The sequence below is a fragment of the Tepidimonas charontis genome, from assembly GCF_007556685.1.
GTDB classification, from domain to species: domain Bacteria; phylum Pseudomonadota; class Gammaproteobacteria; order Burkholderiales; family Burkholderiaceae_C; genus Tepidimonas; species Tepidimonas charontis.
Map to the genome: position 1 here is coordinate 1 of NZ_VJON01000022.1, position 44,889 is coordinate 44,889.

The 44,889-nt window shown below is 66.7% G+C and carries 38 protein-coding genes and 1 pseudogene; 26 read left to right on the forward strand and 13 right to left on the reverse strand.

Annotated elements, in window-relative coordinates; all coding sequences use genetic code 11:
* On the reverse strand, positions 1 to 216 hold a 216-nt coding region (locus Tchar_RS07635), incomplete at its 3' end, for a leucine zipper domain-containing protein (protein WP_144328471.1).
* Positions 217 to 312: 96 nt separating this feature from the next.
* Here Tchar_RS07635 and Tchar_RS07640 point away from each other — a divergent pair.
* Positions 313 to 1,800 (forward strand): annotated as a pseudogene (locus Tchar_RS07640) (efflux RND transporter permease subunit); the annotation flags it as partial.
* Between the two features lie 45 nt (positions 1,801 to 1,845).
* Here Tchar_RS07640 and Tchar_RS07645 read toward each other — a convergent pair.
* The 3 genes from Tchar_RS07645 to Tchar_RS07655 all read right to left on the reverse strand — a co-directional run bounded on the left by Tchar_RS07645 (position 1,846) and on the right by Tchar_RS07655 (position 4,776).
* Complete coding sequence (locus Tchar_RS07645) at positions 1,846 to 3,651, reverse strand: PhoH family protein (RefSeq protein ID WP_144328473.1); 1,806 nt, start codon at positions 3,649 to 3,651, stop codon at positions 1,846 to 1,848.
* A gap of 97 nt (positions 3,652 to 3,748) precedes the next feature.
* Positions 3,749 to 4,225, reverse strand: coding sequence for a peroxiredoxin (locus Tchar_RS07650; RefSeq protein WP_144328474.1), 477 nt, complete (start codon positions 4,223 to 4,225; stop codon positions 3,749 to 3,751).
* A gap of 173 nt (positions 4,226 to 4,398) precedes the next feature.
* Positions 4,399 to 4,776 carry an Mth938-like domain-containing protein gene (locus Tchar_RS07655; RefSeq protein ID WP_144328475.1) on the reverse strand — a complete coding sequence of 126 codons (378 nt, stop codon included), beginning with the start codon at positions 4,774 to 4,776 and terminating at the stop codon, positions 4,399 to 4,401.
* Between the two features lie 144 nt (positions 4,777 to 4,920).
* Between Tchar_RS07655 and Tchar_RS07660 the strand changes: the two genes are divergently transcribed.
* The 7 genes from Tchar_RS07660 (at position 4,921) to clpB (ending at position 14,073) form a co-directional block, all read left to right on the forward strand.
* Entirely contained in the window at positions 4,921 to 6,156 is a 1,236-nt protein-coding gene (locus Tchar_RS07660; protein WP_144328476.1) for a pyridoxal phosphate-dependent aminotransferase, read from the forward strand.
* Between the two features lie 63 nt (positions 6,157 to 6,219).
* Entirely contained in the window at positions 6,220 to 7,551 is a 1,332-nt protein-coding gene (locus Tchar_RS07665; RefSeq protein WP_144328477.1) for a homoserine dehydrogenase, read from the forward strand.
* Positions 7,551 to 8,984 (forward strand): threonine synthase, encoded by a 1,434-nt coding sequence (gene thrC, locus Tchar_RS07670; protein ID WP_144328478.1) that lies wholly within the window; start codon positions 7,551 to 7,553, stop codon positions 8,982 to 8,984. Before Tchar_RS07665 ends, thrC begins: the two co-directional genes overlap by 1 nt.
* A gap of 76 nt (positions 8,985 to 9,060) precedes the next feature.
* Positions 9,061 to 10,380 (forward strand): molybdopterin molybdotransferase MoeA, encoded by a 1,320-nt coding sequence (locus Tchar_RS07675; RefSeq protein WP_144328479.1) that lies wholly within the window; start codon positions 9,061 to 9,063, stop codon positions 10,378 to 10,380.
* 86 nt (positions 10,381 to 10,466) lie between these two features.
* On the forward strand, positions 10,467 to 10,718 hold the full coding sequence (gene moaD, locus Tchar_RS07680; RefSeq protein WP_144328480.1) for a molybdopterin converting factor subunit 1: 252 nt from the start codon (positions 10,467 to 10,469) through the stop codon (positions 10,716 to 10,718).
* Positions 10,719 to 10,777: 59 nt separating this feature from the next.
* Positions 10,778 to 11,263, forward strand: coding sequence for a molybdopterin synthase catalytic subunit MoaE (gene moaE / locus Tchar_RS07685; protein ID WP_201739329.1), 486 nt, complete (start codon positions 10,778 to 10,780; stop codon positions 11,261 to 11,263).
* Between the two features lie 218 nt (positions 11,264 to 11,481).
* Positions 11,482 to 14,073: an ATP-dependent chaperone ClpB gene (gene clpB, locus Tchar_RS07690; RefSeq protein WP_144328481.1), complete on the forward strand. Its 2,592-nt coding sequence runs from the start codon at positions 11,482 to 11,484 to the stop codon at positions 14,071 to 14,073.
* A gap of 1 nt (position 14,074) precedes the next feature.
* Here clpB and Tchar_RS07695 read toward each other — a convergent pair whose 3' ends face one another.
* On the reverse strand, positions 14,075 to 15,673 hold the full coding sequence (locus tag Tchar_RS07695) for a glycosyltransferase family 39 protein (protein WP_161595480.1): 1,599 nt from the start codon (positions 15,671 to 15,673) through the stop codon (positions 14,075 to 14,077).
* Positions 15,674 to 15,855: 182 nt separating this feature from the next.
* Between Tchar_RS07695 and amrB the strand changes: the two genes are divergently transcribed.
* The 5 genes from amrB (at position 15,856) to Tchar_RS07720 (ending at position 20,632) form a co-directional block, all read left to right on the forward strand.
* On the forward strand, positions 15,856 to 16,680 hold the full coding sequence (gene amrB, locus Tchar_RS07700) for an AmmeMemoRadiSam system protein B (RefSeq protein WP_144328505.1): 825 nt from the start codon (positions 15,856 to 15,858) through the stop codon (positions 16,678 to 16,680).
* Entirely contained in the window at positions 16,661 to 17,311 is a 651-nt protein-coding gene (gene amrA / locus Tchar_RS07705) for an AmmeMemoRadiSam system protein A (protein WP_144328483.1), read from the forward strand. The genes amrB and amrA overlap by 20 nt, the downstream gene beginning before the upstream one ends.
* On the forward strand, positions 17,286 to 18,392 hold the full coding sequence (gene amrS, locus Tchar_RS07710; protein ID WP_236640384.1) for an AmmeMemoRadiSam system radical SAM enzyme: 1,107 nt from the start codon (positions 17,286 to 17,288) through the stop codon (positions 18,390 to 18,392). Before amrA ends, amrS begins: the two co-directional genes overlap by 26 nt.
* 282 nt (positions 18,393 to 18,674) lie before the next feature.
* Complete coding sequence (locus tag Tchar_RS07715; protein WP_144328484.1) at positions 18,675 to 19,673, forward strand: glycosyltransferase family 2 protein; 999 nt, start codon at positions 18,675 to 18,677, stop codon at positions 19,671 to 19,673.
* A complete protein-coding gene (locus Tchar_RS07720; RefSeq protein ID WP_144328485.1) occupies positions 19,670 to 20,632 on the forward strand; it encodes a lysylphosphatidylglycerol synthase transmembrane domain-containing protein in 963 nt (320 codons plus the stop codon). The genes Tchar_RS07715 and Tchar_RS07720 overlap by 4 nt, the downstream gene beginning before the upstream one ends.
* A gap of 43 nt (positions 20,633 to 20,675) precedes the next feature.
* Here Tchar_RS07720 and Tchar_RS07725 read toward each other — a convergent pair whose 3' ends face one another.
* The 6 genes from Tchar_RS07725 to Tchar_RS07750 all read right to left on the reverse strand — a co-directional run bounded on the left by Tchar_RS07725 (position 20,676) and on the right by Tchar_RS07750 (position 25,712).
* A complete protein-coding gene (locus Tchar_RS07725) occupies positions 20,676 to 21,461 on the reverse strand; it encodes a peptidylprolyl isomerase (protein WP_144328486.1) in 786 nt (261 codons plus the stop codon).
* An 83-nt stretch (positions 21,462 to 21,544) separates the two neighbouring features.
* Positions 21,545 to 21,844: a BolA family protein gene (locus Tchar_RS07730; protein ID WP_144328487.1), complete on the reverse strand. Its 300-nt coding sequence runs from the start codon at positions 21,842 to 21,844 to the stop codon at positions 21,545 to 21,547.
* Positions 21,841 to 22,374, reverse strand: coding sequence for a septation protein A (locus Tchar_RS07735; RefSeq protein WP_144328488.1), 534 nt, complete (start codon positions 22,372 to 22,374; stop codon positions 21,841 to 21,843). Before Tchar_RS07735 ends, Tchar_RS07730 begins: the two co-directional genes overlap by 4 nt.
* A 217-nt stretch (positions 22,375 to 22,591) precedes the next feature.
* Complete coding sequence (msrB, locus tag Tchar_RS07740; protein WP_144328489.1) at positions 22,592 to 23,059, reverse strand: peptide-methionine (R)-S-oxide reductase MsrB; 468 nt, start codon at positions 23,057 to 23,059, stop codon at positions 22,592 to 22,594.
* A gap of 46 nt (positions 23,060 to 23,105) precedes the next feature.
* Positions 23,106 to 24,818 carry a protein adenylyltransferase SelO gene (locus Tchar_RS07745; protein WP_144328490.1) on the reverse strand — a complete coding sequence of 571 codons (1,713 nt, stop codon included), beginning with the start codon at positions 24,816 to 24,818 and terminating at the stop codon, positions 23,106 to 23,108.
* 105 nt (positions 24,819 to 24,923) lie between these two features.
* Positions 24,924 to 25,712: a Crp/Fnr family transcriptional regulator gene (locus Tchar_RS07750; RefSeq protein ID WP_144328491.1), complete on the reverse strand. Its 789-nt coding sequence runs from the start codon at positions 25,710 to 25,712 to the stop codon at positions 24,924 to 24,926.
* A 187-nt stretch (positions 25,713 to 25,899) separates the two neighbouring features.
* On the opposite strand from Tchar_RS07750, the gene Tchar_RS07755 reads away from it, so the two are divergent.
* The 13 genes from Tchar_RS07755 to Tchar_RS07815 all read left to right on the forward strand — a co-directional run bounded on the left by Tchar_RS07755 (position 25,900) and on the right by Tchar_RS07815 (position 42,124).
* On the forward strand, positions 25,900 to 27,537 hold the full coding sequence (locus tag Tchar_RS07755; protein ID WP_144328492.1) for a 3-(methylthio)propionyl-CoA ligase: 1,638 nt from the start codon (positions 25,900 to 25,902) through the stop codon (positions 27,535 to 27,537).
* A 129-nt stretch (positions 27,538 to 27,666) separates the two neighbouring features.
* Complete coding sequence (locus Tchar_RS07760) at positions 27,667 to 28,968, forward strand: branched-chain amino acid ABC transporter substrate-binding protein (protein ID WP_201739330.1); 1,302 nt, start codon at positions 27,667 to 27,669, stop codon at positions 28,966 to 28,968.
* Positions 28,969 to 29,169: 201 nt separating this feature from the next.
* A complete protein-coding gene (locus Tchar_RS07765) occupies positions 29,170 to 30,186 on the forward strand; it encodes a branched-chain amino acid ABC transporter permease (protein ID WP_144328493.1) in 1,017 nt (338 codons plus the stop codon).
* Positions 30,187 to 30,204: 18 nt separating this feature from the next.
* Positions 30,205 to 31,500 carry a branched-chain amino acid ABC transporter permease gene (locus tag Tchar_RS07770; protein ID WP_144328494.1) on the forward strand — a complete coding sequence of 432 codons (1,296 nt, stop codon included), beginning with the start codon at positions 30,205 to 30,207 and terminating at the stop codon, positions 31,498 to 31,500.
* A gap of 45 nt (positions 31,501 to 31,545) precedes the next feature.
* Positions 31,546 to 32,343, forward strand: a complete 798-nt coding sequence (locus tag Tchar_RS07775; RefSeq protein ID WP_144328495.1) for an ABC transporter ATP-binding protein — start codon at positions 31,546 to 31,548, stop codon at positions 32,341 to 32,343.
* 196 nt (positions 32,344 to 32,539) lie between these two features.
* Positions 32,540 to 33,238, forward strand: a complete 699-nt coding sequence (locus tag Tchar_RS07780; RefSeq protein WP_144328496.1) for an ABC transporter ATP-binding protein — start codon at positions 32,540 to 32,542, stop codon at positions 33,236 to 33,238.
* Positions 33,239 to 33,515: 277 nt separating this feature from the next.
* Positions 33,516 to 35,633, forward strand: a complete 2,118-nt coding sequence (locus tag Tchar_RS07785) for a 3-hydroxyacyl-CoA dehydrogenase NAD-binding domain-containing protein (RefSeq protein WP_144328497.1) — start codon at positions 33,516 to 33,518, stop codon at positions 35,631 to 35,633.
* A gap of 54 nt (positions 35,634 to 35,687) precedes the next feature.
* Positions 35,688 to 36,863 carry an acetyl-CoA C-acyltransferase gene (locus Tchar_RS07790; RefSeq protein ID WP_144328498.1) on the forward strand — a complete coding sequence of 392 codons (1,176 nt, stop codon included), beginning with the start codon at positions 35,688 to 35,690 and terminating at the stop codon, positions 36,861 to 36,863.
* Position 36,864: 1 nt separating this feature from the next.
* A complete protein-coding gene (locus tag Tchar_RS07795) occupies positions 36,865 to 38,721 on the forward strand; it encodes an acyl-CoA dehydrogenase (RefSeq protein WP_144328499.1) in 1,857 nt (618 codons plus the stop codon).
* 81 nt (positions 38,722 to 38,802) lie between these two features.
* Positions 38,803 to 39,594 carry an SDR family oxidoreductase gene (locus Tchar_RS07800; protein WP_144328500.1) on the forward strand — a complete coding sequence of 264 codons (792 nt, stop codon included), beginning with the start codon at positions 38,803 to 38,805 and terminating at the stop codon, positions 39,592 to 39,594.
* On the forward strand, positions 39,575 to 40,072 hold the full coding sequence (locus Tchar_RS07805; protein WP_236640385.1) for a PaaI family thioesterase: 498 nt from the start codon (positions 39,575 to 39,577) through the stop codon (positions 40,070 to 40,072). The genes Tchar_RS07800 and Tchar_RS07805 overlap by 20 nt, the downstream gene beginning before the upstream one ends.
* Positions 40,073 to 40,178: 106 nt before the next feature.
* Positions 40,179 to 41,198 (forward strand): NADP-dependent oxidoreductase, encoded by a 1,020-nt coding sequence (locus Tchar_RS07810; protein WP_144328502.1) that lies wholly within the window; start codon positions 40,179 to 40,181, stop codon positions 41,196 to 41,198.
* 17 nt (positions 41,199 to 41,215) lie between these two features.
* Positions 41,216 to 42,124, forward strand: coding sequence for an SDR family oxidoreductase (locus Tchar_RS07815; protein ID WP_144328503.1), 909 nt, complete (start codon positions 41,216 to 41,218; stop codon positions 42,122 to 42,124).
* 2 nt (positions 42,125 to 42,126) lie between these two features.
* Here Tchar_RS07815 and Tchar_RS14260 read toward each other — a convergent pair whose 3' ends face one another.
* Both Tchar_RS14260 and Tchar_RS14015 read right to left on the reverse strand, forming a co-directional pair.
* Complete coding sequence (locus tag Tchar_RS14260; protein WP_328592038.1) at positions 42,127 to 43,743, reverse strand: chemotaxis protein CheW; 1,617 nt, start codon at positions 43,741 to 43,743, stop codon at positions 42,127 to 42,129.
* A complete protein-coding gene (locus Tchar_RS14015) occupies positions 43,743 to 44,672 on the reverse strand; it encodes a hypothetical protein (protein ID WP_236640386.1) in 930 nt (309 codons plus the stop codon). Before Tchar_RS14015 ends, Tchar_RS14260 begins: the two co-directional genes overlap by 1 nt.
* Positions 44,673 to 44,889 lie beyond the last annotated feature (217 nt).

Below are 44,889 nucleotides of genomic sequence, written 5' to 3' on the forward strand. Positions count from 1 at the left end.
CTCAATCGCCCGCGGCGAGCGCTTCGGCCGGGAAGATGCGTCGGTCAAGCCGCTGGCTCCTTCAGCCAGGTAGCGGCCCAGCCATTTGCGCGCAGTGCGCGGCGTCACGCCATGGCGTGAGGCCGCTACACAGGCCTTGAGCCCGTGCTGTGTCATCTCTTGAACCATCTGCAAGCGACGGGCGAAGGTAAGTCGGGCATTCTTATGGGTGTTCATCCGGCTGTTCCTGAAAGTGCTGGATTGTTTGGCGACTCCCAGTCTCCCAGACGCAGTCCGGGTGAACCGCAGATACAACCTATTGAAGCTTCACAGCTAGTGGTGGGGGTGATGCTGGTCAGTGCTGGCGCCGGCCTGTGGCTGTTGCGCACCACCAAGCAGGAGCTGGCGCCGCTGGAGGATCGCGGCGTCATCCTCAACATCGTCAACGCCCCTGACGGCGCCACATTGGACTACACCGCGCGCTACGCGCAAGCGATCGAGCGCATCGGCGCCGAATACCCGGAGTTCGACCGCGTCTTCGGCCTGATCGGCAACCCCACCGTTTCACAGGCCACCGTATTCTTCCGTGCCAAGCCGTGGGAAGAGCGCCAGCGCAGCACGCTGCAGCTGGCGCGCGAAATGGCGCCGCGTATCGCCAGTTTGCCCGGCGTCACGGCCTTCCCCATCACCCCGCCGTCGCTGGGGCAGGGTTTTCGTGAGCGGCCGTTGAATTACGTCATCACCACCACCGACAGCTACGCCAATCTGGGGCGCGTGGTGGCCGAGTTTCAGCGCCGCATGGCGCAGGTGAATGGCTTTTTGCAGGTCGACACCGATTTGCGCATGAACAAGCCCGAACTGCGGCTGCAGGTCGACCGCGCGCGTGCCGCCGATCTCGGCGTCAGCGTCGAGGCCGTGGCGTGCACCGTCGAGACCATGCTGGGCGGGCGCGTGGTTGGGCGCTACAAGCGCGAAGGCGAGCAATACGACGTCATCGTGCAGACGGCCCCCAGCGCGCGCAGCACCCCGCAGGATATCGAGCGCTTGTACGTGCGCGGCCGCGGCGAGGCGATGATACCGCTCTCGGCCCTGGTGCAGGTGGAGGAGGTCGTCAGCCCGCGTGAGCTCAACCACTTCGCCCAGCGGCGCAGCGCCTCCATCACCGCCAACCTGGCACCCGACTTCGCGCTCGGTGACGCGCTGCAGGCCATGGACGCGATCGCGCGCGAAGTGCTGCCCGAGGGCTACACCACCGACCTCGACGGTCAGAGCCGGGAATTTCGCGCCGCATCGGGCGCGCTGGCGGTGGTGTTCGTGCTGGCGCTGGTCTTCATCTACCTGGTGTTGGCCGCGCAGTTCGAAAGTTTCATCGATCCGTTCATCATCTTGCTGTCAGTGCCGCTGTCGATGTTGGGGGCGCTGGCGGCACTCAAATTGACGGGCGGCACGCTCAACGTTTTCAGCCAAATCGGCCTGGTGACCCTGGTCGGCTTGATCACCAAGCACGGTATCCTGATCGTCGAATTCGCCAACCAGCTGCGTCAGCAGGGGCACGACATCCAACGCGCGGTGCGCGAGGCGGCGGCGCTGCGCCTGCGGCCGATTTTGATGACCACCGCCGCAATGGTGCTGGGCGCGATACCGCTGGCGCTGGCCAGCGGCGCCGGGGCCGAGAGCCGTCAGCAGATCGGCTGGGTGATCGTGGGCGGCATGAGCATCGGTACGCTGCTGACCATTTTCGTGGTGCCGACCATGTACCTGCTGCTGGCGCGCCAGCGCGTACCGGGGGCCATTCGCACACCGGCGCCCGACGCCGCGTGATGCGGCCCCATCATGGGCGCGCACCAGCGCGTCCGCCCTCGGCGTTCAGAGCGCGTCGCTGGCGAAATCGGCCAAGCGCGAGCGCTCCCCGCGCGCCAGCGTCACATGGCCGCCATGCGGCCAGCCCTTGAAGCGGTCCACCACATAGGTCAGGCCCGAGGAGCCTTCGGTCAGGTAGGGTGTGTCGATTTGCGCCAGGTTGCCCATGCACACCAGTTTGGTGCCCGGGCCGGCGCGCGTGATCAGCGTCTTCATCTGCTTGGGCGTGAGGTTTTGCGCCTCGTCGATGATGACGAATTTGTTCAGGAAGGTGCGTCCACGCATGAAATTGAGGCTCTTGACCTTGATGCGGCTGCGCACCAGATCCTGCGTGGCGGCGCGCCCCCACTCGCCGGCACCGCCACCGCCCTTGGTCAAGAACTCCAGATTGTCGTCCAGCGCGCCCATCCAGGGGCCCATCTTTTCCTCCTCCGTCCCGGGCAGGAAGCCGATGTCTTCGCCGACACTGACGGTGGCACGCGTCATGATGATTTCGGTGTAGCGCCGCTCATCGAGCACCTGCGTCAAGCCCGCGGCCAGGGCCATCAGCGTCTTGCCAGTGCCCGCCGTGCCGGCTAGCGTGACGAAATCGATCTCGGGGTCCATCAACAGGTTGAGCGCGAAATTTTGCTCGCGGTTGCGCGCCGTCACACCCCAGACGGCGTGCTTGAGGTGGGAGTAGTCCCTGATGGTGCGCAACACCGCCTGGCGGCCGCGCAGTTCCACCACCCGCGCGTACAGCGCGGGCTCGCCCGGCGCCTCGTAATAGACGAACTGATTGAGCAGCAATTGCTCGGCCACCGGCCCCGCGATGCGGTAGAAAGTGTGGCCCCCCTGCTGCCAACTCTCCACCGTTTTGCTCTGTCGCGTCCAGAAGTCTGCCGGCAACGCCAGCGTGCCGCTGTAGAGCATCTCGGCGTCGTCGAGTGTCTTGTCGTTTTCGTAATCCTCGGCAGCCAGCCCCAACGCGCGCGCCTTCACGCGCATATTGATGTCCTTCGACACCAACACCACGTCGCGGTCTGGGTGGCGCGCCGTCAGCGCCTGCACCACCGACAGGATTTGATTGTCCGCTTTGCCCTGGGGCAAATCGTCGGGTAGGGCGTGCGGCAGCAGCTCGGTTTGGAAAAACAACGTGCCGGTGGCATCGGTGTTGCCCAGCGCGGCCAGCGGGAGACCATCGCGGATATCGGCACCGGCGGCCGCAGCCAGCGCATCCAGCGTGCGGCTGGCTTGCCGCGCGTTGCGCGCCACCTCGCTCATGCCCTTTTTGTTGTTGTCCAGCTCCTCCAGCACGATCATCGGCAGAAAGATGTCGTGCTCCTGGAAACGAAACAGCGAGCTCGGATCGTGCATCAGCACGTTGGTGTCCAGCACGAACAGGCGCCGGCCCGCCTTACCGGGGACACTGCGGCGCCGGCTGGAGCGTGCGCTCGTTGGCGGCTGCCGCGCAGGGGCCACGGCGGCGAGCGGCTCGCCGATAACCTCCAGGCGCTGGCGTGCGTCGGCTGCATCGGCGACACCGGCTGCCCCCGTATCGGGTGCGGCGGCGTCGCGCGTGGCTGCAGCATCCAGAATGGCGCCGGTAGCCGCTGGCGCGTGGGGGGAGGCGGCTTGCGTGCCGGTGCGCCGACGGTGCGCCTGTCGCTTCGACGATTTGGGTACTGGGGTGGCTGGCGCGGCTGCGATGTCGGACGGTGTGTCGGGTGCCAGCGCTGCGGCACTGGCACCAGGCTCAGTGGCGGCAGCCGTGGAGGAGTGGGCGGTTTGAACGCGGTCGGCCTTACGTCGAGGCGGAGGTGGCAGTGGCATGGGTCGATGATGCCAGAAAAAACCGCGGCCACCCGTGGGCGGCCGCAGAAGTCATGCGCGCGTCCGGTGGCCGAGCCGGGGCAGAGCCCCTGACCCATCAGGCCACTTTTTTGATCATGTGCACGGCTTTGAGTACTTCGTCGACATGGCCGGGTACTTTGACACCGCGCCACTCTTGCAGCAAGATCCCTTCGGGGCTGATGAGGAAGGTGCTGCGCTCGATGCCTTTGACCTTCTTGCCGTACATGATCTTGTTTTTGACCACGCCGAACATGTGGCACATTTTTTCTTCGGTATCGGCAATCAGCTCGAAGGGCAGACCAAGCTTTTCCTTGAAATCTTGGTGCGACTTCAGATTGTCGCGCGAGACGCCGAACACCTGAGCGCCCGCCTTGACGAACTCCTGATACTGGTCACGAAACTGTTGCGCTTCGGTCGTGCAGCCGGGGGTGTGATCTTTGGGGTAGAAGTACAGTACCAAAATCTGGCCGAGATGGGACTGATGGGTAACCTTGACGCCGCCTGTCGCTTGCGCTTCGAATTCGGGGATGGGTTTGTTGACGACTACGGCCATGAAGCGGGACCCCTGCGTGGTTGGTTCGTCGAAGGTGTTCGGTCAAATGTCGCGCAAGGCCAAACCCGCACCTGACAGCGCACAGCGGCGCGTTGCGCGCCGACTCGGCGCCCGACGGCGGCAGTCGATCCTCCGCGCCGAACAGACCTATTTTAGCATATTGAGCTGCCGCATCACTTGCCAGCGGTCTCGATGAGCAACGCCGCCACCACACGCCGTCCTTCGGCAGCCAGAATGTTGTAGGTGCGCGCCGCCGCCATCGTGTCCATGGTCTCGACGCCGATGCCGCGCTGCAGCAGCGCGCGCAGCAGCGCCGGCGCCACGAAGCGCAGGCGCTGGCCGCTGCCAAACAGCACCACTTCCGGCGCGTCGTCGAGCAGGCGCTCGAAATGGGCGGGGGTGAGATCGGCCAGCGCGGTGCAATCCCAGGGTTGCACGCCGGCGGGGCTGACGATGACGCTGTGCTCGTGGCGCTGGCCGGCCACGACCAACCAACCGGGTCCATGGGCTTGAATGGCCACGGTGTCGATGCGGTCGGGCTGAAATTTCATGCGGGCGCCGCAGTGGCGGAGGACGACGGTCGAATGGCAAAACTGTGGTGAAATTATAGGCTCGCACGGCCTGCGGGCCGCACACAGCGTTTTTTTCCCCTCGTGTCGGCGCGGCCGAGCCCCGCCGCTGAAGCCTCCTGCACCATGCCTGCCCCTGTCATCCACAAATCGGCCAAACTCGCCAACGTCTGCTACGACATCCGCGGCCCCGTACTGGAGAAGGCGCGCCAGATGGAGGAAGACGGGCACAAGATCATCAAGCTCAACATCGGCAATCTGGCCGTGTTCGGGTTGGAGCCGCCCGACGAGATCGTTCAGGACATGATCCGCAACCTGCCGCAGGCGGCCGGCTACACCGACAGCAAGGGGCTGTTTGCGCCGCGCAAGGCCATCGTCCACTACACGCAAGAAAAGCGCATCGCCGGCGTCACGGTCGATGACGTGTATCTGGGCAACGGGGCCAGCGAGCTCATCACGATGTCGATGAACGCCTTGCTCAACGCAGGCGACGAGATCCTGGTGCCGGCGCCAGACTACCCGCTGTGGACGGCCTCGGTATCGCTGTCCGGCGGCACGCCCGTGCACTATTTGTGCGACGAAGCCAATGGTTGGATTCCGGATCTGCAGGACATGGCGCGCAAGATCACGCCCGCCACCAAGGGCATCGTCGTCATCAACCCCAACAACCCCACGGGCGCGCTGTACCCGGTGGAGGTGTTGCAGGCCATCGTCGAGCTGGCGCGCAAGCACGGGCTCATCATCTTTGCCGATGAAATCTACGACAAGGTGCTCTACGACGGGAACGTGCACACCTCGATCGCGTCGCTGGCCGATGACGTGCTGTTCGTCACCTTCAATGGCCTGTCGAAAAACTACCGCTCCTGCGGCTACCGGGCGGGCTGGATGATCGTCTCGGGCGACAAGCGCCGCGCCAAAGACTACATCGAGGGGCTGAACATGCTGGCCTCGATGCGGCTGTGCGCCAATACGCCGGGGCAGCTGGCGATCCAGACGGCCCTGGGCGGTTATCAGAGCATCAACGACCTGGTGGCGCCCGGCGGGCGGTTGTGCCGCCAGCGCGATCTGGCACACCGGCTGCTCACCGAGATCCCGGGCGTGAGCTGCGTCAAGCCGAAGGCGGCGCTGTACATGTTCCCGCGCCTGGATCCGAAGATTTATCCGATCGAGGACGACCAGCAGTTCGCCTACGACCTGCTGGCCGAGGAGAAGGTGCTGATCGTGCAGGGCACCGGCTTCAACTACCCGACGCCGGACCACTTCCGGCTGGTGTTCCTGCCGCACGAGGACGACCTGGCCGAGGCGATCGGGCGCATCGCGCGCTTTCTGGGCCACCTGCGGCGGCGCTACGGCACCGACTGACCGTGTACGCGGCGGCCCTGCGTATCACCCCGAACCGATTGATGTGACATCCGAACCACGAACATGAGCGAACTCCAACCGATCCACGTCGGCCTGCTGGGCATCGGCACCGTTGGCAGCGGCGTTTTCCACGTCTTGCGCCGTAACCAGGAAGAAATCCGGCGTCGCGCCGGGCGCGGCATCCAGATTGCGATGGTGGCCGACCTCGACACCGAGCGCGCGCGGGCCATCGTCGGCGACGCGGCCACGGTGGTGGGGGACGCGCTGGCCGTGATCGCCAACCCGGCGATCGATATCGTGGTCGAGCTCATCGGCGGCACCGGCATCGCACGCCAGCTCGTCATGGAGGCGATTGCCGCTGGCAAGCACGTCGTCACCGCCAACAAGGCGCTGCTGGCGGTGCACGGCAGCGAGATCTTCGCCGCCGCCCAGGCCAAGGGGGTGATGGTCGCCTTCGAGGCAGCGGTGGCCGGCGGCATTCCGATCATCAAGGCGCTGCGCGAGGGCCTGACCGCCAACCGCATCCAGTGGGTGGCCGGCATCATCAACGGTACCACCAACTTCATCCTGTCGGAGATGCGCGACAAGGGGCTCGACTTCGACGTCGTGCTGAAGGAGGCGCAGCGCCTGGGCTACGCCGAGGCCGACCCGACCTTCGACATCGAGGGCATCGACGCGGCGCACAAAGTCACGCTGATCAGCGCTCTGGCATTTGGCATTCCGGTGCAGTTCGACAAGGCCTACGTCGAGGGCATCACAAAGCTGCAGGCGGCCGACATCCGCTACGCCGAGCAGCTCGGCTACCGCATCAAGCTGCTGGGCATCACCAAGCGGGTGGACGGCGGCGTGGAGCTGCGCGTGCACCCGACGCTGGTGCCCGCCCGGCGGCTGATCGCCAACGTCGAGGGCGCAATGAACGCCGTCGTCGTGCAGGGCGATGCGGTCGGCACCACGCTGTACTACGGCAAGGGCGCCGGCAGCGAGCCGACCGCCAGCGCCGTGATCGCCGACCTGGTGGACGTGACGCGCCTGCACACGGCCGATCCGCTACACCGCGTGCCGCACCTGGCCTTTCAACCCGACGCGATGAGCCCGCTGCCGGTGGTGGCGATGGAGCAGGTCGTCACCAGCTACTACCTGCGGCTGCGCGTGGCCGACCAGCCCGGGGTGCTGGCCGACGTCACCGGGATCCTGGCGCGCGCCGGCATCAGCATCGACGCCGTCTTGCAGCGCGAAGCCGACGAGGTCGGCGGGCAGGGCAGCACGCAAACCGACCTCATCATCCTGACCCACGACACCGCCGAAGGCACGATGAACGCGGCGCTGCGCGCCATCGAAGCCTTGCCCACCGTACTCGCACCGGTCGTGCGCATCCGCAAAGAGGAGTTGGCCTGATGCGCTACCGCTCGACCCGGGGGGATGCGGCGCGGCCGCGCTTTTGCGACATTTTGCTCGAAGGGCTCGCGCCCGACGGGGGTCTCTATGTACCCGAGGACTACCCGCAGGTGGACACAGCGACGCTCGCGCGCTGGCGCCGCATCTACCACGAGCAAGGCTACGCCGAGTTGGCCTTCGAAATCCTGTCGCTGTACATCGACGACATTCCGGCTGACGACCTGCGCGCGCTGCTGCGCCGCACCTACACCGCCGAGGTGTTCGGTACCGGCGAAATCGTGCCGCTGCGCCACCTGGAAGACGGCCTGTGGCTGGAGGCGCTGTCCAATGGGCCGACCCTGGCCTTCAAGGACATGGCGATGCAACTGCTCGGTCAGCTGTTTGAGTATGAGCTGGCGCGCCGCGGCGAAACACTCAACATCCTGGGCGCCACCAGTGGCGACACCGGCAGCGCTGCCGAGTACGCCATGCGCGGTAAGCGCGGCATTCGCGTCTTCATGCTGAGCCCCCACGGGCGCATGAGCCCGTTTCAGCAGGCCCAGATGTACAGCCTGCAAGACTCCAACATCCACAACATCGCCATCGAGGGCGTGTTCGACGACTGCCAAGACATCGTCAAAGCGGTCAGCGCCGATCTCGACTTCAAGCGCCGCTGGCGCATCGGCACCGTCAACTCCATCAATTGGGCGCGCTTGCTGGCGCAGGTGGTGTACTACTTCGCAGGCTGGATCCAGGCCACCGAGCGCGACGACGAGCGCGTCAGCTTTGCCGTGCCCAGCGGCAATTTTGGCAATGTCTGCGCCGGCCACGTGGCGCGCATGATGGGGTTGCCGATTGCGCAGCTGGTGGTAGCCACCAACGAAAACGACGTGCTCGACGAATTTTTCCGCACGGGCGTCTACCGGGTGCGCAGCAGTGCCGACACCTTCGAGACCTCCAGTCCATCGATGGACATCAGCAAAGCGAGCAATTTCGAGCGCTTCGTTTTCGATCTGCTCGGGCGCGATGCCGCGCAGACGCGCGCCTTGTTCGGCGAAGCGTTGGCGCGCGACGGGCGCTTCGACCTCAGCGCCCACCCCGCCTTTGCGCATGCGCGCGAGCGCTTTGGCTTCGTCAGCGGCAAAAGCACCCACGCCAACCGGCTGGCCACCATCGCCGATGCCTGGCAGCGGTTCGGTGTGATGATCGACCCGCACACCGCCGACGGCGTCAAAGTGGCGCGCGAGCACCAGCAGCCCGGTGTGCCGATGATCGTGCTGGAGACGGCGCTGCCAATCAAGTTTGCCGCCACCATCCAGGAGGCCTTGGGCCGCGAGCCCGAGCGGCCAGCGAAATTCGCCGGCATCGAAGCCTTGCCCAAGCGGGTGCGGGTGATGCCGCCCGAGGTCGAGCGCGTCAAGGCGTATATCGAGACGGTCTGCCGTGCTGGATGAGGCGCGGCCCGTGCGTGCGACGGGCCGCCGCGCAGGGCGGTGCGCCGCTCTGGCCACATTTGGAGGGTGAAAGTCGATGGCAGAGCAGACGAGGAACGGTGCGACATCGCGCGGTTTGATGGCGCTGGAGGAGGCGCTGCAGCGCCTGCTGGCGCAGGCGGAGCCAGTGGCCGAGGTGGAGGAGGTGCCCACCGCCAGTGCCGCCGGCCGGGTGTTGGCGCGCGACTTGGTGGCCGCACTGGACGTACCCGGTTTCGACAACAGCCAAGTGGACGGGTACGCCGTGCGCTGCGACGACGTGGCGCGTGCGCTGGCGGCAGGGCAGGCGCTGCCGGTGGCACAGCGCATCCCGGCTGGCCACTTCGGCGCCCATTTGGCGCCCGGCACCGTGGCGCGAATCTTCACCGGGGCGCCGTTGCCCGATGGAGCTGACGCCGTCGTCATGCAAGAGGAGGTCGCGTTGGCGCCAGCGCCCGAGACCGGCGCTGACCAAGGCGCGGCGTTGGGCTGGGTGCGCTTTGGTGCTGTGCCCCGGCCAGGGCAATGCGTGCGGCGACGAGGTGAGGATGTGCGCGCGGCCAGCGTCGTGCTGCCGGCGGGCACGCGCCTGTCGGCGGCGCACCTGGGGCTGGCGGCCTCGATCGGCTGCGCCACGCTGCCCGTTTTTCGCCGGCTGCGCGTGGCATTGGCTGCCACCGGTGACGAATTGGTGCAGCCGGGCGAATGCCCCCCGCAGCAGCTGCCCCCGGGCGCCATCTACAACTCCAACCGCTATTTTCTCGAGCCGCTGCTGCAGCGCTTGGGTTGCGCCGTCACGGTGCTGGGGCGCATTCCTGATGATCGCCAAGCCACCCAGGCCGCCCTGGCCGAGGCCGCGCGTACCCACGACGTGATCGTGACCACCGGCGGGGTGTCGGTGGGGGAGGAAGACCACATCAAACCCGTGGTCCAGGCCATGGGGGCGCTGGATCTGTGGCAGATCGCCATGAAGCCTGGCAAGCCTTTTGCCCATGGCTGGATCGACCGCGAGCGCCTGGGTGCGCGCGGCCGCTGCCACCTGATTGGACTGCCCGGCAATCCGGTGTCGAGCTTCGTGACTTTCGTGTTGCTCGCGCGTGCGCTGCTGCTGCGCCTGGCGGGTGCGGCGGTGGCGCCGACCTTGCCAGCGGCGCTGCCGCTGACGGCTCATTTCGAGGTCACGCGCCCCGACAAACGGCGCGAATTTTTGCGCGTGCGCCGCAACGCGGCGGGCGGGCTGGATCTGTTTCCCAACCAAAATTCCTCCGTCCTCACCTCGATGGCCTGGGCCGACGGCCTGGTCGACAAGCCCGCGGGTGGCACCATCGCGCACGGTGACACCGTGCGCTACCTGCCGCTGTGGGCCCTGCTCGATTGAGCCAGCCGCCAGTGTTGGCACGGGCCGCAGCACCAGGGCGCCGATCGTTGTACGCAGGTGCCGCGGTGCGCGCCATAATGGTGGCCATGAAGGTCAATGTGCGCTTTTTTGCGGCCCTGCGCGAGGCGGTCGGCACCGCCGACTTGGCGGTCCACACATCGGCGGGCACTGTGGGTGCGTTGCGCGATGAGTTGATCGCACGCGGCGGCCCCTGGGCCGATGCACTGGGACGGGGGCGCGCCGTGCGGGTGGCACTGGACCAGGTGATGGCCGACGAAGCCACGCCGCTGCACGATGGTGCCGAAGTGGCGTTCTTCCCTCCGGTGACGGGGGGGTGAAGATGCGCGCCGAGGCAGCGGGCCGTGTCGCGCAGCCTGTGCAGACCGAGGAGGCGGCCATGTCCGTGCCAGTTCACCGTATCACCATTCAAACCGACGATTTCGATCTGGGGGCCGAGGTGGCAGCGTTGCGCGCGGGCGACACCGGCGTGGGGGCGGTCTGTGCGTTCGTTGGCACCGTGCGTGACCACAGCGAGGGCGCGGCCGTGGCGGCACTCGAGCTGGAGCACTATCCGGGTATGACCGAGCGCGCCATCGAGGCGATGATCGAGGAGGCGCGCCGGCGCTTCGACATCCGCGGCGTGCGCGTCATCCACCGGGTGGGGCCGTTGCAGCCACAGGATCAGATCGTATTGGTGGCGGTGACGTCGGCCCACCGTGGCCAAGCGTTTCAAGCCTGTGAGTTTTTGATGGATTACCTCAAAACCCAGGCGCCGTTCTGGAAAAAAGAGCAGACGCCGTCGGGTGCGCGGTGGGTGGACGCCCGCGTCAGCGACGATGCCGCCCTGGCGCGTTGGGGCATTGAGGCACGCAACGCCGGCTAGGCGCGCTTGGGGCGGCCCCGTAGCGGGACTTGTGTCGCCGTGGTTTTTTTGTGCGCCTGTCCCGCCGGTGCAGTAGCGTACGTTTGCCGTGCATGGCGCGGCAGCGCTGGCGCCATGCGCGCGACTTTTTTGCGTCGGTCAATCCAGGCTCTCGCGCCTGCTTGAAAATGAGTGCGCCGCGCTCCATATGAAAGGCAGTTCCCCGTTTGGAGTGTTTCATGCGCATCGACAAATTCACCACCCAATTCCAGGAAGCGCTCAGTGACGCACAGTCGCTGGCCCTCGGGCACGATCATGCCTACATCGAGCCAGCGCACGTGCTGGCAGCCCTGCTCAAGCAAGACGGCCCGCGCGCGCTGTTGATGCGTGCCGGCGCCAACACCGCTCAATTACAAAAAGCGGCGGACGAGGCGCTGCAGCGTCTGCCCCAGGTGCAAGGCCAAGAACAGGTGCAGATTGGGCGCGACACGGTCAGTCTGCTGCAAGCCGCCGAAAAAGAGGCCATCAAACGCGGCGACCAGTTCGTTGCCAGCGAGCTCTTTTTGCTGGCCTTGGCCGACAGCAAAATCGCGCTGGCCGACGATGCCCGCAAGGCGGGCTTGAGTCGCAAGGCGCTGGAAGCGGCCATCGACGCCGTGCGCGGCGGCCAAAAGGTGGACAACCCCGAGGCCGAAGGCCAGCGCGAAGCGCTGAAGAAATATACGCTGGACTTGACCGAGCGCGCGCGCCAGGGTAAGCTCGATCCGGTCATCGGACGCGACGACGAGATTCGCCGCACCATCCAGATCTTGCAGCGGCGCAGCAAGAACAACCCGGTGTTGATTGGCGAGCCGGGGGTGGGCAAGACCGCCATCGTCGAAGGGCTGGCGCAGCGCATCGTCGCCGGCGAAGTGCCCGACACGCTCAAGGACAAGCGCGTGCTGGCGCTGGACATGGCGGGGTTGCTTGCGGGCGCCAAATATCGCGGCGAATTCGAGGAGCGCTTGAAAGCGGTGCTCAAGGAGATCGCCGCCGAAGAGGGACGCATCATCCTCTTCATCGACGAAATCCACACCATGGTGGGCGCCGGCAAGGCCGAGGGCGCGATGGACGCCGGCAATATGCTCAAGCCCGCGCTGGCGCGCGGCGAGTTGCACTGCATCGGTGCCACCACGCTGGACGAGTACCGCAAGTACATCGAGAAGGATGCCGCGCTGGAGCGGCGTTTCCAAAAAGTGCTGGTCGAGGAGCCGAGCGTGGAGGCGACGATCGCCATCTTGCGCGGCTTGCAAGAGAAGTACGAGCTGCACCACGGCGTCGAAATCACCGACCCGGCCATCGTTGCCGCGGCCGAGCTGTCGCACCGCTACATCACCGATCGCTTCTTGCCCGACAAGGCCATCGACCTGATCGACGAGGCGGCGGCGCGCATCAAAATCGAGATCGACTCCAAGCCCGAGGCCCTGGACCGCTTGGAGCGTCGCCTGATCCAGCTCAAGATCGAGCGCGAGGCGGTGCGCAAGGAAACCGACGAGGCCTCGCGCAAGCGGCTGGAGCTGATCGAAGAGGAGATCGGCAAGCTCGAGCGCGAGTACGCCGACTTGGAGGAGATTTGGAAGGCCGAGAAGGCCCAGGTGCAGGGCTCGGCGCAGATCAAGGAAGAGATCGACCGCGTGCGCTTCCAGATCGAGGAACTCAAGCGCAAGGGCGACTACAACAAAGTGGCCGAATTGCAGTACGGGCGCCTGCCCGAACTGGAAAAGCGCCTGCAAGAAGCACAGGCGCGCGAAAGTGCGGGCGGGCAGGGCTTGAAGCTCTTGCGCACGCGGGTCGGAGCCGAGGAAATCGCCGAAGTGGTGTCACGCGCCACTGGCATTCCGGTATCCAAGCTGATGCAGGGCGAGCGCGAGAAGCTGCTACACATGGAGGAGAAGCTGCACGAGCGCGTTGTCGGGCAGGATGAAGCCATCGTGGCCGTGGCCAATGCCATCCGCCGCGCCCGTGCCGGCCTGTCCGATCCGAACCGGCCGCTGGGCAGCTTCCTGTTCCTGGGGCCGACTGGGGTCGGCAAGACCGAGCTGTGCAAAGCGCTGGCCGCTTTCCTGTTCGACACCGAGGAGCACATGATCCGCATCGACATGAGCGAGTTCATGGAGAAGCACTCGGTCAGTCGGCTCATCGGCGCGCCGCCGGGCTACGTCGGCTACGACGAGGGTGGCTATCTGACCGAGGCGGTACGGCGCAAACCCTACAGCGTGGTGTTGCTCGACGAGGTGGAAAAGGCCCACCCCGATGTGTTCAACGTGCTGCTGCAAGTACTGGACGACGGGCGGCTGACCGATGGGCAGGGTCGTACGGTGGATTTCAAGAACACGGTCATCGTCATGACCTCCAACATCGGCTCGCACCGCATCCAGGCCATGGCCGGGCAGGACATGGAGGACATCAAAGACGCCGTGTGGGAGGAGCTCAAGGCTCACTTCCGGCCCGAGTTTCTCAACCGCATCGACGAAACGGTGGTCTTCCATCCGCTGTCGGCCGAGCACATCCGCAACATCGCGCGCATCCAACTGCGCACGGTGCAGGAGCGGCTGGCACGCCTGGATTTGACGCTGGAGTTCAGCGACGCGGCGCTGGACGAGCTGGCCAAAGTCGGTTTCGATCCGGTGTTCGGTGCGCGGCCGCTCAAGCGTGCGATCCAGCAGCGCATCGAAAACCCGCTGTCCAAGCTCATCTTGGAGGGGCGCTTTCCGCCCAAGAGCGTCATTCAGGTGGATGTGGATCCGGTACGTGCGCCGGGGCAGTTCACCTTCGGGCCGACCGTGCACTGAGTCAGGGCCGGCCCGGTGCGGCAACCCCGGCGGCGTTCGGCGCGGGCGGCGCCGAGGTGGCGACCAGACGGCGCTGCAGCCGCTGGACCGCCACCAGCGCGTCGCGCCCAGGCCAGCGCCGCGGCAGCACCACCGTCTCGGGCGGGCCGAGCGGCACCCAACCCTGGGCGGCCGCAAACGCCAGGGTGGCTTGGCGTGCCGCCGCGTCGTGTGCCAGCCACAACGCCACCGGGCGGTGTGCTGCGGCCAGCCCCACCTGCCGCGGCATGGCCGGGTTGGCCAGCCGCCAGCTCGGGTCCACCAAGCGCAGATTGGCGAAATGGGCGTAGTCGGTGAACACGGCGCAGTCCGCGTCGGTCTGGGCGCGCAGCACCGCCGACAGGGCGGCGTAGTCGTAGGCCGTGCGCGCGCCCGGTTTGACGGCGGCCCACCAGTTGCCGACGATGACGATGACGCCTATGGTCAGTCCCGCCCAGCGCAGCAGCCGCCACGCCCGTCCTTGGCCAGCCACCCAGCCGGCCGCCAAAGCCAGTAACGGCACAGCCGTGGGTAAAAGCCAGCGGGGTTGCACGCGTGTCATGCCACTGAGCAGTACCACCAGTAAGCTCAGGGCCAGCGCCGCAGCGCTGGCATAAAGCCACAGGCAGCGGTGCGTGCAGTTTGCGGCGGCACACCCGATCCCGAGCCGACGCAGGGCCGCGGACCAAGGAGGGGGGTGCCCCCCCGTTTCGCGGTCGTCGTTGCCACGCGCGGTTGTGCGCGAGTGGAGTAGCCCCACCGTGATGACGAGTGTTGGCAGTGCAAACAGGCCCAGGCAGGCAACGAGCCACTCGAATGCGCCGGCTGCGGCATTGCGCCAGGGCGCGCCAAGGGCATTGACGCCCATACGATCGGCAATCACCAGAGATGGCCCTGGATGTTGCACCACCCAGGCTATGTGCGGCAGCAGCAGCGCCAGCGCCAGCAGCGCTGCTGCCCACGCCGCTGGACGCGCCGGCAGCGCCCGGCGGCCATTGGCGAGCACGTCACCCAGCGCCACTCCGGCCCAAAAGAGGGCTGCGTTGTACTTGGCCAGCACGCTCAGCGCGGCCACCAGTGCCAGGGCCAGCAAACGGGCCGGCGTTGGCTGATTGCAGGCACGCAGATACAGCCAGCCGCCCCATGGCAACAGCGCGAACAGCAGCACCGAATGGGCGTAGTTGCGCTGCATCTCCCATACGATGTCCGGCACCAGCAGGCACAGCAAAAGCGCCGCGCCGCCCGCATATCGCACCCGGGGGTACAGCGCCTGCGCCAGCCAGGCCATCCCGCACAGCCCTACCCCGAGCAGGGTGAACTTGAGCAGATTTTCGGCCCACGGGCCCACGCCCAAGACCTGGTGCATGCCCCACAGCAGCCACGTATACAAAGGCGGCTGCGAGCGTCCGTAGCCCCAGTCCAGATACTGGGTGTACAGCAGTTGTTCGGCGCCGTCGTAGCTGGTGCCTCCTCGCAGGACGCTGAGCACCAGCGCTTGGGCGAGCAGCAACGTCGCCAGCGCGCCCAGCGCCGCGGGGGGCAGGGGGCGAAGTGGGCTGGGTGTGGCAGAGGATGCGGGCATGCGGCGGGACTGCGGGCGGACCCGTGGGGACTGCACTGGCGATTGGCGGGTATAAAGCCCCATCATAGCGGGCCGCCATTCGTCGGCTGACGTGCGTGGCGCTTGATTTTTGACCGTGCCAGGGGCATCGTGAAGGATAGGAAAGTCTGATGTCGTCGAGCCTTGCCTTTGGAGTGCGCATGATGTCCAACATCGTTCGTCCGGCCGCCGTGGCCGGGACGTTTTATCCGGCCGATCCGCCGGCGCTGCGCCGGTTGCTCGCGACACTGCTGGCTGACGCGCGTTGCGCCCCGCCGCCGCAGCAACGCTCCCTCAAGGCCTTGATCGTGCCCCACGCCGGTTATCGGTATTCCGGACCGGTGGCCGCCCGTGCCTACGCCGACCTGCAGGGCTGGCGTGACCGGATTCGCCGCGTCGTGCTGCTGGGGCCCGTGCACCGCGTGCCGGTGCGGGGGGTGGCCGTTCCCAGCGCGCGGGTGTTCGCAACGCCCTTGGGGGACGTGCCGGTGGACGAGCAGGCTATTTCGCGCCAGGCTGACTTGCCGCAGGTCGTCGTCTCGGCGGCCGCGCACGCCTGGGAACACGCGCTGGAGGTGCAGCTGCCGTTTCTGCAGGCCGTGCTGCCGCGTTTTACCTGCGTTCCGTTGGCGGTGGGGCAGGCCAGCGCGGCCGAGGTGGCGGAGGTGATCGAGCGGCTATGGAGCGGGCCGGAGACGCTCATCGTGGTCAGCTCGGACTTGTCGCACTACCACACCGACGAGCAGGCAAGGCGCCTCGATGCCGAGTCGCTGCAGCATATCTTGGCCCTCGATCCCGTGCTCGATCACGCACAGGCGTGCGGCGCAACGCCGATCAACGGTCTGCTGCTGGCGGCGCGGCGCCACGGGCTGCTGCCTGAATTACTCGACTACCGCAACTCTGGCGATACCGCAGGTGACCGGTCACGGGTCGTGGGTTACGCCGCCTTGCGGTTTACGGAGGCTGACGATGGCGTCACCGTCCACTGAGCTCGGATCGGCGCTGCTGCGGCTGGCACGGCACGCCATCGGCACGGCCTTGGGCGCGTTGCCCGCCGCCGCGGGGTCTGACACCAACGGGATGCGTTTTTCCCCCGCGGTCGAGGCTGCGCTGTCTGCGCCGGGGGCGACCTTCGTGACCTTGACCCAGGACGGCGCCTTGCGTGGCTGTATCGGCACCTTGCAGCCGTGGCGCCCTTTGCGCGACGACGTCCAGGCCAATGCCGTGGCGGCGGCGCTGCGCGATACGCGCTTTGTACCGCTGCGCCGCGAAGAGCTGGCGCGAACGCGTATCGAGGTGTCGTTGTTGTCGGCCACCGAGCCCGTGCCGGCGCACCGCCGCGAGGACGCCTTGCAGCGATTGCGGCCCGGGATCGATGGGGTGATTTTTCAATGGCATGATCGGCGCAGCACCTTTTTGCCCCAGGTGTGGGCGCAGCTGCCGCAGCCGCGGGCGTTTTTACGCCAACTGGTGGCCAAGGCCGGTCTGCCGCCGGATTTTTGGGACGACGCGGTGCAACTGCAGCGCTACACAGTGACGAAGTGGTGCGAACCCGAACCAGCGTCCGCGCAGGGCGCGACGCAGGAGCGATCCGATGGACCCATCGATGCCCATGGATGAATCGGCATGGCTGGCGCGCTGGTGGCATCGGCTGCCGGATGGCCGTATCCAGTGCGATCTGTGCCCGCGCGAGTGCAAGCTGCACGAGGGTCAGCGCGGCGCGTGTTTCGTGCGCGCGCGGCGCGCGGATGCCTTGGTGCTGACCACTTACGGGCGTTCGTCGGGCTTTTGCGTCGATCCGATCGAGAAAAAGCCGCTGTATCACTTTCTGCCTGGCAGCGCGGTCTTGTCGTTCGGCACCGCTGGCTGCAATCTGGCCTGTCAGTTCTGCCAGAATTGGGATATCAGCAAGGCGCGCGACACGGACCGCTTGATGGATCGGGCCATGCCGCAGACGATTGCCGAGGCCGCACAGCAGACGGGTTGCGCCAGCGTAGCCTTCACATACAACGATCCGGTGATTTTCGCCGAGTACGCGATCGACGCCGCCATCGCCTGCCGCGAGCGCGGCATTCGCACCGTGGCGGTGACGGCGGGCTACATCCATGCCCAGCCGCGGCGGAACTTCTTTGCCGCCATGGACGCGGCCAACATCGATCTCAAAGCCTTTAGCGACGATTTTTATTTTCGGCTCACGGGCGCACGTTTGCGCCCCGTGCTCGACACACTGGCCTACGTACGCCATGAAACGGCGGTGTGGTTGGAGATCACGACGCTGCTGATACCGGGGCACAACGACAGCGATGCCGAACTCACAGCGCTGGCGCGCTGGATCATGGACGAGCTGGGGCCCGACGTGCCCTTGCACTTGACCGCGTTTCATCCCGACTACCGCATGTGTGACGTTGCGCCGACGCCCGTGGCGACCTTGCAGCGTGCGCGCCGCATCGCGCGCGAGCAGGGTCTGCTGCATGTGTACACCGGCAATGTGCCTGATGGCGAAGGCGCCACCACCTGGTGCGCGCGTTGCGGCAGTGCGCTGATCGAGCGTGACGGCTACCGAATCCGCCGTTATCGGCTGCAGGCCGGCGGCCACTGCCCGCAGTGCGGCGAGTCGCTGGTCGGGCATTTCGAGCGAGACGCGGCGTCATTTCGGCAAGCCTGGGGTGGCCGTCGCCAGCCGCTGTGGCTGGCCACCTGAGGCCGCTGCGGTGGCCAGCCGCCGGCAGGACCGCCGGTGTGCGGGGCCTGCTCGCTACCGTGGCCCGGCTGCCGCCGCGGGCGCTCGTTACAATCGACCCGGTTGGGTGTCCACTCGCCGCCAAGCCGGTGCGCTGGCGTATCCGCCACGGCGGCCGGGGCGTTTGGCTCCCTTAAGCGGCGGCGTCGGCCGGCGCGCGGCGCCAGCCGGCGTGGGGTGGCCGCGTGTGGCCCTGCCGTGCGGCGCGATCGTCGCGCCTTCGTTCAGTTTCATCCTCATTCCATGGATACGCCTGTGCGCGCCGCCATTGACGCCGGCCAATCCGACCGTCCCGACGTGTCGGTGGTCATCCCAGTGTTCAACGAGTTCGACAACCTGCGTGACTTGGTGCAGCGCGTCGGCGCGGCGCTGGAGCCGACCGGCTGGACCTTCGAGCTGCTGTGTATCGACGACGGCTCCACCGACGGCAGCGCGGCCTTGTTGGCCCAGCTGGCGGGCCAGTACCCGTGGCTGCATCCGGTGGCCCTGGCGCGAAACTACGGTCAGTCCACCGCTTTGCAGGCCGGGTTCGAGCGTGCCCGCGGACGCTATATCGTCACGCTGGACGGCGATCTGCAAAATGACCCCCTCGACATTCCGGCGCTGATCGAGCGCCTGGAGACGGACCCGGAGGTCGATGTGATTTCGGGCTGGCGGCGCCAACGCCAGGACAAGGCCCTGTCGCGGCGGCTGCCTTCGGTGGTGGCCAATCGCCTGATCTCGTGGGCCACGCGCGTGCCGCTGAACGACTATGGCTGTGCGCTCAAGGCCTACCGGCGCGAAATCATCGAGCGCATTCGCCTCTACGGTGAGCTGCATCGCTTCATCCCATCGCTGGCGCGCGAAGTCGGTGCGCGTATCGTCGAGGTGCCGGTGCGGCATCATGCGCGCACGCGCGGTCAGTCGAAGTACGGCATCGATCGCACGTTTCGGGTCATTCTGGACCTGGTTTTGATCGTCTTTTTTCTGCGCTATCGGCAGCGGCCGCTGCATGCCTTCGGTGGCCTGGGTCTGTGGCTGCTCACACCGGGGCTGCTCATCCTGCTGTATCTGGGCGTGCAAAAACTGATGGGTGAAGACATTGGCATGCGACCGCTGTTGCTGGCCGGTGTCATGATGGTGCTGATGGGAGTGCAGCTGATCGTCGCCGGTCTGACCGGTGAATTGCTGATTCGCATCTACCACGAAGGGACCGCGCGTCCGCAGTACCACACGCGCCCCGTGAGCGCGCCGCGACCATGAGGTTGCCTGTGCGGCGCGTCTTCAAGCTGGGCGCTGCGCTGGTGCTGCTGGCCGCGGTGGCCTGGTGGGTCGATCCGCAACCGCTCGGGCAAACCCTGGCACGAGCCGATGCGTCTTGGGTGCTGATCGGTTTGCTGACCAGCACCGCTGCCAATGCAGCGTCGGCTTGGCGCTGGCGCGCCCTGGTGGACTGGATGGGCTGGCGCATGCCTCTGGCGTGGGCCCTGCCGGTGTATTTTCGCGGGGTGGCGGCCAATGCATGGCTGCCAGGCGCCGTGGTGGGCGGCGATGTGCTGCGCGCTTGGGCACTGCACCAGCGGGGGGTGCCGGTGGCGCAGGCCAGCGCATCGGTGCTACTCGATCGCCTCAGTGGTTTGTGGGTGTTGGGGGTCTTGGGCGTGGCGGGGCTGGCCCTCGGTCATGGTCTCGATCGGGCCTGGGCGCTGCTTGGGGGCGCAGCGCTCGACGAGAGCCAGATACTCGCGTTGCGGGGCGTCCTGTGGACGGTGGCCTTGCTGCTGCTGGTGCTGCCGTATGCGGTGTTGCGCTTGCCGGCCACCGCCTGGGGCGCGCGTTTGCCGCACTGGGGCTGGTGGCACCGGCTGGCGCATCACGCGCCGGGCCCCCAGGTGCTGCGCCAACTGCTGGGCTCTTTGGTCGTACAGGGGTTGTCGATTGCGACCTTGGGCGCGTGTTTACACGCGGTGGGCGCCCCCCTGCCATGGACCGTGGTGGCCGCCGCCGCCGTGCCGATTTTCGTCTTCGCCACGCTGCCCATCAGCTTCGGCGGCTGGGGCACGCGCGAGGCGGCCGCCGTGGCGGTTCTGTTGCCGCTGGGCGTCAGCGGCGCGCAGGCCATGGCGGCGTCGGTGCTGTATGGCTTGTTTCCGGTCGTGCAGTCGGCGCTGGCGCTGTGGCCGCTGCCGGCCGCCAACGCGACGCGGCCGCCGCAGCGCTGATCACGGATGACCCGTGCCCGTGCCCTGGCGGCCGCGGGGTTTTTCATTGCACTTTGGCCTTGGCGCGCAGCTCTTCCTGGAACTGCACCAGGCGCTGTTGCTGCATTTGTTGCTGCAGCTGCGGCTTGACGTCGTCGAACGGTGGCACCTGGGCCGCACGGGTGTCGTCCAGGCGAATGACGTGCCAGCCAAAGGGCGATTGCACCGGCGTGCGCGTGACTTCGCCTTTGTTGAGGGCCTTCATGGCGTTGCCGAATTCGGGCACGAACATGTCGGGGGTGGCCCAATCCAGATCGCCCCCCTTGGCGGCGGAGCCCGGATCTTTGGAGCGCTGCTTGGCCAGGTCCTCGAAGCGCGTCCCCTTGTCCAGCTCGGCGAGGACGGCTTTGGCTTCCTCTTCGCTGCCCAACAGAATGTGGCGTGCCCGGTATTCTTGCCCCATTTGCTTGACCAGACGGTCGTACTCGGCACGCAGTTCGGCGTCGGTGACCGGTTGGCGGCGTTGCTGGTCGGCGAACAGCTCGCGAATCAGTACGGTCTGGGTGGCCAGCTCGAGCTGGGCCTTGACCTCGGGCCGCGCGCGCAGACCGCGCCGCTCGGCTTCCTGCACGAAAATCTCGCGCAGGATGGCCTCTTCGCGCAACTGTTGGCGCGCCGCATCGTCCACGGGGCGGCCAGCGCGCGCCATTTGTTGCTCCAGTGCCTGCAGCCGCGCGCTGGGCACCGGCTTGCCATTGACGATGGCCAGATTCTGGGCGTGCGCTGCGGTGGATACAGCGGCGGCAGCAAGACACGCGGCCAGCGCCGCGTGCGACAGAGCGTATTTCATGGATGCGAGACTCACAAAAAAGAGACAGAGAAAAGCGCTGGCGTAGACACCCGGCGACTGGGTGCAGCCAGCCAATGAAACGGTCATTCTGGCGGCAGCACCTCGATGGCCAAGGCATGCAATCCGGCCTGAAACGCCGGGCGCAGCGCATCATACACAAGGCGGTGAGCGGCGACCCGAGAGCGGCCGCGCAGGGCGGCTGCGGCGATGCGGATGCGAAAATGCGTACCTTGCCCCAGGGCATTGGCGCCGGCGTGTCCGGCATGCGCAGCGCTCTCGTCGATGACGTGCAGCTGCGTGGGCTGCAGTGCCTGGCGCAGCAAGGTCTCGATCCAAGCTGCGGTAGGCCCTGCCTCGCTGGTGGTGGGGGCGTGGTCGTTCATGTCATGTCGTCCTTCAGGTGCCGCGCCACGTAGACGCCTTGGCCGATCAGGAACAGCACCGGGAAGATATATCCCCACAGTTTGAAATCCACCCAGGCGTCGGTGGAGAAAAACGCCGCGACGTAGGCGTTGAGGGCCGCCATGAACAGGCAGTAGCCAACCCATGCCAGCGTCAGGCGCGTCCACACCGAGTGCGGCAGGCGCAACTGCGTGCCAAGCAAGAGCTGCAGGACGTTTTTTTTCCACAAACCCTGCGCGGCCGCCAACGCCAATGCCATGGCGCCATACAGGACGGTGGGCTTCCACTTGATGAAGCGATCGTCGTGCAGGATCAGGGTGAGCGCACCAAACGCCAGCACCAGCAGCAGGGTGACTTTGTGCAGGGTTTGCAGCCGCCGGTCGATGGCGTAGATGAGCGCGGTTTGAGCCAGGGTCGCGCCCATCAGCACGGCGGTGGCCACATAAATGCCCTGCCACTGGTAGGCCAGAAAAAACAGGACGATGGGAAAAAAATCGATCAACAGGCGCATGGTGGGATTATCCCGCGTTCAGCGCGGGCGTGTGGGGCGACCAACTCGGTCTCTTGGCAACAGGCGCCAACACTGACAGCGCACACCGCCGAGCGCGTGGGCCATGGATGCCGTCACGATCGGCTTGTTGGCAGCCGTGGGGGCGCCGCAGCAGCCGTCAGAGGGCGCCAGCGGCGGGACAGGCGGGCGCTGGCCGAGGCACAAGCGCAGGCCGCGATCAGCAGGCGTCATCAGCGGGCAGAGGCTGCCACTGCAGGGCGGCAGAGTTCATGCAATAACGCAGTCCCGTTGGTGGTGGACCGTCGTCGAACACGTGGCCCAGATGGGCACCGCACTGGGCGCACAGGGTCTCGGTGCGGATCATGCCGTGGCTGCGATCGAGTCGCTCGACGATGGCGCCGGGCACGGCCCGCCAGAAACTGGGCCAACCGCAGCCAGCGTCGAACTTGGCATCGCTGTCGAACAGATGAGCCCCACAGGCCACGCAGTGGTAGCGCCCGAGCTGCCACCAGTCGGCGTAGCGCCCGGTGAACGCCCGCTCGGTGGCAGCGCGGCGCGTCACTTCATAGGCCAGCGGCTCTGCTTCGCCGCGCGCGATTTTGGCGTCGAGCCAGGCGCGCCACTCGGCCTCGTCCTTCTGTATCGGAAATGGCGTGGTGGGGTGGCGTGCGGCGGAGATCGGCATCGTCGGATCGTATTGGGATGAGGGATGAAGGGGCGGGTGGGGCGCTTTACGATGAACAACTGATACGCAGTCGTGCGGCCCACGCCGGCGGAAAAGCGGTCAAGTCAGGATCATCGGGTTCGTCGTACGGCTGCAGGAGCGCGGCCAGCAGTCGGTCCACGGCGCTGGCGTCGCCCGCTAGCGCCTCCGCGATGGCTTGCTGCGCCAGGTGGTTGCGCAAGACCACCCGTGGGTTGGCGGCGCGCATGCGCGCCCACGCCGCTGCAACGTCATCGGCACGGGCACGTTGACGCCAATCGGCGGCCCAGGCATCGAAGGCATCGCGCTGCAGAAAAAGGTCGCGCACCGGCTGCAAGGCGGTGTGGGCGCTGGCTGCATCGCTGCTGAGCGCGCCCTCGCCAACCGCGTCGGTCAGACGCCGCCAAAAGATGGGGTAGTCCACCTGGTCGGCCTGCATCAGCTGCAACAGATGTTCGATGAGACGTGCGTCGGCCTCGGCGCGTTCGGCCAAGGGTTGCATTCCGAGCTTGGCCAACATGCGCGTCTGCAGGGACCGCCAGAAAAGATCGCGGTAGGGCCGCAGCGCGGCGTGTGCTTGCGCCACGTCGTCCAGTAGCGGCAGCAGGGCCTGGGCCAGACAGTGCAGATTCCAGTACGCCACCTGCGGTTGGCGCGCGTAGGCATAGCGGCCGCCGTGGTCGGACGCATTGCAAATGTGCCGTGCATCGAAGGCATCCATGAACTGGTAGGGGCCGTAGTCCAGCGTCAGCCCAAGGATGCTCATATTGTCGGTATTCATGACGCCGTGGCAAAAGCCCACCGCCTGCCAGGCCGCCAGCAGCCGCGCGGTGCGCCGCGTTACCGCCTCCAGCAGGCGCGCGTACGGGTTGGGGCAACCATCGGTGGCCCAGGGCGGCTCCGCGCCCGTTAGGGGGGCGTCCGGTTCGTTGTGCGCGGGGCTGGCGGGCTGCCCGTCGCTCGTCGCGGCCGAGGGGTACGACCGCGCGCCGTGCGCGTCGGCCACGTCGGCCGGTCCGTCGGGCGTGCGGCAACGCGGGTAGAAGTGGTCGATGACGAAATCGGCCAGCTGGCGCAGCTCGGCCAGCGCGCTCACGCTGGCGAAGTGCTCGAAGTGTCCGAACCGGATGAAGCTGGGCGCCAGGCGCGTGACGACGGCGGCCATTTCGATCGTTTCGCGCCACACCGGGGCGCTGGAGCCGATGACACACAAGGCACGCGTGGTGGGGATGCCCAGGGCGTGCATCGCTTCACTGGCCAGAAATTCGCGGATCGAGCTGCGCCAGACGGCACGCCCGTCCCCCATACGTGAGTAGGGGGTGCGGCCGCTGCCTTTGAGCTGCACCTCGCACAGCCCAGATCGGCTGGGGCTGTCGCCCAGCAGCAGCGCGCGTCCGTCGCCGAGCTGCCCCGCCCATGCGCCGAACTGATGTCCGCTGTAGACCGTGGCCACCGAGTGTGCGCCCGGCAGCGGCGCGCAGCCGCTCAGGGCCGCGCACAGTGCCTCGTCGGCCCAGTGTGGCGGCAGCCCCAGATCAGCCGCCGCCGCTGGACTGTGTCCCAGCCAGCGCGGCTGGGGCAGCGGCTGCGGCGCCACGGGTGTAAAAAAGGACGGCCCGAGCGCCAAGAAGCGCGCCGGCTGCAATGTCCAGGGGGCCGAGGCGGGCGCGCGGGCACTGCCGGGCGGCTCCAGGCGCTTTGCTGCCGTATCAGCGGCTGGTTGCGGGACCAGGACGTTCATGCGGGCATTGTCGGGCGTTCGCGGCAACCTTGTGCCCGCTGGGGATGTGTCAGACGGTGTGCACCGCAGCCGGTAGCGCGACCGCGTGCCGCGCAGCGCGGTGCATCATCGCCGCGGATGCTGGGCTGGCGGTGCGTCCTTGGCACTTTCGAAGGCGGCGCCCACGGGACGCGGGTCGCTGCAGGACGTCAAGTGGCTTGGCGCCAAGGCGGCCGGGTCGGTGCCGAGCATATGCGACAGCGCCTCAGGCTGCAGCACGTCGATGCGGCTGAACTCCAGCGAGATCCAGCCGCGCGCCTCGAACGCTTTGAGCACGCGGTTGGTCGTCTGGCGCGACAGCCCGGCCAGATGTCCCAGGTCCTCCTGTGAGACGGTGATGCGCCTGACACCAGCCTGGCAAAACATCATCAGGTACTGTGCGACCCGCACTTCGGGCGAGCGCAGGCGCCCGGCCTCGATAGCCGTCATCGCCTGCCCCAGACGCAAATTGAGCCGTTCGATGAGAAAGTGGTTGAACGGTAGGCTGGTTTCGTACAGTTGGCGAAACAGCGGCACCGGCATGCCGATGAGGGTGGTGTCGCGCAGCGCCAGCACGTCGTAGCGCCAGGCGCCGCCGTTGAGCACCGTGCCTTCGCCGAACCACTCACCGGCTGGCACGCTCAGAAAGGCCGAGATGCGCCCATCGGGTGCGGCCGTTTGCAGCTTGGCCATGCCCGACAGCACCCCCCACCAAGCCTGTACCGGCGTGCCGCGGCGCAGCAGCAGCTCGCCCCGGGCGGCGCGCAGCCACAGCATCGACTCGATCAGGGTTTGTCGCATACCGGCATCGAGCGAGCCGAACCAAGGTTGCTGAGCCAAATAAATACGGGCTGGGTGGCGGGTGTCGATGGTCATGATGGGTATCTGGGGCAAGCGCCGTCGCATCAGGTGTCTGGCATGCGACAAAGACGACGATGCCTGCGGGTTAGTCTGGATGACAGCGGGTGTTGAGGGCGGTCATGATGCCGTAAGCTTATCCCAGCGGTCGGCGGCGGATGCCGCTGCCTCGCCCGCCCACCCATCACGCCGAGGAGGACCTGTCATGCTGGGTCTGATGCAAGACCGACCATTGCTGATCGCCGATCTGATCGAACACGCCGCGCGCCACCATGGCGATGTCGAAATCGTTTCGCGCCGGGTGGAGGGCGACATCCACCGCACCACCTACCGCCAAGCTGCCGGGCGAGCGCGCCAAGTGGCGCATGCCCTGGACGCCTTGGCCCTGCCACAGGGCGAGCGCGTGGCCACGCTGGCCTGGAATGGTTACCGACACTTCGAACTGTATTTCGGCGTCAGCGGCTCCGGGCGTGTGCTGCACACCATCAACCCGCGCCTGCTGCCCGAGCAGATCGCGTGGATCGTCAATCATGCCGCAGATCGGGTGCTCGCCTTCGACATGACGTTTTGGCCGATCGTCAAGGGCATCGCTGCCAAATGCCCCACGGTCAAGCTGTGGGTGGCGCTGTGCGACGACGCGCACCTGCAGCGCCTGACGGCCGAGGGCACGATCGCCAACCTGGTGAGTTACGAGACCTGGATTGGCTCGCACCCGACGCGCTACGACTGGCCGGTGTTTCCCGATGATACCGCCAGCAGCATGTGCTACACCAGTGGCACCACCGGGCACCCCAAGGCGGCTCTCTACAGCCACAAGTCCACGATCCTGCACGCCTATGCCGCCGCCCTGCCGGACGTGATGTGCCTGAGCGCGCGTGATTGCGTGCTGCCGGTGGTGCCCATGTTTCACGTCAACGCCTGGGGTATCCCATACTCGGCTGCGGCCGTGGGCTGCAAGCTGGTCTTTCCCGGGGCGCAGCTCGACGGCAAATCGGTGTACAAGCTGTTGGACACCGAGCGGGTGACGATGGCCGCCGGCGTGCCCACCGTCTGGCAGATGTTGCTGGCGCACATGGACGCCAACGGCCTGAAGTTGCCGGCGCTGCAGCGCACCGTCATCGGCGGCTCCGCGTGCCCCCCGGCGATGATTCAAGCCTTCCGCGAGCGCTATGGTGTGGAGGTGTTGCACGCCTGGGGCATGACCGAGCTCAGCCCACTGGGCACCCTGTGCACGTTGAAGAACAAGCACTTGCTGCTGCCCGAAGAAGAACAAATGAAGATTCGCCTCAAGCAGGGGCGGGCCATCTTCGGCATCGACATGAAGGTGGTGGGGCCGGACGGGCAAGAACTGCCCTGGGACGGGCAGAGCCAGGGCGAGCTGATGGTGCGCGGCCCGTGGGTGATTCGCGACTACTACCGCAGCGACAAGCCTTCGCCACTGGTCGATGGCTGGTTTCCCACCGGCGATGTCGCCACCATCGACCCCGACGGCTACATGCAGATCACCGACCGCAGCAAGGATGTCATCAAATCGGGCGGTGAGTGGATCAGCTCGATCGATGTGGAAAACATCGCGATGGCCCACCCGGCGGTGCAGATGGCAGCCTGTATCGGTGTCAAGCACCCCAAGTGGGACGAGCGGCCGATCGTGGTCGTCGTCAAAAAGCCGGGCATGGACGTGACGCGCGAGGAGCTACTCGCCTTCTACGAGGGCAAGTTGGCCAAATGGCAGATTCCGGATGACGTCGTCTTCGTCGATGCCATTCCGCTGGGCGCCACCGGCAAGATGCAAAAAAACAAGCTGCGCGAGATGTTGGCAGGCTACCGTTTGCCGGGGCTGTGAGGCCACGGTGAAGCGACTGTTGTTGGGAAGACAGTCGCGCACGTGATAGGGGTGCGGGGTTTCCCCTGATCGTGCAGCGCCCCAGACCCGTTACGCTCGAGACGTTCACCACCCAGAAGGAGACATACCATGACGTTCGTATTCAAGCCCCTCGCGGTTGCCGCCATGATTGGCTTGGCATTGACCGGCGTGGCGCAAGCCCAGAGTGCCCGCCAGGCGGCGCGCCAGCAGGCTGCTGCCGCCGCGAACGCCCCGCTGGCCGGCCAGACCGTCAAGATCGCCTGGATCGACCCGTTGTCGGGCCTGATGGCCCCGGTGGGCTCGAACCAGGTGCGCAGCTTTCAGTTTTTTGCCGAAAAGTTCAGCGGCCCCAACCCGTACAACCCGGCGGGCGTGAAGTGGGAGGTGGTGCCGTTCGACAACAAGCTCAGCCCGGCCGAGAGCTTGACCGCCCTGCAGTCCGCCATCGACCAGGGCATCCGCTACATCACCCAGGGCAATGGCTCGTCGGTGGCGGGGGCGCTGATCGAGGCGGTGGCGCGCCACAATGCACGCAACCCCGGCAAGGAGGTCATCTTCCTCAACCACTCGGCGGTGGATCCGGACTTCACCAACAGCAAGTGCAACTACTGGCACTTCCGCTTCGATGCCGACACGTCGATGAAGATGGAGGCGCTGACCACGTTCATGAAAGATCAGCCCGACATCAAGAAGGTCTATCTGCTCAACCAGAATTACTCGCACGGTCATCAGGTGGCCAAGTACGCCAAGGAGCTGCTGGCACGCAAGCGCCCGGATGTCGAGATCGTCGGCGAGGATCTGCATCCGCTTGCGCAAGTGCGCGATTTCGCCCCATACATCGCCAAGATCAAGGCATCCGGGGCCGATGCGGTCATCACCGGCAACTGGGGCTCGGATTTGGCGCTGCTCGTCAAGGCGGCGATGGAGGGCGGCTACACCGGTAAGTTCTATACCTACTACGCCGGGGTCACGGGGACGCCCACTGCGCTGGGCACCCAAGCCGAAGGCCGCGTCTACCAAGTGTCGTACAACCACTACAACATGGGCGGCGACATGCAGAAGTGGCAGGACGAGTTCAAGAAGCGCTTCAATGCCGACTTCTACACCGGCTCGGTGATTCACATCTTCCGCTCGCTGTCGGAAGCGATGGCGAAGGCCAAGAGCACCGATCCGGTACAGGTGGCCAAGGTTCTGGAGGGACTGAAGTTCACCAGCTACAACGGCGAGGTCGAAATGCGCCGCACCGACCATCAGCTGCAGCAGCCGTTGTACCTGACGCGCTGGCAAAAGGCCGATGCCAAATTCCCGTATCGGGTGGAAAACACCGAAATGACGTTTGCCTTGGTACGTGAATTCCCAGCCTACATCGCCAGCACGCCCACCAGCTGCAATATGCAGCGCCCAGGCTGATGCGCCGAGCCCGGCGCTCGGTTTCGTGCGGTCCAGCGGGCGCCGGCGTTTGGCCACTCCGCCCGCCCTCGCACGACCCAGGCGCCGCTTGACCATGCCGGGCCCGCTTGGCTTCGCCTGGGGTGTTGCGCCAAATCCGGTGCCACATGGTGAGCGCCGCTCGACCGCTGGCGGCGTACCTCTTTGCCTGAAGGCTTCTCGATGGAATTCGTCATCGTCTCACTGCTCAACGGCGTCAGTTACGGGTTGCTGTTGTTCATGCTCAGCTCCGGTTTGACGCTGATTTTTTCGATGATGGGCGTCTTGAACTTCGCCCACGCCAGTTTTTACATGCTGGGGGCCTACGTTGCCTATGCGCTGTCGGGCATCGTCGGCTTTTGGGTGGCGCTGCTGCTGGCGCCGCTGCTGGTGGGGCTGGCGGGTGCGCTGTTCGAAAAGACCAGCCTGCGCAAGGTGCACCCATTTGGCCATGTGCCGGAGCTCCTGATCACGTTTGGCCTGTCGTACGTGGTCCTGGAGTTGGTGCAGCTGGTGTGGGGGCGCTCGGCGGTGAGCTTTACGCCGCCGGCCGCGCTGCAGGGGCCGGCGTTCACCCTCATTCATACGGCGCAGGACACGATGGCGTTTGCGTGGGGACAGGCGCCGGCCGAGGTGTGCGCACAGGCCGCCTGTACACCGTTTCCGGCCACCCGGGCGTTCATGATGCTGGTGGCCGTCGGCATGTTGGTGACGCTGTGGTTGTTGATCACGCGCACGCGTGTGGGCCTGATCATTCAGGCGGCGTTGACCCATCCGCAGATGGTCGAGGCGCTCGGTCACAACGTGCCGCGCGTGTTCATGCTGGTGTTTGGCATCGGCACCGGGTTGGCGGGTTTGGCTGGTGTCATCGGCGGCGTCACCTTCGTGACGGAGCCCGCGATGGCCGCAGCCTTGGGGGCCATCGTCTTCGCGGTGGTGGTCATCGGCGGCTTGGGGTCGTTGCCGGGTGCGTTTCTGGCGTCGCTGCTCATCGGCGTGATCCAAACCTTCGCCGTCTCGATCGACCACTCGATCGGCTCCTTGTTGACCCGCATCGGTGTGCCGTTGGGCGAGGCGCTGGCGAGCAAGGACTTTTTGCGTCTGACCTTGTCGCAGGTTGCGCCCGTGTTGCCCTACCTGTTTCTGGTGCTGATCTTGATTTTCCGGCCCAAGGGGCTGCTGGGTACCCGTGACCACTGACCCCGACGCCTTGCCACCATGACGCGCGCCTACTACACCTTCACCCCCTACAACGTCGGCCGCTGGATCATCTGGACTGCCTTTGCGCTGGTGCTGCTGCTGGCGCCGCAGGTATTCACCAGCAATCTGGCGGTGAGCATGCTGTCGCAGATGGGCATCGCCATCATCGCCTGCTTGGCCTACAACATATTGCTCGGCCAGGGCGGTATGTTGAGTTTCGGCCATGCCGTCTACAGCGGCTTGGGTTCGTACTTTGCCATTCACACACTGCTGAAGGTGGCCCAGGGTGAGCTGGCGGTGCCGGTGTCGCTGATTCCCCTGGTGGGCGGACTGGCCGGCTTGTTTTTCGCCTTTTTGTTCGGTTATGTGACGACACGCAAGGCCGGTACGGCATTCGCGATGATCACGCTTGGTGTCGGCGAGCTGGTGTTTGCGCTGTCGTTGATGTTTTCGGACTTTTTCGGTGGCGAGGCCGGCATCACCGCCGATCGCGTCGTCGGTGAACCGTTTTTCGGTATCACCTTTGGCCCCACCGTGCAGGTGTACTACCTGATCGCGGTGTACACCTTCGTCTGTGTGGCGGCGATGTACGCGTTTACCCGCACCCCGCTGGGGCGCATTCTGAATGCGGTGCGCGACAATCCGGAGCGCGTCGAGTTCATCGGCTACAACACGCAGATCGTGCGCTATCTGGCCTTCATGGTGTCGGGCTTTTTCGCCGGTATCGCGGGCGGGCTGGGTGCCATTCTGTTCGAAATCGTCACCGCCGAAGTGGTGGGGCCGCTGCGCTCGGGTGCCTATTTGCTGTTTACGTTTCTGGGTGGGGCCACCTTTTTCTTCGGGCCCATCATCGGCGGCATCCTGATGGTGCTGGCGCTGGTGTTTTTGTCCGAGCTGACCAAGGCCTGGCTGCTCTATCTGGGCCTGGTGTTCATGTTCATGGTGATGTACGCGCCCGGTGGCATCGCCAGCTTGATCATGATGAACCTGCGCGTGGCGGCCTTTGGCCGGCTGCGCGAGCTGTGGGTGAGCTACCTGGCGCTGGGCATCACCGGGGTGGTCGCCTTGCTGGGGGCCGGGGCGCTGATCGAGATGGTGTATCACCTGCAACTCAACGCCGCCATCGGTCCGCACGTCGAGTATCTGGGTGCACGCCTGGACAGCAGCCGTGCCGAGAGTTGGGTCGGCGCCGTATTCGTGATGTTGACGGGCGTCGGTTTGTTCGAGCTGGCGCGGCGGCATTTCCGCGCCCATTGGAACGAGATCCAGGCCGATATCGAGAAGGAAATCAAGCGGCGCGAAATGATGGCGTGATACTGGTCGTCGGCGTTTCGTGCAGCAAGGATTGGAGTCAAGGCGATGAATGCCACCCCGTCAACAGAGGCGCCCGTACTGGAGCTGCGCAACGTTTGGAAACGTTTTGGCAAAACGGAAATTATCCGTGGCGCCAATTTGGCCGTTCGCGGCGGCGAGCGGGTGGCGGTGATCGGTCCCAACGGCGCTGGCAAGTCCACGCTGTTCAACCTCATCAGCGGGCGCTTTGCGCCCAGCAGCGGGGAAATCTGGCTCAACGGACAGCGCATCGATGGCAAGAAGCCCTACCAGATCAACCGCATGGGCTTGAGCCGTAGTTTCCAGATCACCAATATTTTCCCCAAGCTCAGCGTATTCGAGAACCTGCGCTGCAGCGTGCTGTGGAGTTTGGGTTATCGCTACACGTTTATCAGGTTTCTCGCCGACCTCGACGATGCCAATGAACGCGCCGAAGCGTTGTTGGACCGTATCGGCCTGCACAAAAAGCGCGATACGCTGGCGATGAATCTGACCTACGCCGAGCAGCGTGCGCTGGAGATTGGCATCACCATCGCCGGTGGTGCCAGCGTCATCCTGCTCGATGAGCCGACCGCCGGAATGAGCAAGAGCGAGACGCGGCGCTTCATCGAATTGATCCGCGAGGTCACCGAGGGCAAGACGCTGCTGACGGTGGAGCACGATATGGGGGTGGTTTTTGGCTTGGCCGACCGCATCGCCGTGGTGGTGTACGGCGAGGTGATCGCCTTCGACACGCCCGAGGCCGTGCGCGCCAACCCGCGTGTGCAGGAGGCGTATCTGGGTTCGGTGCTGGCGCAGCAGCAGGCGGCGGAGGTCGCCCACTGAATGCGGTGGCGGCGTTGCAGCCGTGTTTCGCGCTGCTGTGCGGGGCCGCCGCCGGTGGGTACGCTGGTGCATCACCGCCGGGTGCGGGCAGCCGCGATTTGGCCCGCCGTGATCGCGCGCCGACCGCCTTGTTTGATGCACCGGGGTGATGGGGCGGGCTGGCCGCCATTTTTCTGACGTTTGACTCGTCCACAAGATGCTGCAAATCGACAACCTCCACGCCTTTTATGGCAAGAGTCATGTGCTCCACGGAGTGCACTTCCACGTCGGCGCCGGCGAAATCGTGGCCTTGCTCGGGCGCAACGGCTCGGGGCGTTCGACCACCGCCAAGGCGATCATGGGACTGGTGGACGCCGAGGGTGACATTCGCTTCAAGGGCGAGCGCATCACCGGCCTCAAGCCGTTCGAGGTGGCGCACCGCGGCATCGGTTATGTGCCGGAGAGCCGTGACATATTCCCCAAGTTGACGGTGCATCAGAATCTTCAGCTCGGCGTCAAGGGCAGCGGCAAGGGGGCGCGCTGGAGCTTCGACGACATGTACGCGATGTTTCCCCGCCTGCGCGAGCGGCGGCACACCGAGGCTGGCGTCCTCTCGGGTGGGGAGCAGCAAATGCTGACGCTGTGCCGCACGCTGATGGGCGACCCGGATCTGATCATCATCGACGAACCCACCGAGGGGCTGGCGCCCAAGATCGTGGAGCAGGTGGCCGACTATCTGCGCGCGCTCAAAGCCAAGGGCATTTCGGTGCTGTTGATCGAGCAAAAGCTCACCATCGCGCTCGAAATCTCCGACCGCGCCTTGGTGATGGGGCATGGCAGCATCGTCTTCGATGGCACACCGGCCGAACTCAAGGCCAACCCCTATGTGCGCCGCGAGTGGTTGGAGGTGGGGTGAGGTCCAGTGCGCGCGCGTATCGCCTGCGCGGCGCTTCAGGCCCACGACGAGGGTCGGTGGTGCAACCCGCACACGGGTCGGCCGACCCAACGTTGGGGCGTTGCGAGGCCGTTGGATGCAGCGGGATAGCGGCGGCGTTGTGCTGCGACGCGCAGGTGACAGGCCGCTGGTGCCACGAAGCGCCAGACCGACCTAGAATGCAGCAAAATCGAACGATCGTTCGCTCGACTCCAAGACTCGTGTCCATTTGCGTTTGTTTCGTCATCGAGGAGGCACCATGACCGCTCACTACCAGGTCCACGGCGACGTTGCCGTCATCACCTTGGACAATCCCCCCGTCAACGGGCTCGGGCTGTCCACGCGGCAGGCCATCGCCCAAGGACTGGACCGCGCCAACGACGACCCTGCCGTGCGCGCCATCGTCTTGATCGGGGCAGGGAAGGCCTTCTCGGGCGGGGCCGACATCAAGGAATTCGGTTCGCCAAAGGCGTACCAGGATCCCAACCTGCTCAGCCTGATCCTGGCGTTGGAGCACAGCGCCAAGCCGGTGGTGGCGGCCGTGCACGCGGTGTGCATGGGTGGCGGGCTCGAATTGGCGCTGGGGGCCCACTATCGCATCGCGGCGCCCGGCACCAAGGTCGCACTGCCCGAGGTCAAGCTGGGACTCATCCCCGGGGCGGGGGGCACACAGCGGTTGCCGCGCGTCATCGGAGTGGAGGCGGCGCTGAACATGATCGTCAGCGGCGAGCCGGTGCCGGCGGAAGTGCTGGCCGGGCTGCCGGGACAAAAGCTGTTCGACCGCCTGGCTGGCAGCGCCGAGACGCTGCTGGATGAGGCGCTGGCGCTGGCGCGCGAAGTGGCCGAGCGCCACGCCCGCGGCGAGCCGCTGCCGCGCGTGCGCGATCTGCGCTGCCGGCACCCGCATGGGGACGCGTACTTTCAGTTTGCCCGCAACATGGTGGGCGCGCAGTCCAAGCACTACCCAGCGCCGCTGAAGTGCATCGACGCCGTACAAGCCGCCACCACGCGTCGCTTCGACGAGGGGCTCGCATTCGAGCGCGAAACCTTCCTCAACCTGATGACGACCCCGGTGTCGATTGCGCTGCGCCATTTGTTCGTGGCCGAGCGCGCGGCCAGCAAGATTGCCGACGTGCCGGAGGATACGCCGCTGCGCCCGGTGCGCTCGGTGGCCATTATCGGCGCCGGCACCATGGGCAGCGGCATTGCCATCAACTTCCTGAATGTCGGCCTGCCAGTGACGCTGCTGGAGGCCAAGGACGAGGCGCTGCAGCGCGGCGTGGCGCACATCCGCTCCGTGTATGAGGGGCAGGTGAAAAAAGGCAAGCTCACGCCGGAGCAGGCCGAGCAGCGCCTGGGCGCCTTGCGCACCACCTTGTCCTACGAGGACATCCGTGATGCGGACCTGGTCATCGAGGCGGTGTTCGAGGACATGGAGGTCAAGCGCCGCGTGTTCGAGCAGCTCGATGCGGTGATGAAACCAGGCGCGATCCTGGCCACCAACACCTCGACGCTGGATGTCAATCGGATCGCCGCCTTCACCAAACGGCCGCAGGACGTGATCGGCACGCATTTCTTCAGCCCCGCCAACGTGATGAAGCTGCTGGAGGTGGTGCGCGGCGACGCCACGGCCAAGGATGTGCTGGCCACCATCATGGCCCTGGGCAAAAAAATCAAGAAGACCTGCGTGGTTTCGGGCGTGTGTGACGGCTTCATCGGCAACCGCATGATCGAGCAGTACAGCCGTCAGGCCGGCTTTTTGCTGGAGGAGGGCTGCACGCCGGCGCAGGTGGACCGCGCGATCGAAGCATTCGGTTTTGCCATGGGGCCATTTCGCATGAGCGACCTGGCGGGCAACGACGTGGGCTGGTACATCCGCAAGCGCCGCTACGTCGAAAAACCTCATCTGCGCTACAGCAAGGTGGCCGACCGCTTGTGCGAAATGGGGCGCTTCGGACAGAAGACGGGCGCGGGCTGGTATGACTATCAACCCGGCAAGCGCGACGCCATCCCGAGCCCGGTTGTCGAGCAGATGATCGCCGACTATCGCCAAGAGCTCGGCATCACGCCGCGTGCGATCAGCGATGAGGAAATCGTGCAGCGGCTGGTGTTTGCCCTGGTCAACGAAGGCGCGCACATCCTGGAGGAGAAGATCGCCGCGCGCGCCAGCGACATCGACCTGGTGTATTTGACCGGTTACGGCTTTCCGGCCTGGCGCGGCGGACCGATGCACTACGCCGAGCAGTTCGGCTTGTTCAACGTGATGCAGGCCATGAAGCGCTTTGCCAAAAATCCGCACGATGACGCGGCTTTCTGGCAGCCGGCACCTCTGATTCAGCGACTGGTGGCCGAGGGCAAGGGCTTTGCGGCAGCTTGAGCGCCGCCGCTGCCGCCTCCAGAGCACGAAAGAACCGAACGACGAGGAATATCCATGAGTAACGCAGTCATCGTTTCCACCGCGCGTACCCCACTGGCCAAGAGCTGGAAGGGTTCGTTCAACATGACCCATGGCGCCACCTTGGGCGGGCACGTCGTGCGCGCCGCCATCGAGCGCGCGCGCCTGGACCCGGCCGAGGTCGAGGACGTCATCATGGGTTGTGCCAACCCCGAAGGCGCCACGGGCTGGAATATCGCGCGCCAGATTGCGCTGGCGGCGGGCTGCCCGGTCAGCGTCTCGGGCTTGACCGTCAACCGTTTCTGCTCCTCGGGTCTGCAAACCATTGCGCTGGCCGCCCAGCGCATCATGTCCGGCGAAGGCGAGATCTACGTCGCTGGCGGGGTGGAGAGCATCTCGTGCGTGCAAAACGAGATGAACAAGCACATGATGACCGACCCCGCTTTGCTGGCGCGCAAACCCGAGATTTACTGGACGATGCTGCAGACCGCCGAGCAGGTGGCCAAGCGCTACGGTATTTCGCGTGACGCGATGGACGAGTATGGTGCCGCCAGCCAGCAAAAAGCGTGTGCGGCTGCCGCGGCGGGCAAATTCGACGATGAAATCGTACCGATCACGGTGACCGCTGGCGTGTACGACAAGGTGCGAGGCCTGATCACCAAGGAAGTGACGGTAACGCGCGACGAGGGTCTGCGCGAAGGCACGACCAAGGAAGCGATCGCCAACATCAAGCCGGCCTTGCCCGGCGGGGTGGTGGCGGCGGGCAACGCCAGTCAATTCTCCGACGGCGCGGGCGCCTGTGTGGTGATGGACGAGCGCGTGGCCGAGCGCAAGGGGTTGCAGCCGCTGGGCCGTTTTTTGGGATTTGCGGTGGCGGGCTGCGAGCCGGACGAAATGGGCATCGGCCCGGTGTTTGCGGTGCCCAAGGTGCTGCAGCGCCTGGGGTTGACGGTGGATGACATCGATCTGTGGGAGCTGAACGAAGCGTTTGCGGTGCAGGTCATCTACTGCCGTGACCGCTTGGGTATCCCCAACGATCGCCTCAACGTCAACGGCGGCGCCATCGCCATCGGCCACCCCTACGGCATGAGCGGCCAGCGCCTGACTGGACACGCCCTCATCGAAGGCAAGCGGCGCGGGGCCAAACGCGTGTGCGTGACGATGTGCATCGGCGGAGGTATGGGCGCCGCCGGGGTGTTCGAGGTGTTGTGAGATGGCCCAGGGTTTGCGCGCGGCCATCGACTTTCTGCTGTACGAGTGGCTGCGGGTGCAGACCCTGGCCACGCGGGCGCGGTATGCCGAGCACAGCCGAGAGACCTTCGACGCGGTGCTGGACACCTGCGAACGCATCGCGCGCGACAAATACGCGCCGTTCAACCGCTTGGTGGACACCGAGGAGCCACGCTTCGACGGCGAGCGGGTGATCCTGCCGGCCGCCACGCATGAGGCGTGGCGTGCCTACGCCGACAGCGGGATGCTTTGCGCCGCCCAGGATTACGCGATTGGCGGCATGCAACTGCCCTACGTCGTCGAGGCGGCGGGCAATGCGTTTTTCGCGGCTGCGTCGGTGAGTATCGGCGCGGGTATGCTGACGGTGGGCAACGCCAATTTGCTGATGGCGCACGGTACCGCGGCGCAACAGCGCGCATTCGCGCTGCCGCAGTTCGCCGGCCGTTTTGCCGGCACCATGTGCCTGAGCGAGCCGCAAGCCGGCTCCAGCCTCAGCGACATCGCCACCCGCGCCGTGCCCGACGGGCCAGGCCATGAAGACGATCCGCTCGGTCCGCGCTATCGCCTGCGCGGCCACAAAATGTGGATCTCGGCGGGGGAGCACGAACTCACGGAGAACATCGTCCATCTCGTGCTGGCCAAAATCCCGGGGGCGGATGGGCGGCTGCCGGCAGGGGTCAAGGGCATTTCCCTGTTCATCGTGCCCAAGTGGTTGGTCGATCGGGACGGTCGGCCAACCGGGCAACGCAACGACGTCGCCTTGGTGGGGCTCAACCACAAATGCGGTTGGCGCGGCACGCCCAATACGCTGCTCAATTTTGGCGAAGGCCGTTTTCCCGTTGCCGGTGCTGGCGTTGGGTCCGGACTGGACGGGCAGGGCGCCGGCGCGATCGGCTACCGAGTCGGCGCTGCCGGGGATGGTCTGCGCCAAATGTTTCACATGATGAACGAGGCGCGCATCGGTGTCGGCATGGCCGCGACGATGCTGGGTATGGCTGGCTACTTGGCGAGTCTGGACTATGCGCGTACGCGCCAACAGGGGCGACGGCTTGGCCCGGCGGGCAAGGATCCGGCCCAGCCGCCGGTGCGCATCATCGAGCACGCCGATGTCAAGCGGATGCTGCTGGCGCAAAAAGCCTATTGCGAGGGCGCCTTGGCGCTGGAGTTGTACTGCGCCCGGTTGGTGGACGAGCTGCGCACCGGCGACGCCGAGGCAGCGCAGCAGGCGCACCTGCTGCTGGAGCTGCTCACGCCGATTGCCAAGAGCTGGCCCAGCGAGTGGTGTCTGGAGGCCAACAGCCTGGCCATCCAGGTGCACGGCGGCTACGGCTACACACGCGATTTTCCGGTCGAGCAGTACTGGCGTGACAACCGTCTGAACATGATTCATGAGGGCACACATGGCATCCAGGCCCAGGATCTGCTCGGACGCAAGGTGCTGATGCAAGGCGGGTCGGCGCTACGGGCCTTGCGCGCGCGCATCGATGCAACGGCAGGTCGGGCTGGTGCGCTGCCCGAGTGGGCCCAGGCCAGTGCGGTGTTGCAACAGGCGTGGCAACGCATCGAAGGGGCGGCGCACGCCGCATGGGCCAGCGGCGATCCGACCGAGGCACTGGCCAATGCCGTGCCTTACATGCAAGCCTTCGGGCATGGCGTCATCGCGTGGTTGTGGCTGGATGTGGCGTGCGCAACCGTCGGCCGCGAGGATCCGGCCAGCGTTGGTCGGCGGCAGGCCTGCCACTATTTTTTCCGCTACGAGTTGCCCAAGATCGACGCCTGGCTTGCCGTGGTGCAGGCGCGCGACCGCACCTGTGCCGACATGCCCGAAGAGGCGTTCTGAATGACCGCGGCAGCGCGGCTCGGCCCTGCCGCTGCGGTTTGCCCGACTTTCCCCATTCATTGAGCAGGAGATACCGACACCATGAGCCGATCGATCCAAACCCTTTTCGATTTGAGCGGCCGCACCGCGCTGGTCACCGGCGGCTCGCGCGGTTTGGGGCTGCAGATGGCCCAGGCGCTGGGCGAGGCCGGGGCCAAAGTGATGCTGACCGCGCGCAAGGCCGACGAGCTGGAAGAGGCCACAGCGACGCTGCAGGCGCAGGGGATCGATGCGCGCTGGGTGGCAGCCGACTGCGCGCGCGAAGACGACATCCACCGTTTGGTTCGAGAGACGCTGCAGCGCCTGGGCGACGTCGATATCCTGGTCAATAACGCCGGCGCCGCTTGGGGCGCTCCGGCCGAGGAGCATCCGCTCGACGCCTGGGACAAGGTGATGAACCTGAATGTGCGCGGCTACTTCATCCTCAGCCAGCTCATCGGGCGCGAGAGCATGATTGCCCGCCGCCGCGGCAGCATCATCAACGTGGCCTCGATCGCCGGGCTGGGTGGCAATCCGCCTGATATGCGGACCGTGGCCTACAACACCTCCAAAGGGGCGGTGATCAACTTCACGCGCGCCTTGGCGGCCGAGTGGGGGCGCTACGGTATCCGCGTCAACGCTATCTGCCCCGGCTTCTTCCCCAGCAAGATGACGCGCGGCACGCTGCAGGCGATGGGCGAGCAGCGCCTGGCCGCTGCCGCCCCACTGAATCGCTTGGGTGACGACGAAGATCTCAAGGGCACGGTGGTGCTGTTCGCCTCGGATGCGGGCAAGCACATCACCGGGCAATGGTTGGCGGTGGACGGAGGCGTCAGTGCGGTCATCGGTGGATGAGGCAGCGCCCGATCTGCCCTTCAGTGTGCACGTCCCCTTCGTCGAGCTGCTGGGCTTTCGCCTGCGGCGTTGGGACGAAGGGGTGGCCGAGCTGGTCTACGAGCCCGCCGAGGCGCACCTGAACTCATTCGGTGTGGTGCACGGCGGCGCCAGCATGACCTTGCTGGACGTGGCCCTGGCGCATGCGGCGCGCAGCGTGCAGCGCGACATGGGGGTGGTCACCATCGAGATGAAGACCAGCTTTTTTCAGGCTGCGCGTGGGCCGCTGCGTGCCACCGCGCGCTTGCTGCATCGCACCGCGACGCTGGCGTTTGCCGAAGGTGAGATCCGCGATGCGCACGAGCGCCTGTGCGCCCACGCCAGTGGAACGTTTCGCTACGTGCGCCGCTTGCCGGTGGGCGGGCGTGAGGTGCAAGCCCTGCGGCGCATCGAAGCGGCGCAGGACGCAAACCCGCTGCCACCGTCTCCGCCGGCCTGATGGCGTGTCCCCGCCACCGGCTCCCATGGCCGGTCGCGTGCCCTTGCCGTCGGCGGCATCAACCGTTTCCAACCCACACTCAAACCGGCTTCAGAAGGAGTACCGTATGCCGCGCAATCGTCAGATTTGGCTCGTCAGCCGCCCGCAGGGCGAGGCGAACGTGGACAACTTCCGTTTGGTGGAAAGCGAAACCCCACCCCTGGCCGAGGGCCAGGTGCTGGTGCGTCACCACTATCTGAGCTTAGATCCGTACATGCGTGGTCGCATGAACGAGGGCAAAAGCTACGCCGAACCGCAGCCGCTCAACCAGGTGATGATCGGCGGCACGGTCGGGCAGGTGGTGGAAAGCCGCCATCCGCGCTATGTGCCTGGTGACTGGGTGGTGGGCATGGGCGGCTGGCAGGAGTACAGCGTGGTCGATGGCAATGCTGCCGGCCTGCTGCGCAAGGTGGACGTCTCGCGCATCCCGCCCAGCCACTATCTGGGCGCGGTCGGCATGCCCGGCGTGACGGCTTGGTACGGCTTGGTCAAGATCATCGAGCCCCGCGCCGGCCAGACCATCACCGTCAGCGCCGCCGCCGGCGCCGTGGGCAGCGCGGTGGGCGTGCTGGCCAAGCAGCGCGGCTGCCGGGTGGTGGGCATCGCGGGCGGCCCGGACAAATGCGCCTATGTGCGCGACGAACTGGGGTTTGATGACTGCATCGACTACCGCCAATATCCCGATCTGCGTGCGCTCGCGAGCGCGCTCAAAGCGGCGTGCCCGAACGGCATCGATGGTCACTTCGAAAACGTCGGCGGTACGGTGCTCGATGCGGTGATGCTGCGCGCGAATGCGTTCTCGCGCGTGGCGCTGTGCGGCATGATCGCCGGCTACGACGGCCAGCCGCTGCCGATGCTCAACCCGGCGCTGATCCTCATCAGCCGCATGCGCATCGAGGGCTTCATCGTCAGCGAACACATGGAGGTGTGGCCGCAGGCCCTGGCCGAGTTGAGCGAGCTGGTCGGCAGCGGGCGTTTCCGCCCGCGCGAGACCGTGGCGCACGGCATCGAGTCGGCACCCGAGGCGTTTTTGGGGCTGCTCAAGGGCCGCAATTTCGGCAAGCAGCTCGTCAAGCTGGTGGATTGAACCGCGAGGGCCCGCCCATGATCACCGACTTCGTCGGCCGCACGGCCGTCATCACCGGGGCCGGCTCCGGCTTCGGGTTGGAGGTGGCGCGCATCGCGATGCAGCGCCGCATGAACCTGGTGCTGGTGGACGTACAGCCCGATGCGCTGGAGCGCGCCCGCGCTGAGGCGGAGGCGACCGGCGTGCCGGTGCTGGCGCGGCGCGTCGACGTGGCCGACGCGGCCCAGATGGACGATCTGGGCCAGGCCGTGCAGGCCCGCTTCGGCGCGCCGCACTTCGTCTTCAACAACGCCGGCGTGGCCGCCGGCGGGCTGGTGTGGGAAAACACCGTCGCCGACTGGCAGTGGGTGCTGGGCGTCAACCTGTGGGGCGTGATCCACGGTGTGCGTGTCTTTACGCCGATGATGCTGGCCGCGGCGCAGGCCGATCCCGCCTGGCGCGGCCACATCGTCAACACCGCCAGCATGGCCGGGCTGCTGACGACGCCCAACATGGGGGTCTACAACGTCAGCAAGCACGCGGTGGTGGCGCTGACCGAGACGCTATACCAGGATCTGCGCCTGGTCACCGATCAGATCGGCGCCAGTATGCTGTGTCCGTATTTCGTGCCCACGGGCATCAGCCACAGCGAGCGCAATCGGCCCGCCGCGCTGCCGGCGGCGCCGCCCACGCGTAGCCAGTTGATCGGTCGGGCGATGAGCGAAAAAGCCGTGGCCAGCGGCAAAGTCAGCGCTGCCGAGGTGGCGGCGCGCACCTTCGAGGCCATTGAGCAGGGCCGGTTCTACATCTACAGCCACCCGCATGCCCTGGCACCGGTGGCGCAGCGCCTGCAGGCGATCGTCGAGGGCCGCAACCCTCCCGACCCGTTCGCCGACCGGCCGGAGGTCGGCGCGCAGTTGCGCGCGGCGCTGCGTTCAGGCGGCTGACGTCAGGCGGCTGAAGCCAGCCGCCCCTCGCCCTGCCGCAGGGCGGCGAACAGCCGCACGGTGTCCACCACCGGGATCAGCACCTCGCCGCCGCGGGCGCGGATCAGGCGGTCGATCAGCCGCCGCGCGGCACCGCCGAACGGCGCCTCGATGATCTCGTTCGGCGCGAACCCCGGCACGGCGTGCAGCTCGTCGACCAGCAGGCCGGCGGTCTGGCCGCTGTGCTCCACCAGGATGATCTGGCGGCCCTGCACGGCGGTGTCCGCCGGGGCGGCGACGCCGAGCAGGCGGCCGAGGTCGTACACCCACAGGAAGTGGCGCACGGCGGTGTTGTCGGTCGGCGGCAGCAGACCGACGCGCGCCGGGTGGCCGCCGGCCGGGGCGCTGGTCATGCGCTCGGCCGGCACCGCCTCGCGCACGCACGCCGCATCCAGCGCCAGCAGGTCGTTGCCGAGGTAGAAGGTGGCGTACTCCTGCCCGCCGCGCGCCGCGCCGTGCGTCCAGCCGTCGTCGTGGGCGCCGCCGACCCGGGCGCTGGCGCGCCGTACCGGGCCCAGCGTCTCGATCACGAAGGCCAGCACGTCGTCGCGGTAGCCGTCGCTGGTCTTGAACTCGCGGTAGCCGGCCGAGGCCGAGGCGCCCAGCAGCACGTAGTGCCCCTCGTGCTCGATGACGCGGCTGGCGGTGGCGCCGTTGGGCAGCTCCAGCCACGGCCCGGCGGCCGCCAGCACCGTCCCCACCGGCGTGGCCGGGTCGGTGCTGGCGATGACGCGGCCCTGCCGGTCGGTCAGGTAGGCGCGCGCGTCCGGCCGCTGGCCGACGGCGCGGCGCAGCATCGCCAGCAGCTCGCGCTCGGCGTGGAAGACGATGCCGATGCCGCCGACGACGTGGCCGTCCTCCGGGTGGCGGATCGCGGCGTGGTAGGTGTAGGTCGGGCGTCCGTCGGTCCACGGCTCCACCTGGAACGGCGAGACGTGGTAGCGCTGCTCGTCTTGCAGCGCCAGCACCGCCTGCAGCGTGGCCTCGTCGACGCGGCGGCCGACCAGCCCGTCGTCGCCGCCGTCGTGCGACTGGGCGACGATGCGCCCGCCGCGGTCGTAGACGAACAGCCGCGTGTAGACGGTGTAGAGCGAGTGGATGTAGCGCAGCAGCGGCGTGATCGTCTCGCGCGCACCGTCCTGGGGCTCCGGCTGCGCCAGGATGGTGCGCAGCTCCGGCGTCATCGCCCACCAGCGGCAGTCGTCGGCGCGCTCGTACAGGTTGCGGTCCAGCAGGTCCACCGCCAGGTGGGCGACGAAGCCGACGCGCTGCAGGCCGGAGGCCAGCACGGTGTCGTAGAGGTCGCGCACCGACTGCGCGAACAGCGTGTTGCTGCGCGCGCCGGTCTCGCTGATCTGGTCGAGGATGGTCTTGAGGCGCTGGCGGTCGATGTCGCGCCCGGCGGTGACGACCTGGCCGTTCCACACCACGCGGCGGATCGACTCGGTGGTGCGGATCACCTCGTACAGCGGCGGGCTGAAGCTGCGCGCGTGCGACAGCAGGCCGGCGGCGGTGCCGGGGGCCAGCGCCTCCAGCGCGCTGCCCTCGTCGCGCGTGAAGGCCAGGTCCACCGGCACCATCACCTGCCCCTGCCAGCCCTCCGGGCCCAGGTAGCCCTGGTAGCCATCGGCACGGCGCGTGCAAACCAGGTACTCGCGCCCGGCGTGCAGCAGCAGGCGCGGCGCGCCGTCGGGATTGACCGGCACGCGCGCGCCGCGCCCGATCCAGTGCTCGTCGGAGCTGGCGATGACGCGCGCCTGAGCGTCCAGCAGCAGCAGGATGGAGCGGAGCGGCCGGCCGGGTCGCCGTGCGAGCGGAAGATGCCGGCCATCTCGGCCTCGAAGCCGAACACCAGGCACAGCACGCCGGCCGGCTGGCGCGTCGTCGGGTGCAGCATGCGTTGGGCGTAGATGAGGCTGGCGCCCAGCCCGGGGCGCAGGTCGGTCGGGCGAAAGATCTGCACGTAGCCGTCCGAGGCCAGTGCCTGCTCGAGCAACGGGTCCTGCGTGCCCTCCACCGCGTGCGCGGGGTCGGTCTGCACCAGCGCGTTGCCTTGCGGGTCCAGCAGCAGGATCTCGTCGTACATCGTGTACTTGCGCCGGTACGACAGCAGCCGCGCGCGCACGGCGTCGACGTCGCGCGTCAGCCCGGCGACGAACTCGCACAGCACGCGGTCGGTGGCCAGGAAGCCGACGTCGGCGGTGCGCTCGTACAGATTGCGCACGACGATGTCGATCACGTAGCCGGCGCGCGTGCCCAGCGCCGCCATGGCGTGGTCGATCTTCTCGGCCACCAGGCTGCGCACCAGCTCGCGCTCCAGCCGGTCGAAGCCGGCGCGCGTGGCGGCAATCGTCGGCAGGATGGCCTGCGCCTCCTGCGGGCAGACCATGCGCGCGGTCGACTCGATCAGGCGCCACATCAGGTTCAGCTCGCGCAGCGACGTCTCGCAGCGCGTGACGTCGGGCATGTAGGGCAGGTAGTTGTCGATGGGGACGGCGGGCAGACTCATGGGCGGGCGGAATGCGGGTGGAGATGAATTGTACCGCCCCCAATTGATTGGACACAGATTTGCAGCTCATGCGGCCTTCCGGGTGGCATGAGACTGCCGGGCTTCGAGGGGTGACATGAAGCCCAGTTTTTCGAGACGCCAATGACGATTGTAACGATCCCTGAACTCGGTCACGGCCTGCCGCACTTCTTCGAGGTTGTGGAAGGTGCGGCCATGG

What these genes read in the sequence shown, in the direction of transcription:
- moaD (WP_144328480.1), top strand. Translation starts at nt 10,467, where the DNA reads ATGAAGGTCAATGTGCGCTTTTTTGCGGCCCTGCGCGAGGCGGTCGGC.
- Tchar_RS14015 (WP_236640386.1), bottom strand. Translation starts at nt 44,672, where the DNA reads ATGAGTCTGCCCGCCGTCCCCATCGACAACTACCTGCCCTACATGCCC.
- Tchar_RS07780 (WP_144328496.1), top strand. Translation starts at nt 32,540, where the DNA reads ATGCTGCAAATCGACAACCTCCACGCCTTTTATGGCAAGAGTCATGTG.
- Tchar_RS07815 (WP_144328503.1), top strand. Translation starts at nt 41,216, where the DNA reads ATGATCACCGACTTCGTCGGCCGCACGGCCGTCATCACCGGGGCCGGC.
- Tchar_RS07720 (WP_144328485.1), top strand. Translation starts at nt 19,670, where the DNA reads ATGAGGTTGCCTGTGCGGCGCGTCTTCAAGCTGGGCGCTGCGCTGGTG.
- Tchar_RS07735 (WP_144328488.1), bottom strand. Translation starts at nt 22,374, where the DNA reads ATGCGCCTGTTGATCGATTTTTTTCCCATCGTCCTGTTTTTTCTGGCC.
- Tchar_RS07785 (WP_144328497.1), top strand. Translation starts at nt 33,516, where the DNA reads ATGACCGCTCACTACCAGGTCCACGGCGACGTTGCCGTCATCACCTTG.
- msrB (WP_144328489.1), bottom strand. Translation starts at nt 23,059, where the DNA reads ATGCCGATCTCCGCCGCACGCCACCCCACCACGCCATTTCCGATACAG.
- moaE (WP_201739329.1), top strand. Translation starts at nt 10,778, where the DNA reads ATGTCCGTGCCAGTTCACCGTATCACCATTCAAACCGACGATTTCGAT.
- Tchar_RS07650 (WP_144328474.1), bottom strand. Translation starts at nt 4,225, where the DNA reads ATGGCCGTAGTCGTCAACAAACCCATCCCCGAATTCGAAGCGCAAGCG.
- Tchar_RS07765 (WP_144328493.1), top strand. Translation starts at nt 29,170, where the DNA reads ATGGAATTCGTCATCGTCTCACTGCTCAACGGCGTCAGTTACGGGTTG.
- Tchar_RS07660 (WP_144328476.1), top strand. Translation starts at nt 4,921, where the DNA reads ATGCCTGCCCCTGTCATCCACAAATCGGCCAAACTCGCCAACGTCTGC.
- amrA (WP_144328483.1), top strand. Translation starts at nt 16,661, where the DNA reads ATGGCGTCACCGTCCACTGAGCTCGGATCGGCGCTGCTGCGGCTGGCA.
- Tchar_RS07665 (WP_144328477.1), top strand. Translation starts at nt 6,220, where the DNA reads ATGAGCGAACTCCAACCGATCCACGTCGGCCTGCTGGGCATCGGCACC.
- Tchar_RS07730 (WP_144328487.1), bottom strand. Translation starts at nt 21,844, where the DNA reads ATGAACGACCACGCCCCCACCACCAGCGAGGCAGGGCCTACCGCAGCT.
- amrS (WP_236640384.1), top strand. Translation starts at nt 17,286, where the DNA reads ATGGACCCATCGATGCCCATGGATGAATCGGCATGGCTGGCGCGCTGG.
- Tchar_RS07755 (WP_144328492.1), top strand. Translation starts at nt 25,900, where the DNA reads ATGCTGGGTCTGATGCAAGACCGACCATTGCTGATCGCCGATCTGATC.
- Tchar_RS07790 (WP_144328498.1), top strand. Translation starts at nt 35,688, where the DNA reads ATGAGTAACGCAGTCATCGTTTCCACCGCGCGTACCCCACTGGCCAAG.
- thrC (WP_144328478.1), top strand. Translation starts at nt 7,551, where the DNA reads ATGCGCTACCGCTCGACCCGGGGGGATGCGGCGCGGCCGCGCTTTTGC.
- Tchar_RS07760 (WP_201739330.1), top strand. Translation starts at nt 27,667, where the DNA reads ATGACGTTCGTATTCAAGCCCCTCGCGGTTGCCGCCATGATTGGCTTG.
- Tchar_RS07715 (WP_144328484.1), top strand. Translation starts at nt 18,675, where the DNA reads ATGGATACGCCTGTGCGCGCCGCCATTGACGCCGGCCAATCCGACCGT.
- Tchar_RS07795 (WP_144328499.1), top strand. Translation starts at nt 36,865, where the DNA reads ATGGCCCAGGGTTTGCGCGCGGCCATCGACTTTCTGCTGTACGAGTGG.
- Tchar_RS07675 (WP_144328479.1), top strand. Translation starts at nt 9,061, where the DNA reads ATGGCAGAGCAGACGAGGAACGGTGCGACATCGCGCGGTTTGATGGCG.
- Tchar_RS14260 (WP_328592038.1), bottom strand. Translation starts at nt 43,743, where the DNA reads ATGGTGCCGGTGGACCTGGCCTTCACGCGCGACGAGGGCAGCGCGCTG.
- Tchar_RS07770 (WP_144328494.1), top strand. Translation starts at nt 30,205, where the DNA reads ATGACGCGCGCCTACTACACCTTCACCCCCTACAACGTCGGCCGCTGG.
- Tchar_RS07655 (WP_144328475.1), bottom strand. Translation starts at nt 4,776, where the DNA reads ATGAAATTTCAGCCCGACCGCATCGACACCGTGGCCATTCAAGCCCAT.
- Tchar_RS07725 (WP_144328486.1), bottom strand. Translation starts at nt 21,461, where the DNA reads ATGAAATACGCTCTGTCGCACGCGGCGCTGGCCGCGTGTCTTGCTGCC.
- Tchar_RS07775 (WP_144328495.1), top strand. Translation starts at nt 31,546, where the DNA reads ATGAATGCCACCCCGTCAACAGAGGCGCCCGTACTGGAGCTGCGCAAC.
- Tchar_RS07810 (WP_144328502.1), top strand. Translation starts at nt 40,179, where the DNA reads ATGCCGCGCAATCGTCAGATTTGGCTCGTCAGCCGCCCGCAGGGCGAG.
- Tchar_RS07695 (WP_161595480.1), bottom strand. Translation starts at nt 15,673, where the DNA reads ATGCCCGCATCCTCTGCCACACCCAGCCCACTTCGCCCCCTGCCCCCC.
- amrB (WP_144328505.1), top strand. Translation starts at nt 15,856, where the DNA reads ATGTCCAACATCGTTCGTCCGGCCGCCGTGGCCGGGACGTTTTATCCG.
- Tchar_RS07745 (WP_144328490.1), bottom strand. Translation starts at nt 24,818, where the DNA reads ATGAACGTCCTGGTCCCGCAACCAGCCGCTGATACGGCAGCAAAGCGC.
- Tchar_RS07645 (WP_144328473.1), bottom strand. Translation starts at nt 3,651, where the DNA reads ATGCCACTGCCACCTCCGCCTCGACGTAAGGCCGACCGCGTTCAAACC.
- Tchar_RS07800 (WP_144328500.1), top strand. Translation starts at nt 38,803, where the DNA reads ATGAGCCGATCGATCCAAACCCTTTTCGATTTGAGCGGCCGCACCGCG.
- Tchar_RS07750 (WP_144328491.1), bottom strand. Translation starts at nt 25,712, where the DNA reads ATGACCATCGACACCCGCCACCCAGCCCGTATTTATTTGGCTCAGCAA.
- clpB (WP_144328481.1), top strand. Translation starts at nt 11,482, where the DNA reads ATGCGCATCGACAAATTCACCACCCAATTCCAGGAAGCGCTCAGTGAC.